This is a genomic window from Alkalimonas cellulosilytica, assembly GCF_036325985.1.
Classification (GTDB): Bacteria; Pseudomonadota; Gammaproteobacteria; order Enterobacterales; family Alteromonadaceae; genus Alkalimonas; species Alkalimonas cellulosilytica.
In genome coordinates, this window is the sequence record NZ_JAUHLI010000004.1 from 55150 (window position 1) to 111273 (window position 56124).

General features: G+C 54.2%; 56 protein-coding genes (1 of these 56 only partly in view). 34 read left to right on the forward strand and 22 right to left on the reverse strand.

Translation table 11 applies throughout. The annotated features are described in order from the left end of the window. Positions 1 to 11 precede the first annotated feature (11 nt). The 5 genes from QWY20_RS04825 (at position 12) to QWY20_RS04845 (ending at position 4071) form a co-directional block, all read left to right on the forward strand. Positions 12 to 194, forward strand: coding sequence for a hypothetical protein (locus tag QWY20_RS04825; RefSeq protein ID WP_330127906.1), 183 nt, complete (start codon positions 12 to 14; stop codon positions 192 to 194). A 108-nt stretch (positions 195 to 302) separates the two neighbouring features. Next, positions 303 to 1721, forward strand: a complete 1419-nt coding sequence (locus QWY20_RS04830; RefSeq protein ID WP_330127907.1) for a sensor histidine kinase — start codon at positions 303 to 305, stop codon at positions 1719 to 1721. Then, a complete protein-coding gene (locus tag QWY20_RS04835; RefSeq protein ID WP_330089181.1) occupies positions 1718 to 2311 on the forward strand; it encodes a hypothetical protein in 594 nt (197 codons plus the stop codon). The genes QWY20_RS04830 and QWY20_RS04835 overlap by 4 nt, the downstream gene beginning before the upstream one ends. Next, positions 2298 to 3647, forward strand: coding sequence for a sigma 54-interacting transcriptional regulator (locus tag QWY20_RS04840; RefSeq protein ID WP_330127908.1), 1350 nt, complete (start codon positions 2298 to 2300; stop codon positions 3645 to 3647). The genes QWY20_RS04835 and QWY20_RS04840 overlap by 14 nt, the downstream gene beginning before the upstream one ends. An 85-nt stretch (positions 3648 to 3732) precedes the next feature. Beyond that, a complete protein-coding gene (locus QWY20_RS04845; protein ID WP_091345242.1) occupies positions 3733 to 4071 on the forward strand; it encodes a DUF2288 domain-containing protein in 339 nt (112 codons plus the stop codon). A 28-nt stretch (positions 4072 to 4099) separates the two neighbouring features. On the opposite strand, the gene QWY20_RS04850 is transcribed toward QWY20_RS04845, so the two are convergent. Both QWY20_RS04850 and QWY20_RS04855 read right to left on the reverse strand, forming a co-directional pair. After that, positions 4100 to 4417 carry a CcdB family protein gene (locus QWY20_RS04850; RefSeq protein WP_330127909.1) on the reverse strand — a complete coding sequence of 106 codons (318 nt, stop codon included), beginning with the start codon at positions 4415 to 4417 and terminating at the stop codon, positions 4100 to 4102. Next, positions 4417 to 4662, reverse strand: a complete 246-nt coding sequence (locus QWY20_RS04855; RefSeq protein WP_330127910.1) for a type II toxin-antitoxin system CcdA family antitoxin — start codon at positions 4660 to 4662, stop codon at positions 4417 to 4419. Before QWY20_RS04855 ends, QWY20_RS04850 begins: the two co-directional genes overlap by 1 nt. Positions 4663 to 4828: 166 nt before the next feature. Between QWY20_RS04855 and QWY20_RS04860 the strand changes: the two genes are divergently transcribed. Together QWY20_RS04860 and QWY20_RS04865 are read left to right on the forward strand one after the other, a co-directional pair. Next, a complete protein-coding gene (locus QWY20_RS04860; protein ID WP_330089241.1) occupies positions 4829 to 5395 on the forward strand; it encodes an acyl-CoA thioesterase in 567 nt (188 codons plus the stop codon). A 191-nt stretch (positions 5396 to 5586) separates the two neighbouring features. Next, complete coding sequence (locus QWY20_RS04865; protein WP_330127911.1) at positions 5587 to 6060, forward strand: hypothetical protein; 474 nt, start codon at positions 5587 to 5589, stop codon at positions 6058 to 6060. 64 nt (positions 6061 to 6124) lie between these two features. Here QWY20_RS04865 and istB read toward each other — a convergent pair whose 3' ends face one another. Both istB and QWY20_RS04875 read right to left on the reverse strand, forming a co-directional pair. Then, a complete protein-coding gene (gene istB / locus QWY20_RS04870; protein WP_330127912.1) occupies positions 6125 to 6871 on the reverse strand; it encodes an IS21-like element helper ATPase IstB in 747 nt (248 codons plus the stop codon). Between the two features lie 11 nt (positions 6872 to 6882). Beyond that, a complete protein-coding gene (locus QWY20_RS04875; protein ID WP_330127913.1) occupies positions 6883 to 7716 on the reverse strand; it encodes a Mu transposase domain-containing protein in 834 nt (277 codons plus the stop codon). A 331-nt stretch (positions 7717 to 8047) separates the two neighbouring features. On the opposite strand from QWY20_RS04875, the gene QWY20_RS04880 reads away from it, so the two are divergent. The 6 genes from QWY20_RS04880 (at position 8048) to QWY20_RS04905 (ending at position 11063) form a co-directional block, all read left to right on the forward strand. Beyond that, positions 8048 to 9079, forward strand: coding sequence for a hypothetical protein (locus QWY20_RS04880; RefSeq protein WP_330127914.1), 1032 nt, complete (start codon positions 8048 to 8050; stop codon positions 9077 to 9079). A gap of 8 nt (positions 9080 to 9087) precedes the next feature. After that, positions 9088 to 9459 carry a hypothetical protein gene (locus QWY20_RS04885; protein WP_330127915.1) on the forward strand — a complete coding sequence of 124 codons (372 nt, stop codon included), beginning with the start codon at positions 9088 to 9090 and terminating at the stop codon, positions 9457 to 9459. A 36-nt stretch (positions 9460 to 9495) separates the two neighbouring features. Next, positions 9496 to 9894 carry a hypothetical protein gene (locus QWY20_RS04890; RefSeq protein WP_330127916.1) on the forward strand — a complete coding sequence of 133 codons (399 nt, stop codon included), beginning with the start codon at positions 9496 to 9498 and terminating at the stop codon, positions 9892 to 9894. A gap of 9 nt (positions 9895 to 9903) precedes the next feature. Continuing rightward, positions 9904 to 10272: a hypothetical protein gene (locus tag QWY20_RS04895; RefSeq protein ID WP_330127917.1), complete on the forward strand. Its 369-nt coding sequence runs from the start codon at positions 9904 to 9906 to the stop codon at positions 10270 to 10272. 243 nt (positions 10273 to 10515) lie between these two features. Continuing rightward, a complete protein-coding gene (locus tag QWY20_RS04900) occupies positions 10516 to 10773 on the forward strand; it encodes a type II toxin-antitoxin system Phd/YefM family antitoxin (protein ID WP_330127918.1) in 258 nt (85 codons plus the stop codon). Beyond that, complete coding sequence (locus QWY20_RS04905) at positions 10761 to 11063, forward strand: type II toxin-antitoxin system RelE/ParE family toxin (RefSeq protein WP_330127919.1); 303 nt, start codon at positions 10761 to 10763, stop codon at positions 11061 to 11063. Before QWY20_RS04900 ends, QWY20_RS04905 begins: the two co-directional genes overlap by 13 nt. A 115-nt stretch (positions 11064 to 11178) precedes the next feature. On the opposite strand, the gene QWY20_RS04910 is transcribed toward QWY20_RS04905, so the two are convergent. The 5 genes from QWY20_RS04910 to ggt all read right to left on the reverse strand — a co-directional run bounded on the left by QWY20_RS04910 (position 11179) and on the right by ggt (position 17236). Beyond that, positions 11179 to 11478, reverse strand: coding sequence for a type II toxin-antitoxin system RelE/ParE family toxin (locus tag QWY20_RS04910; RefSeq protein WP_330127920.1), 300 nt, complete (start codon positions 11476 to 11478; stop codon positions 11179 to 11181). Continuing rightward, positions 11478 to 11717, reverse strand: a complete 240-nt coding sequence (locus tag QWY20_RS04915; protein WP_330127921.1) for a type II toxin-antitoxin system ParD family antitoxin — start codon at positions 11715 to 11717, stop codon at positions 11478 to 11480. Before QWY20_RS04915 ends, QWY20_RS04910 begins: the two co-directional genes overlap by 1 nt. A 166-nt stretch (positions 11718 to 11883) precedes the next feature. After that, positions 11884 to 14142 carry an arginine/lysine/ornithine decarboxylase gene (locus QWY20_RS04920; RefSeq protein WP_330127922.1) on the reverse strand — a complete coding sequence of 753 codons (2259 nt, stop codon included), beginning with the start codon at positions 14140 to 14142 and terminating at the stop codon, positions 11884 to 11886. 236 nt (positions 14143 to 14378) lie between these two features. After that, positions 14379 to 15416, reverse strand: a complete 1038-nt coding sequence (locus QWY20_RS04925) for a histone deacetylase family protein (protein WP_330127923.1) — start codon at positions 15414 to 15416, stop codon at positions 14379 to 14381. Positions 15417 to 15502: 86 nt separating this feature from the next. After that, positions 15503 to 17236, reverse strand: coding sequence for a gamma-glutamyltransferase (ggt, locus tag QWY20_RS04930; RefSeq protein WP_330127924.1), 1734 nt, complete (start codon positions 17234 to 17236; stop codon positions 15503 to 15505). Positions 17237 to 17416: 180 nt separating this feature from the next. Here ggt and QWY20_RS04935 point away from each other — a divergent pair, with 180 nt between their 5' ends. From QWY20_RS04935 to QWY20_RS04945, 3 genes are all read left to right on the forward strand, one after another. Further along, the gene (locus QWY20_RS04935; protein WP_330127925.1) at positions 17417 to 18205 is read left to right on the forward strand and encodes a class I SAM-dependent methyltransferase; all 789 of its coding nucleotides are present in this window, start codon (positions 17417 to 17419) and stop codon (positions 18203 to 18205) included. A gap of 124 nt (positions 18206 to 18329) precedes the next feature. Beyond that, on the forward strand, positions 18330 to 20075 hold the full coding sequence (gene dauA, locus QWY20_RS04940) for a C4-dicarboxylic acid transporter DauA (protein WP_330127926.1): 1746 nt from the start codon (positions 18330 to 18332) through the stop codon (positions 20073 to 20075). A 94-nt stretch (positions 20076 to 20169) separates the two neighbouring features. Then, positions 20170 to 20553: a hypothetical protein gene (locus tag QWY20_RS04945; protein ID WP_330127927.1), complete on the forward strand. Its 384-nt coding sequence runs from the start codon at positions 20170 to 20172 to the stop codon at positions 20551 to 20553. A 3-nt stretch (positions 20554 to 20556) separates the two neighbouring features. Here the strand turns inward: QWY20_RS04945 and QWY20_RS04950 are convergent, their stop codons facing one another. Further along, a complete protein-coding gene (locus tag QWY20_RS04950; RefSeq protein WP_330127928.1) occupies positions 20557 to 20946 on the reverse strand; it encodes an acyl-CoA thioesterase in 390 nt (129 codons plus the stop codon). Positions 20947 to 20960: 14 nt separating this feature from the next. Between QWY20_RS04950 and QWY20_RS04955 the strand changes: the two genes are divergently transcribed. The 6 genes from QWY20_RS04955 to QWY20_RS04980 all read left to right on the forward strand — a co-directional run bounded on the left by QWY20_RS04955 (position 20961) and on the right by QWY20_RS04980 (position 28497). Continuing rightward, positions 20961 to 21662 (forward strand): 2OG-Fe(II) oxygenase, encoded by a 702-nt coding sequence (locus QWY20_RS04955; protein ID WP_330127929.1) that lies wholly within the window; start codon positions 20961 to 20963, stop codon positions 21660 to 21662. Between the two features lie 310 nt (positions 21663 to 21972). Then, complete coding sequence (locus QWY20_RS04960; protein WP_407935400.1) at positions 21973 to 23973, forward strand: TonB-dependent receptor family protein; 2001 nt, start codon at positions 21973 to 21975, stop codon at positions 23971 to 23973. A 221-nt stretch (positions 23974 to 24194) separates the two neighbouring features. Then, entirely contained in the window at positions 24195 to 26528 is a 2334-nt protein-coding gene (locus QWY20_RS04965; RefSeq protein ID WP_330127931.1) for a TonB-dependent receptor domain-containing protein, read from the forward strand. A gap of 9 nt (positions 26529 to 26537) precedes the next feature. After that, a complete protein-coding gene (locus QWY20_RS04970; RefSeq protein ID WP_330127932.1) occupies positions 26538 to 27161 on the forward strand; it encodes a PepSY-associated TM helix domain-containing protein in 624 nt (207 codons plus the stop codon). 27 nt (positions 27162 to 27188) lie between these two features. Next, the gene (locus QWY20_RS04975) at positions 27189 to 27686 is read left to right on the forward strand and encodes a DUF2271 domain-containing protein (protein WP_330127933.1); all 498 of its coding nucleotides are present in this window, start codon (positions 27189 to 27191) and stop codon (positions 27684 to 27686) included. A gap of 13 nt (positions 27687 to 27699) precedes the next feature. Next, entirely contained in the window at positions 27700 to 28497 is a 798-nt protein-coding gene (locus tag QWY20_RS04980; RefSeq protein WP_330127934.1) for a DUF4198 domain-containing protein, read from the forward strand. A gap of 5 nt (positions 28498 to 28502) precedes the next feature. Here QWY20_RS04980 and QWY20_RS04985 read toward each other — a convergent pair whose 3' ends face one another. From QWY20_RS04985 to QWY20_RS05005, 5 genes are all read right to left on the reverse strand, one after another. Next, positions 28503 to 28958: a GNAT family N-acetyltransferase gene (locus tag QWY20_RS04985; protein WP_330127935.1), complete on the reverse strand. Its 456-nt coding sequence runs from the start codon at positions 28956 to 28958 to the stop codon at positions 28503 to 28505. A gap of 97 nt (positions 28959 to 29055) precedes the next feature. Further along, complete coding sequence (locus QWY20_RS04990) at positions 29056 to 29805, reverse strand: 3'-5' exonuclease (RefSeq protein ID WP_330127936.1); 750 nt, start codon at positions 29803 to 29805, stop codon at positions 29056 to 29058. Between the two features lies 1 nt (position 29806). After that, positions 29807 to 31660, reverse strand: coding sequence for a DUF294 nucleotidyltransferase-like domain-containing protein (locus QWY20_RS04995; protein WP_330127937.1), 1854 nt, complete (start codon positions 31658 to 31660; stop codon positions 29807 to 29809). A gap of 80 nt (positions 31661 to 31740) precedes the next feature. Then, positions 31741 to 33378, reverse strand: coding sequence for a BCCT family transporter (locus tag QWY20_RS05000; protein WP_330127938.1), 1638 nt, complete (start codon positions 33376 to 33378; stop codon positions 31741 to 31743). Between the two features lie 74 nt (positions 33379 to 33452). After that, complete coding sequence (locus tag QWY20_RS05005; RefSeq protein ID WP_330127940.1) at positions 33453 to 34766, reverse strand: porin; 1314 nt, start codon at positions 34764 to 34766, stop codon at positions 33453 to 33455. A gap of 124 nt (positions 34767 to 34890) precedes the next feature. On the opposite strand from QWY20_RS05005, the gene QWY20_RS05010 reads away from it, so the two are divergent. Continuing rightward, on the forward strand, positions 34891 to 37014 hold the full coding sequence (locus QWY20_RS05010; protein ID WP_330127941.1) for a methyl-accepting chemotaxis protein: 2124 nt from the start codon (positions 34891 to 34893) through the stop codon (positions 37012 to 37014). A 38-nt stretch (positions 37015 to 37052) separates the two neighbouring features. Here the strand turns inward: QWY20_RS05010 and cysM are convergent, their stop codons facing one another. Beyond that, positions 37053 to 37934 carry a cysteine synthase CysM gene (gene cysM, locus QWY20_RS05015; RefSeq protein ID WP_407935398.1) on the reverse strand — a complete coding sequence of 294 codons (882 nt, stop codon included), beginning with the start codon at positions 37932 to 37934 and terminating at the stop codon, positions 37053 to 37055. A gap of 192 nt (positions 37935 to 38126) precedes the next feature. Between cysM and QWY20_RS05020 the strand changes: the two genes are divergently transcribed. Continuing rightward, positions 38127 to 39902 (forward strand): PAS domain S-box protein, encoded by a 1776-nt coding sequence (locus QWY20_RS05020; RefSeq protein WP_330127942.1) that lies wholly within the window; start codon positions 38127 to 38129, stop codon positions 39900 to 39902. Between the two features lie 4 nt (positions 39903 to 39906). On the opposite strand, the gene QWY20_RS05025 is transcribed toward QWY20_RS05020, so the two are convergent. Then, positions 39907 to 40659 (reverse strand): TrmH family RNA methyltransferase, encoded by a 753-nt coding sequence (locus tag QWY20_RS05025; RefSeq protein WP_330127943.1) that lies wholly within the window; start codon positions 40657 to 40659, stop codon positions 39907 to 39909. Positions 40660 to 40865: 206 nt separating this feature from the next. On the opposite strand from QWY20_RS05025, the gene QWY20_RS05030 reads away from it, so the two are divergent. Beyond that, positions 40866 to 41243, forward strand: a complete 378-nt coding sequence (locus tag QWY20_RS05030) for an HPF/RaiA family ribosome-associated protein (RefSeq protein WP_330127944.1) — start codon at positions 40866 to 40868, stop codon at positions 41241 to 41243. A 52-nt stretch (positions 41244 to 41295) separates the two neighbouring features. Here the strand turns inward: QWY20_RS05030 and QWY20_RS05035 are convergent, their stop codons facing one another. The 4 genes from QWY20_RS05035 to QWY20_RS05050 form a co-directional block, all read right to left on the reverse strand. Next, the gene (locus QWY20_RS05035; RefSeq protein ID WP_330127945.1) at positions 41296 to 42948 is read right to left on the reverse strand and encodes an amidohydrolase; all 1653 of its coding nucleotides are present in this window, start codon (positions 42946 to 42948) and stop codon (positions 41296 to 41298) included. A gap of 81 nt (positions 42949 to 43029) precedes the next feature. Further along, entirely contained in the window at positions 43030 to 44214 is a 1185-nt protein-coding gene (locus QWY20_RS05040; protein WP_330127946.1) for a hypothetical protein, read from the reverse strand. Between the two features lie 95 nt (positions 44215 to 44309). Next, the gene (locus QWY20_RS05045; protein ID WP_330127947.1) at positions 44310 to 45686 is read right to left on the reverse strand and encodes a class II fumarate hydratase; all 1377 of its coding nucleotides are present in this window, start codon (positions 45684 to 45686) and stop codon (positions 44310 to 44312) included. Beyond that, positions 45683 to 46000 carry a hypothetical protein gene (locus tag QWY20_RS05050; RefSeq protein WP_330127948.1) on the reverse strand — a complete coding sequence of 106 codons (318 nt, stop codon included), beginning with the start codon at positions 45998 to 46000 and terminating at the stop codon, positions 45683 to 45685. Before QWY20_RS05050 ends, QWY20_RS05045 begins: the two co-directional genes overlap by 4 nt. 222 nt (positions 46001 to 46222) lie before the next feature. Between QWY20_RS05050 and QWY20_RS05055 the strand changes: the two genes are divergently transcribed. From QWY20_RS05055 to QWY20_RS05070, 4 genes are all read left to right on the forward strand, one after another. Next, entirely contained in the window at positions 46223 to 47155 is a 933-nt protein-coding gene (locus tag QWY20_RS05055; protein WP_330127949.1) for an EF-hand domain-containing protein, read from the forward strand. 42 nt (positions 47156 to 47197) lie between these two features. Next, complete coding sequence (locus tag QWY20_RS05060) at positions 47198 to 49519, forward strand: TonB-dependent hemoglobin/transferrin/lactoferrin family receptor (RefSeq protein WP_330127950.1); 2322 nt, start codon at positions 47198 to 47200, stop codon at positions 49517 to 49519. A gap of 194 nt (positions 49520 to 49713) precedes the next feature. Beyond that, positions 49714 to 51048: a peptidoglycan DD-metalloendopeptidase family protein gene (locus QWY20_RS05065; protein ID WP_330127951.1), complete on the forward strand. Its 1335-nt coding sequence runs from the start codon at positions 49714 to 49716 to the stop codon at positions 51046 to 51048. A gap of 20 nt (positions 51049 to 51068) precedes the next feature. Next, positions 51069 to 51494, forward strand: coding sequence for a YqaA family protein (locus QWY20_RS05070; RefSeq protein ID WP_330128092.1), 426 nt, complete (start codon positions 51069 to 51071; stop codon positions 51492 to 51494). A 49-nt stretch (positions 51495 to 51543) separates the two neighbouring features. Here QWY20_RS05070 and QWY20_RS05075 read toward each other — a convergent pair whose 3' ends face one another. Then, complete coding sequence (locus QWY20_RS05075) at positions 51544 to 53043, reverse strand: S10 family peptidase (RefSeq protein ID WP_330127952.1); 1500 nt, start codon at positions 53041 to 53043, stop codon at positions 51544 to 51546. A 170-nt stretch (positions 53044 to 53213) separates the two neighbouring features. On the opposite strand from QWY20_RS05075, the gene QWY20_RS05080 reads away from it, so the two are divergent. The 5 genes from QWY20_RS05080 to bfr (QWY20_RS05100) form a co-directional block, all read left to right on the forward strand. After that, positions 53214 to 53966, forward strand: a complete 753-nt coding sequence (locus tag QWY20_RS05080; RefSeq protein WP_330127953.1) for an energy transducer TonB — start codon at positions 53214 to 53216, stop codon at positions 53964 to 53966. Positions 53967 to 53977: 11 nt separating this feature from the next. Next, complete coding sequence (locus QWY20_RS05085; protein ID WP_330127954.1) at positions 53978 to 54694, forward strand: MotA/TolQ/ExbB proton channel family protein; 717 nt, start codon at positions 53978 to 53980, stop codon at positions 54692 to 54694. Position 54695: 1 nt separating this feature from the next. Then, positions 54696 to 55103 (forward strand): ExbD/TolR family protein, encoded by a 408-nt coding sequence (locus QWY20_RS05090; protein ID WP_330086455.1) that lies wholly within the window; start codon positions 54696 to 54698, stop codon positions 55101 to 55103. A 117-nt stretch (positions 55104 to 55220) separates the two neighbouring features. Then, positions 55221 to 55694: a bacterioferritin gene (bfr, locus tag QWY20_RS05095; protein ID WP_330127955.1), complete on the forward strand. Its 474-nt coding sequence runs from the start codon at positions 55221 to 55223 to the stop codon at positions 55692 to 55694. Then, a protein-coding gene (gene bfr / locus QWY20_RS05100) for a bacterioferritin (RefSeq protein ID WP_330127956.1) crosses the window boundary here: on the forward strand, positions 55694 to 56124 show its 5' portion. 37 nt of this gene lie beyond the right edge of the window; the window shows 431 of its 468 coding nt (coding positions 1–431); the start codon lies at positions 55694 to 55696; its stop codon lies beyond the right edge, outside the window. The genes bfr (QWY20_RS05095) and bfr (QWY20_RS05100) overlap by 1 nt, the downstream gene beginning before the upstream one ends.

Sequence of the window (56124 nt, forward strand, 5' to 3'; positions counted from 1 at the left end):
AGGAGACTACGATGGACCCTGTAATTGCTACGTTGGTCACTTTTTTGATTCTGAATCTGATGCTGGTTACGGCCATGCTGCGTCGTATCGACCTGAATAATGAAAGCGTTATTGCCTGGGAACGTGAGCAGGTATTGGCAGACGCTGCTGCAACAGCCCTGTCACCAGAGGTTGAGCCTGTCACGGGCAACTAAGTCCCCTTGGCAGCGACAGTCTGGGGATGTTGTCACTCCGCTCTCAGACTGTTGCTTGCCCTTAAAACACGGTATGCTTGAGCTAAATCGGACAACCGTATCCAATCGATGAAACTTCAACTGCTGCAAACCGCTTCCCTGCGACAACTGGTGTTGTCCAGCTTTGTGCTGGCGCTGATCCCGGTGGCGGTGTTGATGTGGCAAAGTCACCGTGCGTTAACCGGCATCAGCCAGCAGGCGGTGGAGCAGGCCAGCAATTCGGCTGCCAGCGTGCGGCGGATGGAGCAAATGCAAAACCAGGTGGTGGATATCGAGCGCGCCATCCGCCAGTTTGCCGTGCTGAAAACCGAAGCACTGGCCCGGCTGGCGCAAAACCATCTGGCCAGCTACCAGCAACTGTTGCCTCAGGTTTGTGAGTCTTTAACCGAAAGCACCTTATGCCAGCAACAAGAACTTACCCTGCAGCAGCTCAACCAATCTTTTACCCAGCAAAGTGCCGACCAGCTCGAACCCTTATTGCAGCAGCTGCGACAGCAGCAGGGCCGTTTGTCGCAGCAGATCTGGCAACAACTGGAGCTGCAACTGGCAGCGCAGCAGCGCGATGTCGCTTCAGCTCAGCAGCAACTGACCTGGCAAACCATACTGTTGGTGTTTTTAACCCTGCTGTTGGTGATCTGGGGTTCGCGCCGTATTACCAGCCCGGTCACTATGCTGGAGCGGATGATCCGGGCCATTGGCCGGCAGCAGCCGTTTCCGGAAGCCAGAGTGCAGGGCCCGAAAGAGCTGACCGAGCTGGGCGAGCAGCTGCGGGTACTGGCCGGTCGTTTGCAGCAACTGGAGTCCTTGCGGCTGATTTTACTACGTCATGCCTCGCATGAACTGAAAACGCCGTTATCCAGTATCCGGGAAGGCTGCTCCTTACTGACCGAAGAGTTGGTTGGGCCCTTAACGCCTCAGCAGCAGGAAGTAGTGGCCTTGCTGAACGGCAGTGCCGACCGGCTCAGTCAGCTGACCGAGCAGTTGCTGGATTACAACCGCTTACTGCAACAAGCCAAACCTGAGTTAAAATGGCATCCGGCCCGTGCCATGATAGAAGCCTGTGTGCAGGATCATACCCTGGCGCTGCAGCAACGCGGCCAGGCCATTCGGCTTAATTGGCAGGTTGAACAGCTCTACACCGATGGCATGTTGTTCCGGCGTATTTTGGATAATCTGATCAACAATGCCCAAGCCTATGGTGCTGAGAACAGCGAAGTACGGATTGAATTGCAGCAGCATGAGCAGCAGTGGTGGCTGGATGTCGCCAACAAAGGCCACAGCATAGCGCCCGAGCAGCGCGAACGTTTGTTTGAGCCTTTCCAGCGCGGCCAAAGCCCGCGCCACGATCAGGTGCAGGGCTCCGGTCTTGGCCTGTCCATTGTCGCAGATTGCGCCCGTTTACTGGGTGGAAAAGCCGACATTGTCGATTCACCTCAGGCGGATTTTTGTGTCCGTATCCGCCTGCCTTTGCCCGAGGAATTGGTATGAAAGTGATCTTGGTTGGTCTGGTGCTACTCAGCCTGGTGGGGTGCCAGTTGCTTGGTTCGCAGCAGGCTGCACCCGAACCTGAGGTTGTGGCCGAGCAGGTAGAGCTAGAACCCGAGCCGGAGCCGACTGCGGAGCCACAGCGACAACTGAGCCTTGCCGACGATAGCGACAGCCTGCTGGCCTGGTTGCAGTTTCGCCAGCAGGTGCTCAGCAGCAGCTCGCTGCAACGGGAGCAGTGGGAGTTGGAGGAGCAGCCTGAACTGGCCGCCATCCAGACCAGCCTGATGCAGCTGCACCCGGAGAACAACTACTTAACCCGTTTTCGGGCCCAGATGCAGCTGGCCGAGCACCTGATGCTGGCGGCGCCGGATCTGGCTGCTTTGTTTGGCTGGGACCTGGCCTTTAACCAGAAGCTGCTGGAAGCCGAGTCGGCCATCAGTGCGCTGTCGCGCACCCTGGCCGATGTGCAGCATGAACACGAACAGCTGCGGGCCCGCAATCTGGAGCTGGAGCAACAAATCGAAGCCCTGACCCAGATTGAAGCCCGATTGAATCAGCCGGATAACGGAGTGAACAATGAGCAACCCTGAGGGCCGCGTCTTATTGGTGGATGATGATCCCAGTTTGCTGCGTTTGCTGACGCTGCGACTGGAAGGCGAAGGCTTTGTGGTGCTGACCGCCGATTGCGCCGAAGCGGCGCTGGATGTGCTGGCCAGGCAGGATGTGGAGGTGGTGCTGAGCGATCTGCGGATGCCGGGGCTGGATGGCATGGCCTTGTTCGATGAAATCGCCCGCCGCAATCCCGGCTTGCCGGTGATTTTAATGACGGCGCATGGCTCCATCCCCGAAGCGGTCGCGGCCACTCAGCGCGGCGTCTTTGGCTTTTTAACCAAGCCGCTCGATCACAGTGAGCTGCGCGATAGTCTGCAGCAGGCGCTGCACCAAAGCGTGCCGGAGCAGTCGGATTGGCGCGCGGCCATTATCAGCCGCTCCGAGCAGATGGAAACCGTGTTGCAGCAAGCGCAGCGGGTGGCGCAGCGCGATGTCAGTGTGCTGATCACCGGCGCCAGCGGCACCGGCAAGGAGCTGCTGGCTCGGGCCATTCACTGTGCCAGCCCGCGGGCAGAAAAGCCTTTTGTGGCGATTAACTGCGGCGCTTTGCCCGAGCACCTGCTGGAGTCTGAGCTGTTTGGTCACACCAAAGGCGCTTTTACCGGCGCGGTGAATGAGCACAATGGCCTATTCCGTGAAGCCGATGGCGGCACCTTGTTTCTGGATGAAATCGGCGATATGCCGTTGCCGCTGCAGGTCAAATTATTGCGCGCCTTGCAGGAGCGGCAAATTCGGCCGGTTGGCAGCAGCAAAACCATCCCGATCAATGTGCGGGTGCTGTCGGCGACCCATCAGGATTTGCAGCAGGCGATGGGCGAGGGCAGCTTTCGCGAAGATTTGTACTACCGGTTGAATGTGGTCAATTTGCAGTTGCCACCACTGGAACAGCGGCCGGAAGATATTCCATTGCTGGCGCGCCATGCGCTGCAGCAAAGCGCCGAGCGTCATCAGGTCAACGCCACCCGTTTTACCGACGATGCGATGCAGCTGCTCACCACCGCCAAATGGCCGGGCAATGTCCGCCAACTGGTTAATGTGGTGGAGCAGTGTGTGGCCTTAACCCATGGGCCGGTGATCAGTGCCAGTTTGGTCGAGCAGGCCTTGGCGCAGGACAGCAGTTACTGGCCCACCTTAACCGAAGCGCGCGATCAGTTTGAGCGCCAGTACCTGGTGCGGGTGCTGCAAATGACCGACGGCCATGTCACCCGGGCGGCCGAGCTGGCCGGGCGTAACCGTACTGATTTTTATAAGCTGCTGAAAAAGCACGAGCTGAGCGCCCAGCAGGTGACGGAAGACAAAGAAGCCAGCGAGTAAAGCGCCCCGGCCAGTCTAGGCTGGGTTAAAACCCAGTGCTGGGCCATGGTATACTGCGGGCAGTAACTGCTTTTAAGGAAACCCCATGACTGCCATCACCCCACCGGAGATTGAAACCCCGGAACTGATCAAAGCCAAAATCACCAGCGAAACCGCCCGCATCAACTGGCTGGAACTGCAAAAATTCTACGCCGCCGGTTCGGTGGTAGCGGTGGATCTCAGCCTGGATTTGGTGGACGTGGCCTATGCCTTTAGTCAGGATCACAGCCAGCAAGTGCAAAGCTGGTTGACGCAGGGGCAGGTGAAGCGGGTCGAGGAAGCACAAGCCAAACAGTGGTTTGATGCCAAGCAAGAGCTGTGGGCCGTGGTGATCGCGCCCTGGGTGCTGGTGCAGGACAAGCCTACCGCCAGCCAGCTGAACTAAGCCGTTCGCCACAGGTTGGCGGCGGACGTTATATCCCAGACAGAATAAAATCGACCGCGGCCATCACCTCAGAGCGGTACGCGGTTAGATCATAAGCCTGCCCCCTAAGCTGACTGCGGTCAATCCCGGCAATGTCCTGGGTTCTTACAATGAACACCTTACCATCAAGCGTGCAAGACGGATTTAGTCTGGTCAGGCTCATCGGCGCTGCGATTTCAGCCGGTGAGAGCGGTATCACGACCGTTGTTTTCAACTCGCTCAGCAAGTCGCTTTGAATATCCAGCAAGTAGGGGTATTGCTGTCGTGTCTTCGGGTTGGCGTTTTTGTACGCAAAAAACTGCGCCATCAGAACTTCCTTACACTGTCACTGAAGGTGCCGTTGGCTTCAACAAATTGATTGTAGGCCTGAATGGCATCGGCGTTCTCGCGCAACCATTGTGCCCGTTGCTCGTTTCGTACTTGCTCGGCTAAGGCCTGCTCCAGTGTCGCGGACAGGTTGATGTTCAACCCCCGGGCTTTTTCGAGTAAATCGCTATTGATGCTGACATTAGTCGGCTTTTTAGCGGCTCGGGTGTCGTAGGCATGGTTCATAGCTGTTACTCCATACAAGGTATGTGCATAGCATATGCGCATAGGGTATGGAAAGCAAGGCTGCATGGCAATGGCACCAGTCAGTCTTACGGCAGGGCGAAGAGCTGTGCGCTTTACCATCCTGCAGGCTTCGGCTAGAGTGTTTAAAACACCAGCCGGAGCTTTTATGGGCGCAGACTACAAAACCGTTGCCAGTTCCAAGGTCACCTTATCGCAGCTGATGCTGCCATCGCATTCCAATTTCAGCGGTAAAATCCACGGCGGTTACCTGTTATCCTTAATGGATCAGGTGGCGTTTGCCTGCGGCTCCAAGTTCAGCGGCCGCTATTGCGTCACCGCTTCGGTCGACCGGGTCGATTTTCTCAACCCGATTGAAGTCGGTGAGCTGGTTACCTTAAAAGCCTCGGTTAACTTTGTCGGCAGCAGCTCCATGGTCATCGGCATCCGGGTCGATGCGCAGAACATTCAGACCGATGCGGTGAAGCACTGCAATTCCTCTTACTTCACCATGATTGCCAAAGACGAGCAGGGCCAGAGCGTACCGGTACCTCGCCTTATTTTAACCAGCGAACTGGAAGTGATGCGCTACCTGCAAAGCGCCGAACGCATCCGCCAACGCAAAGCCCGCCAGGCCATGACACTACCCTGCGGCGGCGCCCTGCAGGCAGCACTCACTGAAATCCGCCAGCATTTTGATGCGAAAATTGAGTTGGCTGATTCTGAGCTTAGTTAGGGCAGCAAGCACTTAGACGGACGCATCTGTGTTTTTTGCTGGTGACGCTGCATGTCTGTCTCTGTAAGTGATTGTCACAAAGCAAAAAAGCGGTTAGGGTTGGGTACATAAAGTTTACAAAGGCAGGTTGATCCGTGTTTAACTATGGGTCGACCTGCCGAATAAGTGTTAAAAACCTAGGGAAGCCTTAAATGGGCCGAAAGTTCATTTCTCAGAAAAAGCAGACAAAAGATGAGCTTTTTGACTCTCTAGTCAAGAATGCTATCGATTTTTTAGATTCATCCCTCGATGATCTTGAAAAAAGGCCCAAGAACTCGATTGTAGATTTTTATACCTCGATCGAATTATTCCTTAAAGCTCGCTTAATGGCTGAGCATTGGACGCTAATCATTAGTAAACCTGAAACAGCCAATATCGATAGCTTTAGAGTTGGTGACTTTCATTCTGTTTTCTTAGAGGATGCAATAAAGAGACTTAAGGGTGTCTTAAATGAGTGCCTCGAACAATCGACGATAGATAACTTTAAAGCACTGGGGGAGCATCGTAATCAGATCGTGCACTTTGCCCATTCTGATTACGCTGATTTTTCTGCTACAAAGGCTGGTGTAGTGGTAGAGCAATGGGCTTCTTGGCACCACTTGCATGCTTTGTGCGTATTTCGGTGATTCCGAACAGCGATTCCGGAGTTATCCGATCACCATTTAGCCGCTCTTTTTCATACCCCTCTTTTTACGCTAAGTGATCGGATTGATCCAGTTTTCTCATCGATTCTCCTGTTAGTTCTATTCGGTGACTGTTGTGCAGTAGCCTGTCGAGTAATGCATCCGCGATAGTCGGGTTGGGGATCAGCTTGTACCATTCACTGGTGGGGAGTTGACTAGCGATGATGGTGCTGGACTGTTGGTAGCGTATTTCCATAACATCCAGCAGATCGTTGGCCTGTCGTGCGCTCAGTTTCTCCATACCCCAGTCATCAAGGATAAGCAGTTTTCGTTTAGCCAGCGTGCTCAATTGTTGACGGTAAGAGCCATCGGCTCGCCCCACGTGCAACTCATCAAGCAACTCACCGAGCCGATAATAGCGAGCACTGTGATGCTGCTCACAGGCCTGTGTTGCGAGCGCGCAGGCTAGATGAGTTTTACCGCAGCCGGTGGCTCCGGTAATGATGATGTTCTGGTTGTAGTGCAGGTATTGTCCGCTCAGCAGCGTGGCTATTTTGTCTTTCTTGAGTCCGCGGCCACTGCGGTAATCAATACCGCTGGGCCGGGCATCGAAGCGTAGCTTTGCCAACCGGGTCAATCGCTTTATCTTGGTATGGTCACGACAGAGTATTTCGTGGGTTGCCAGCAGACCAAGCCGCTCCTCGAAGCTCATATCAGCATACGTATCAGGTTGCTCCTGTTGCTGCTGTAAAGCCTGACAGAAGTGGCCAAGGCGCAGGACTCGCAGTTGTTCATGCAGTGCAGATAAGCTCATTGTTGGGCTCCTTATTGGTAGTAATGTTGTCCGCGGATATTGTGGTGATTCATCATCGGGTGCTCGTCAATATCAGTACCACTAAGATCCTGCTCTTTATTGTTGAGCAGCAGATTCAGAATCACTTTGCGGTGCGGCTGCTCTAGCAGCAGTGCTTTTAGGCAAGCAGCTTCAAGACGATCCTGCCCATATTTAGTGGCAAGGTTGAGGATGGCGAGGCAGCTTTTTATGGCCTGCTCCGGGTGCTGACGTCGTTCAAGCTGTGATGCGATAATGGCTCGACAGCCACTGCCAATACTCTCAGCCCAGCCAAGCAGTCGTTCAGCACTCCAGCGCTGTTTGACGTGTGCATCCGGCATATGCTCTTTCATCGTGCTAAAGCCGCCGGGTTGATGCTTTCGGGGATGCTGAGCAACCACATTGCCATGGTAGTAAAGGCAGATAATTTGCGCGGTTGCTTCCAGTGTGACGGTTTGCCCCACCAGGTTATGCGGCACAGAGTAAGCGTGCTTGGCATACAGAACATGGTAGTCCGGCCCAACACGGGCCTGCTTGCTGTCGATATACGTGTAAGCGTATGCCGGTAGTGGCATCAGGGCGGGTTTATCAAGTCGCATGTAAAGCTCATAACGGGAGCCAGGGTGAACACGCTGCTGTCGTTGATTCAGCTCCATCAGCAGCTCCCGGATACGCTGGTTCAAGCTGGACAGTGTGTAGAAGTGCTCATAGCGCAGACGCATTAAGATCCAGCGTTCAACGATAAGAACCGCATTCTCCGCCTTCGATTTATCTTTAGGTTTGTATGGCCTGGCCGGGATGATGGCTGTGCCGTAGTGCCGCGCCATACGCGCGTAATTTTCATTAAGCACCGGGGCGTATCGGTTGGCTTTGCTGAATTTCGGGGTCAGATCAAAATTTGCGATCTAGCGGTTTAAGAATTTCGGGGTCAGAACAAAATTTACGATCTAGCGGTTTCGGGGTATTGCATCGAACAGGATGTGCCGCAGCGCGTTGATGACTTCGTAGCTGCTATCCCAATGCATGATGAGAAGCCACAAACAGACCTTTGCTACCATGAATTAGCGATTGGTAATTTTATTGTTAATTTTTGTGTTGATCTGCCAGTCCGTCTTGCCATAAAATAGCCTTTTCTTTGGCAGCAATAAGGACATCGCTATGGCCGAACTTTATTTTCCCCGCTCTGCCGAACGTGCAGAGCAGCTATTCGCCTCCCAACCTGAATTACTCAACCAATACCGTCAGCTGAATCGTCAGCGCAGCGATCTGTTGTTACCCAACAAGCCTTATCTGATGAGCTGCCAGCCGGGCGATGAGCGGGTACTTGCGGTGATGAATCAGTTCTCTTCCACTGAAATGCAGCGCCTGCAGCATGCTTCGGCGCTTTACGACGAGCATTTACTGGCCATCGCCGCCATAACCGAAGAATTGATTGCACCGGTCATGGCCTTGGTGGAAGAGCATGGAGCCAATGTTGCCAGCGCCCTGATTGGAGCCAGCAAACATCAATACAATGCATTTCAGCAGTCCATTGTCCGTTATCAACAAGCGCTGATGGATTTGCATGAGGTCAGCCAGGCCAAGACACAGGCGCGTGGTGCTCGCGACCGGGGTGCTTACAACCCACAGATAGCGGCAAAAGAAGCTCAGGTCCGCCGCCTGCATGCCGACATGCAACAGCGTTTTCAGTCGCAACTGGCGCGCTACAAAGCCAATCTGGGCACGCAAGCCAACCGCTCGGCTCTAGCCAATGTGGATCGCGGTGTTAATGTCGCCCGCAGCGGCCGCTCATTGCACAGCAATACCGCTGGTGGCCGCCGCACCGGGCGAACGTTGAATATTTCCAATGGCGCGCAAGCTCAGCAGGTCATGCGTTTTATTCGAGGATTGCAGATTGCCAGCCCTTTGGTGATGGCCTGGGATATCCGCGGGCGCAATCAAAAAGTTCGCCGGGTACAGCAAAGTAGTGGGGATTATAAACGCGAGCGTGCCAGGCAGATTGGTGGTTTTGTTTCTGGTAGTGTAGTAACAAGTATTGTAGTACGTGGCGTTATAGCTATTGGTTTGGGCTTAACACCTGCTGGTTGGGTACTGCTGATTGGAGCCTCTGCTGTAGCTTTTGCTGCTTCGTCTGCTCTTGAACCGTTAGGGCAAGATGCTGGAGAGTTTGTCTATGATCGCTTACTTTGAGAAATAGCATGGACACTTTGTATCTCATCCTAATTTTGTCATGCGCGATTTCTATTTTATCTTTTCTGATAGCTTGGCCGGTGGTTGGCTGGTTTGTGGTGCGGCCTATTCAAAAGCAACTGCGGGCTAACAAAGAAGATGTCACTAGTGATTGGGTAATTTTTCTTTATAAGCCCTTGGTCTATGCCTGGGCTATTTTTTACCCAATTGGTCGTTTTAACAATGGCACATCCCACTTTTACAGCAACCCAGAGCGGATGAAAGTCTATGCCAGTAAAACCCAGTGGTGGCTTTGTGCCTGGATGGAAATTAGCATAATTTTGATTTTAATAATTATGCTTTTTGTACTTCTCCCTTTTTACTATTTGTTTCGTCACTAAGCTAGCTGCGTCAATGTCGCCCGCAGCGGCCGCTCAATGCACAGCAATACCGCTGGTGGCCGCCGCACCGGGCGAACGTTGAATATTGCCAATGGCGCGCAAGCTCAGCAGGTCATGCGTTTTATTCGAGGATTGCAGATTGCCAGCCCTTTGGTGATGGCTTGGGATATCCGCGGGCGCAATCAAAAAGTTCGCCGGGTACGGCAAAGTAGTGGGGATTATAAACGCGAGCGTGCCAGGCAGATTGGTGGCTTTGCACTTAGCAGTGTTGTAGGGTCAGGTATTGTAGGTGCTGCGGTAGTGATTGGTTTAGGTTTTACACCTGCGGGCTGGGTGCTGTTAATCGGGGCATCTGCTGCTGCTTTTGCGGCTTCGACCATTGTTGATCCTTGGGGCCAAGATTTCGGTGAGTTTGTTTATGACCAATTCTTTTGAGTATCTATAATGGACACATTGTATCTAATTGTGGGTTTGTCTTGTGCGTTTTCAATTTTATCTTTTCTGATAGCCTGGCCCGTGGTTGGCTGGTTTGTGGTGCGGCCTATTCAAAAGCAACTGCGGGCCAATAAAGAAGATGTCACTAGTGATTGGGTGATTTTTCTCTATAAACCTTGGGTCTATGCCTGGGCGATTTTTTACCCAATTGGGCGCTTTAACAATGGTACATCCCACTTTTACAGCAATCCGGATCGGATGAAAGCCTATGCCAGTAAAACCCAGTGGTGGCTCTGTGCCTGGATGATTGTTAGCATCATTTCAACTTTGTTGATTACATTTCTGGGGCTTGGTCCCATTAGCATGCTTCGAAATTAAGCTAACGACGAATAATTTCAGGGTAAGTTAAAAATTTATAAGCTTATGAATAAGGCAAAATGAGTCATAAGTAGGATGCCTTATGGTTCAGTTGGTTTAGTGCGTTTTGAGCTGGGTATCAGAGCGACCATTTTCGCGCCTAACTCCACCCCCGGCTTTTCTGGCATACACGGCATGGATTGAATTGCTTTACCCGCAAAGTGACACTATAGTGTCACTTTGCATTGAGAGCAGGGTGAACCGATGAAAGTTGAGCTAGTGACAAACCTCAAGCGCCAGGCGACCAAGATTCTGGCAGATCTTCACTCGACGAAAGAACCGGTATTGATTACAGAGCATGGCCAGCCATCCGCCTACCTTGTTGATGTGCAGGATTATGAGTTTATGCAGCGCCGGCTGCAGCTGCTTGAAGAGCTCTCGCGCGGAGAGCGTGCTGTTATTGAAGAAAGAACCTTTAGCCACAATGAGGCCAAAGAGAAACTGAGCCGATGGCTGAAGTAATCTGGACAGAGCCCGCTTTACAGGCAGTGGATGCCATCGCTGAATACATTGCTTTGGATAACCCTGTCGCTGCCAGCAATCTGGTTAGGGAAGTGTTGGATCACACCGGGCGTTTGGAAAACTTCCCTAAATCCGGGCGAATTCCGCCAGAGCTGCCTGACTCGGTTTACCGGGAGCTGGTGGTTCCACCCTGTCGAATCTTTTATCGTGAAGATGGACCGCTGGTTTATATCCTTTATGTAATGCGCGAGGAGCGGCAGCTTCGTGCGTACATGCTGGCAAACAGCTAACCGGCTGCACAGTGCCTCTGGTTAAAAATCAGGGGTCAAAACAAAATTTATGAGCTTAATGGTCTGTTTTTGCATCAGTAGGTTAGTCTATGCCCAGGTGTTGTTGTTCTCAGCGCTAAGCGCCAAATATCGGGTGAACATCCATGCTCTTATGAAGAATACGGATGATCCTTATTTGCTGGCTGCCTGTTTGCTTATAAAAGATCAGGTGGCTACCTTGAGGAAATTTTCGGTAGCCTGGTAGGATTTCATCGCATGACTTACCGATGTCGGGGTTTTCAGCTAAGAGCCAAAATGAATCATCGAATTGTTTTAAATAAATATTTCGCTGATCTTTGCCCCAACGGCGCTGAGTAAATAAAGCAACATCCCGTAAATCGGTTTTCGCTGCAGCAGTGAGCACAAATGGCTTCATCAAGCGTGTTCACTATCGAGTTCACTGATCAAGCTATTGAGATCATAATCGGCATCACCACTTTGTTCCCCTTCGAGCAGAAGTTGTCGCAGTGACTGCAGTTTGGCTTCCTGGTTTTCGAGTAAGCGCAGCGCCGAGCGAATCACTTCACTGGCGGAGCCGTAACGCCCACTGTCAATCTGGCTGGCAATAAAGCTTTCGAAGTGATCGCCAAGCGTGATGCTGGTGTTTTTAGCCATGAGCAGACTCCTAAATACCAAAAAGTACCTAATTATGGTATCGAATAACTTTAAGTGCAAGGCGCATAACCGCTGTTTTACCGATAAACCTCATCAAGCACAGCAAATGCGGTGCCGCCTGCTTGAAACCCGGCAGCGCTGCAGTGGTTGCAGCGCTGTCTTGTCACTAGGACTCTTTCACCACATCAATAAAGTACCTCACCTCACCTTCTACCGTCTCCCGGACCAGACCATGCACATCGGTCTCAAAGCCCGGGAACTGGCCGTTAAAGGCGCGGGTAAACTGAAGGTACTTGAGAATGGTTTTATTAAAGCGCTCGCCTGGTACCATCAGCGGGATACCCGGTGGGTAAGGGGTGACCAGCATCGCGGTGACACGGCCTTCGATAGCATCAATAGACACCCGCTCAATTTCCCGGTGCGCCATCTTGGCCCAGGCATCCGCCGGGGTCATCGCCGTTTCAATATTCGACAGATACATCTCGGTCGTGACTTTGGCCACATCAAACTGCCGGTAAATATTATGAATTTGCTGACACAGATCGCGCAGGCCAACGCGCTCATACTGCGGGTTTTTCGCCACAAACTCCGGCATCACCCGCCACATCGGCAGGTTTTGATCGTAATCGTCTTTAAACTGCTGCAACTCGGTCACCATCGAGTTCCAGCGGCCCTTGGTAATGCCAATGGTAAACATAATAAAGAACGAATAGAGGCCGGTTTTCTCAATAATAATACCGTGCTCAGCCAGGTACTTACTCACAATAGTGGCGGGTATGCCTTGCTGGTCAAACTGGCCCTGCAGCGTGAGGCCCGGGGTAATAATGGTGGCTTTGATTGGATCCAGCATATTAAAGCCAGAAACAATATCCCCAAAGCCATGCCAGCTATCCGTGGCATGCAGCATCCAGTTATCACGCTCGCCAATGCCTTCTTCCGGTAAATGCTCCGGGCCCCAGACGGTAAACCACCAGTCATCATCACCAAATTCCGCATCCACCTTGCGCATGGCCCGACGAAAATCAATGGCTTCGAGCAAGCTTTCTTCCACCAGTGCGGTACCGCCCGGTGCTTCCATCATCGCCGCCGCCACATCGCAGCTGGCAATAATGGCGTATTGCGGGCTGGTTGAGCTGTGCATTAAATAGGACTCGTTAAAACGGTGGGTATCGAGGCTGCGGTGCTGGGCATTTTGCACCAGAATTTGCGACGCCTGCGATAAGCCGGCCAGCAATTTATGGGTCGACTGGGTGGCGAAGACCAGGGTTTCTTCAGAGCGCGGCCGGTCTTTCCCAATGGCATGCATATTGTGGTAAAAGCCATGGAAGCTGGCATGCGGCAACCAGGCTTCATCAAAATGCAGCGTATCGATGGTGGAGCCCAGCTGCTGCTTAATTTCTTCCACATTGTACAAAATACCGTCGTAGGTACTTTGGGTAATGGTTAAAATGCGCGGCTTTTTGTTTTTGGCGTTGCGGGCAAAGGGGTTGGCTTCAATCTTTTTCGCGATGGACTCGGGCGAAAACTCGCTTTTCGGAATAGGGCCAATAATGCCGTAGTGGTTGCGGGTTGGCATTAAAAATACCGGGATGGCGCCGGTCATAATGATCGAGTGCAAAATCGACTTATGGCAGTTGCGGTCCACCACCACGATGTCGCCGGGCGCCACCACCGAGTGCCAGACCATTTTATTCGAGGTCGAGGTGCCGTTGGTGACAAAAAACAAATGATCGGCGTTAAAAATACGGGCGGCATTTTGCTCACTTTGCGCCACCGGCCCGGTGTGATCCAGCAGCTGGCCTAACTCATCGACCGAGTTACAGACATCGGCCCGTAGCATGTTCTCGCCAAAGAACTGATGAAACATCTGGCCGACCGGGCTTTTCAAAAAGGCGACGCCGCCCGAGTGCCCCGGGCAATGCCAGGAGTAGGACGAGTCCTCGGCATAATCCATCAGCGCATTAAAAAACGGCGGTGCTAACGCATCCAGGTACTTTTTTGCTTCGCGGATAATATGGCGGGCGACAAACTCCGGCGTGTCTTCAAACATATGAATAAAGCCGTGCAGCTCGCGCAGAATATCGTTCGAAATATGCCGGCTGGTGCGGGTTTCGCCGTATAAAAAGATTGGGATATCGGCATTGCGTTTGCGCACTTCTTGCACAAAGGCCCTAAGCTCGGCCAGAGCGGCACTGACTTCGGCATCGGTGCCGCTGCCAAACTCTTCATCGTCAATCGACAAAATAAAACAGGAGGCACGGCTGGCTTGCTGGGCAAAGGCGGTTAAATCCACATAGCTGGTATACCCCACTACTTCAAAACCGTGGCTGCCGATGGCCTCGGCTAAATCACGGATGCCTGAGCCAGAGATATTCTCGGAGCGAAAATCTTCATCGATAACAATAACTGGAAAACGGAATTTCATCGGTTCATCCTTCGTTGTAAGCGGTTGTTTGCCGGGCCTTTATCAAACGCTCAGGCTTGACGTGTTGCAAGACCGTTTCCGTGTGCTTTTGCGCGGGCTATAAGAGGTTTCCCTGCCCGGCATTTTACCTGTATTGGCGTACCTGACTGCAATGCTTTGCAAAAATAATTCATCCGGTACGCCCGGCGGCAACCAGAGCCGGCTCTGTGTTGCTGGTCACAATCCAGTACGCACCGCTACAACGGTGCCGTTTGCTCAAAACCCTGTAGCACCGCTGCCACATTTTGCCCCACTTCCGCCACTGCATAACCGCCTTCCTGAATAAAGACCGTGGGCAAGCCCAGGCTGGCAATATGGGCCCCCAGCAGCGGGTAATGCCCGGCTTTTAGTTTAAAGGCACTGATGGGATCGTCTTCAAAGGTATCTACCCCTAAGGAGACCACCATCGCATCGGGGTTGAAGTCCTTGATCAGCTGCAGCGCTTTGAGCAGCACTTGCTGATAGGTCGGCCAATCGGTGCCGGCGGGGAGCGGGAAGTTATGGCAATACCCAAGGCCGGCGCCTTCGCCGTGTTCATCGGCATAGCCTAAGAAAAACGGGTACTCGGTGGCTGGATCGCCGTGAATCGAGATGGTCAGCACATCATCGCGCTGCCAGAAAATATCCTGGGTGCCATTGCCATGATGGTAGTCCACATCCAGCACCACCACTTTGCGCTTGCCCTGATCGCGCAGGTATTGCGCCGCCAACGCTGCATTGTTCAAAAAACAATAGCCGCCAAAGGTGGCGTAACCGGCATGATGGCCCGGCGGCCGGCATAAGGCATAGGCGCTCTGCTCACCTTCGGCCACCAAAGCGGCAGCGGTTAAAGCGCAATGGGCACCGGCTTCCACCGCCTGCCAGGTGCCTGCCACCATCGGGGTGCTGGCATCGTAGCTGTAATAGCCCAGTTTGGCATGAATGCCGGTTGGGATCTTATCCTGGCGCTGGCCTCGCGCCGGGAAGGCGCTTGGCAGCATAAAGCCGCTTTTTCCGGCAGCTTGCCACTGGCTGTAGGCGGTGCGCAGAAACTGCAGATAATCGGCGCTGTGCACCCGCTCCAGCTGCTCTGGCGCAAAATCACGCGGTGGCAGGATGGGAAAGCCCGCCTGACGCAGCGCATCCAGCATAAACTGAGCCCGGGATGGCATTTCATAGCAGGGCACCAGCTCACCGCGGTGCAGCTCCATGCCGCCCTGATGCGCCTGATGTTTGTCGGAGTAAATCACCTTCATAAAACTGTATTGACCTGTCGTTAAGTAGCGAACAGCCCCTGCACACAGGGGTCAGGGGCAAATGTGTTTTGCTGCGCTTGCCGTCGTTAATAGCCGGCGGCCTGACCGTCTTTGCGGGACTCAGAAGCCCCAAGGTACACGCCGTTGGTATGATCGCGCATAATGGCCTGGTAACCACCAAAGCCGCCCAGGCCGTAACGCACCTGATGGCCACGCTGCATCAGCTCACGTACTGTGCTGTAAGGCACACCACGCTCCACTTCGATGTAGCCACCATTTTTCAGATACATGGCCTGACCATCGGTTGGCTCGGTGCTGCCTAAATGCTGCCAGCGGGCGGCATCGCCGGCCTCTTGCAGGTTCATGCCGTAATCGACGATGTTCACCAGAATCTGCACATGGCCCTGCGGCTGCATGGCACCGCCCATTACGCCGTAGCTGATGAGCGGCTTACCGCCTTTGGTAATAAAGGCCGGGATAATGGTATTAAAGGGGCGTTTACCAGGCTCATAGACATTGGCGTGGTTTTTATCCATCGAGAACATTTGGCCACGGTCCTGAAACACAAAGCCAAGCCCTGGTACCACCACCCCGGAGCCCATACCGCGGTAGTTGCTTTGAATCAGCGATACCATATTGCCGTCTTTATCTGCCGTGGTCAGGTAGATGGTGTCGCCTTCGTACAGATGCGGGTTGCCGGCATCGACCCGTTGGGCGGCCCGCTCACCAATCAGCTTGGCACGCTCACGGCCGTAAGCTTCGGAAATCAGCCCGGCAATGGGTTGCTGGCTGAAATCGCTGTCGGCATAGAACTTGGCCCTGTCTTCAAAAGCCAGTTTTTTCGCTTCCACCATGGTATGAATGCTGTCGGCGCTGTTAAAGCCCATCGCAGCCAGATCGAAGTTTTTCAGAATTTGCAGCATTTGCAGGGCGGCAATGCCCTGGCCATTGGGCGGCAGCTCCCACAGCTCATAGCCTTTGTAATCGACCGATACCGGCTCAACCCAGGTCGAAGTGTGTTGATCAAAGTCTTCATAGCGCAGATAACCGCCGTTTTCACGCATAAAGCGATCCATCACACGGGTCAGTTCGCCGCGGTAAAAGGCATCGCGGCCATCGGTGGCTAACGCGCGGTAAGTGGCCCCCAGCGCCGGGTTTTTAAAAATCTGACCCTTGCGGGGGGCCTGGCCATCGATGGTAAAGGTACCCACAAAATCGCCTGGCTGCGGGCTTAACAGCGGTACACTGCGGTTCCAGTAGTAAGCAATCAGCTCGGTGACCGGAAAGCCTTGCTCGGCATAGTCGATGCTGGGCTGCAGAATGGTGGCCATCGGCAACTGGCCAAATTTCTGATGCAATTCAAACCAGCCATCAATGGCACCGGGCACGCTGATGGGCAGCATGCCATGCGGCGGTAAATCAGTGCGCCCCATCCGTTCCAGCTCGGCCGCCACCTGATCGTAGCTTAAGCCTAGCGGGGAGCGACCCGAGCCATTCAGGCCATACAAACGTTCGGTTTTGGCATCCCAGACGATGGCATAAAGATCGCCGCCAATGCCGTTGCCGGTGGGCTCCATCAGGCCAATGGCGGCGTTGGCTGCAATGGCCGCATCAATGGCATTGCCGCCTTGTTTCATAATATCCAGCGCCACCTGAGTGGCCAGCGGGTGGCTGGTGGCAGCCATCGCATGCTGGGCGATGACTTCCGAGCGGCTGGTAAAGTCGTGGCCGGTGATACGATCATAAGCCAGGGCGGTGCAGCACAGCAAGCCTAGGGCTGAAACGGCAAAGGCGGAAACAACAGAGGTTGAAGCTTTCATGGGTAAAACTCGTCTGGGTCGGTGTGGTTAAAAACTAACCCAGAAGCGCAACCATTGCCAGCCGGCAGGCGACCAGTGAACCGCTGGCAGAGTTAAAAGCAGCGACTGCAGCGTGTTTCGCTGGCTTGACAGTGTGATACTATAACAACAACGATGTGATGAACAAAAGGAAGCCTGTCCGTGAGCAGCACCAGTCAGCCGGTAAAAATCTCCGCTTTATTTCGCTATATTCAGCAACTGCAGGGCGATGCACCCTGGGGGCATCTGCTGGATGCTGGTACCGGCGTCAACTCGCTGCAATGGATTAGCACGTTAAAAACTGAGCGCTGGACCGCCATTACCGCCTCCGAAGCCATGGCCCGGCAAAGTGTGCAAAACTACCCGACCGCCATGCGGCCAGACGATCGGCTGGTGGTGGGCAACTGGATGGACGAGCAGCTGCTGGCCGGTGAGCAGTTCGATACCATCTTGCTGGATTACTTTATCGGCGCCATCGATGGCTTTGCGCCTTATTGGCAGGATCAGGTGCTGCCGCGCATTCGCCAGCACTTAAAACCAGGCGGGCGTTTGTACATCACCGCGCTGGAGCCTTATGTGCCACTTTACCGCAACAACGACGTCGATCAATTTGTCACCGAACTTGGACGGCTGCGCGATGCCTGCCTGCTGCTGGCGCAGGAGCGGCCTTACCGCGAATACCCGGCCGACTGGACCTTACGCCAGTTGGAGCGCAGCGGCTATCAGGTGCACAGCTGCAAGCATTTTGGCATCCGCTACGGCGAGCGTTTTCTGCATAGCCAGCTGGGCATGTGCCGCCAGCGCGCCCAGCGCTTTGGCAATCAGGCCCTGACCGATGCCATGCTGCAGCATACCGATGTGCTGCAACAGCGCGGTGAAGCCCTACTGGCAGAGCATGGCGTTCTGGCCAGTGGCCATGATTATGTGATTGCTGCAACTGTGCCGGCTTAGCAGGGGGGAGCCAGGCTCATCCCGTTGTAAAAACCGCTCATTTTTCCGACTAATGGCCAATATGCACTGGTCTGAGCTGGCGTTATACTGAGTAAAATCCTCTGGTTAGCATAGGGATGGTGAGATGTCGCACCGGGCCCATTTATTTTCCTTGCGCATTTGCCATGCTCTGCGTGAAAGCCTGGCCGAGGGCTACAACCGGCGCAAGCTGATGAAAGATCTGCTGGCCGGTGTGACGGTGGGCATTATTGCCATTCCACTGGCGATGGCGCTGGCCATTGCCTCGGGGGTGCCGCCGCAGTATGGCCTGTACACCGCCATTATTGCTGGTTTTGTGATTGCGCTGACCGGTGGTTCGCGCTTTAGCATCTCGGGCCCAACCGCGGCCTTTGTGGTGATCCTCTATCCGATAGCTCTGAAGTATGGCCTTAGTGGCTTATTGCTGGCCTCGGTGCTGGCCGGAGTGATGCTGGTGGCTATGGCATTGTTTCGGCTTGGCCGATTGATTGAGTACATTCCTGAATCCGTCACCCTGGGTTTTACCTCTGGCATTGCCATCGTGATTGTGATTTTACAGCTCAAAGACTTCTTTGGTTTGCCGCTCGACGCCCTGCCAGAACATTTCGCCGATAAGATCTGGCTGTTGGTGCAGACCATGCCGCAAGCAGGCTGGGCCAGTGTGCTGGTGGCCAGCACCACCTTGCTGGTGATGATTGGCTGGCGGCGTTTGAAAACGCCGGTTCCGCCGCATTTACCGGCGCTGTTGGTAGGCACCTTGCTGGGCATGCTGTTGCTGCATTTAGGCGCTGATCTGGCGACAGTCTCTTCCCGTTTTAGTTATCTGACCAGCGATGGCAGCCTGGCCGCCGGTGTGCCACCCTACTTGCCGTACTTTGACTGGCCCTGGAACCGGCCAGGCCCGGATGGGGTGGCGCTTAGTTTTAGCTGGCAACTGGCGAAGGATTTGCTGGCGGCCGCTTTTGCCATTGCCATGCTGGGAGCGATTGAGTCGTTGCTGTGCGCCGTGGTGCTGGACAATGCCAGTGGCCGGCGGCACAGTGCCAACAGCGAATTGCTGGGGCAGGGGCTTGGCAACATCATTACGCCATTCTTTGGCGGTATTACCGCAACGGCAGCGCTGGCACGCTCTTCAGCCAATTTCAATGCCGGGGCGCAGTCGCCCGTTGCCGGCATGGTGCATGCCCTGGTGGTGTTGCTGGCACTTTTGCTGCTCACCCCTTTATTAGCCTATATTCCGATGGCGGCGCTGGCAGCTTTGCTGGTGATGGTGGCCTGGGGCATGAGCGAAGCGCCAAAAGCGGTGCATTTATTAAAAACCGCGCCACGCAGCGATGTGCTGGTGTTTCTGGTGTGCCTGCTGCTGACGGTGATCCTGGATATGGTCATCGCCATTACCGCTGGCATCTTGCTGGCAACCTTGCTGTTTATGAAAGATATCGCTGCCATGACCAAAGTGACCGATATCTCCAAAAACCGCAAGCAGGTGGAAAAACCATTACCAGCAGGCTGGAAGGTACTAAAAATCAGTGGCCCGCTGTTTTTTGCCGCCGCCGATCGTATTTTTGCTGAAATTGGTTTACTAAGCGCGCAGCAGCGCGGCCTGCTACTGTATATGGATGGAGTGCCGCTGCTGGATGCCGGCGGTCTGGCGGCACTGGAAAAACTCAGGGCGCAGTGCCGCAAACAGCAGGTAGAGCTGCTAATCGCCGATCTGCAGTTTCAGCCACTCAAAACTCTGGCCAAAGCAGGCGTACAGCCCGAGCCCGGTATCCTTACCTTTTACCCGACCTTGCGCGAAGCGCTGGAGCAGCTGTATGCGCGGGAGACTGCTCCCGCTGCTTTGAGTTGAACAAAGCGAATTGAACACAGTTTGGCAGCCCTTGTGCTATGGTTATGGCTGCAAACGTATCAGGAAGTAGCCAAACTCACCACAAGGAGGTTTTATGTTTTTTCCCGCGATGGCCTTACTACTAAGCACTTCTGCCATGTCAGCCGGTACCGGCACACTGTGGCTGGACGGTGAAGCCTACCCGGTGGAAGTGACCAGCTGTGCTGGGGATCCGGAAACAGCTGGTGCACGGGGCACGCTGGCAGATGGGCAAAGCGTCACGCTGATGCTGCAACGCTGGCCGGGTATGCACGCATTGTCGGTCACTTACGACAACGCCCAGTGGGTGCATCGCGGCCCTGAAGACAGTGCTGATGCCCCTGAACTAAAACGCTGGGTGGAAGATGGCATGCTAAAAGCCTCCGGCACTGTCTCGGTGTTTCCGCCGATCCGCCAGGCCAGCATGGTGGTGCGTTTTGAGGGGCGTTGCCCTGGCTAAGTGCTAGAGCGTATGCTGCTCCAGGGCAGCTTTCAGCGCTGGGCTGAGCGCTTTGGCTTTTTGCAGTTCGTAGTCAAAATGCACCAGAGCGGCTTTGCCTTCGGCGCAGCAGTGGCCGTGCTGCCAGGCTTGCTGGGTGACCTCAAAAGAGCTGTTACCAATCCGACTGATCCAGCTACGCACTTCCACCTCATTGCCATAATGCAGCTGGGCTTTAAAATCCACCGCGATGCTGGCGACGATCAACGGCCAGCGCTTTAGATCCAGCTCTGGGGTAAAAATCTGAAAAATAGGCGTACGGCAGGCTTCAAACCAGACCGCGACCACGGTATTGTTAATATGACCTAAGGCATCCGTTTCTGAAAAACGCGGTTGTATAACTTCTGTAAACATACCAAGAGAGACCCATGACTGATTTTATCGAGGTGTACGATGATGCGCTAAGCCCGGCTTTTTGCCAACAGCTGATTGCCGACTTTGAGCAAAGCAGCCACCGCCAACCCGGCCGTACCGGCGGCGGGGTGGATCCCAGCAAAAAAATAAGCACCGATCTGTATTTAAATGAGCATGCTGCCTACCAGCAGCAACTCAATACCATCATCGAAGCCACCGCCCGGTGCGCCGAGCAGTATTTTCGCAAACATCATTTTGCGCTGATTGGCCCGATTGCGCTGACCATTCGCCACCCACAAAGCGGCCAGCCGGTGGCCTTAACCCACGATAACTTTACCGAGCTTGCCAGCGACAAGGTGGCCGATTACATGCGGGCGCTGTTTCGCATTGGGGCGGTGCAAATGCAGAAATACGATGCCGGCAAAGGCAACTACAACTACTGGCATTCGGAAGTCTACCCGCAACAACCTCACAACGAAGCACTGCACCGGGCGCTGCTGTTTATGTTCTATCTGAACGATGTTGATGAAGGCGGCCAGACTGAATTTTTTTATCAAAACAAAAGTATTCAACCCAAAACCGGCCGCATGGTGATCGCGCCGGCCTATTTCACCCATACCCACCGGGGCTGCATTCCGGTATCCCATGATAAGTACATTCTGACCAGCTGGATATTGTTTCAGCGGGCAGAGCAACTGTATGGCGCTCCGGGTTAAGCCTGGGGCGTACTTATTTTCCTGAGCAGTTCGTGTTGCTGTGGTTATACAGTGACTACCGCGGGTAGTAGATTAAACTCTAAAGTAAAACAATATCACAATTCAATTGACAATCATTATCATTAGCAATTAAGATCCTGCCCCAATCAGAACAACAACAGCGCTGACGGCTGGCTGCCTCACGCTGACGACAAATCATATCTGCTTAAGGGGTTTTACCATGTCGGGAGTCAACGATTTTACGCTCAATAAATTAGCCATGGCTATGGCCATCACCGTTCTGCCACTTACTGCACTGGCGGGCGAAGCGATGGGTGCGGCCGACGATGATGGCGCTCTGGGCTCTGCTGGTCCGCGTATTGAAGTGATCCGGGTGAAAGGCAATCAGCTCAGCCATGCGCATCTTGAAACAGGCACCGTGGTGGTTATTAGCCGCGAACAGATTGATGCGATTCAGCCACTGTCGACGGAAGATGTGCTGCGCCGGGTCCCAGGCATCAACATTAAGGGCGAAGAAGAAACCTCCATTGTCGGAAACTTCGGTTTGCGCGGTTTATCTGCCAGCGAGTCCAAGTCGCTGGTGTTGGAAGACGGTGTGCCGGTAGCTCCTGGCCTGTTCATCGGCAATGACCGCTACTTCAACCCACGCATTCAGCGCATGGACGGTGCGGAGATCTTAAAAGGCTCCGCTTCGTTGCGTTATGGCCCATCCACCATTGGTGGCGTGGTCAACTACATCACCAAAACGCCGGATGATGGGGTGCAGCTTTCTGGCCGTATTGGCTCGTTCAATATGCGAGAAGCCAGCATCGAAGCCGGTGGCAAGAATGCTTCAGGTGATGGCTATGCCGGTGTGGTGGCCACTCATGCCAAAAGCGATGGCTTTATGGACAAAGGCTACGAGATGAGCGATGTGATGGTGAAAGCCGGCACCGCCATTGGTGATAACCAGCGCATTGGTGTGAAGTTTTCCTACCATGAAAATGACGCCAATATCTCTTACCGTGGTTTGCTGCTGAACGATTACCTGGCCGGTGAGCGCTACAACCCGGCACCGGATGACTGGTACCTGACCGATCGCAAAGCCTTTGATCTAAATCATGAGTGGGCCATCAACGACAGTGCCACCTTGAAAACGCTGGTGTACTGGAGTGACATTACCCGTGATTACTGGCGTTACAACGTCGATACTGCAGCGTCTAATGCAGCGGGTCGTTGGGTGTACACCGATGATTTAACCGGTAACAACCGCAGCTGGGAGCGCTTTGGCATTGAGACGCGTTTAAGTCTGGCGCATACCCTGGGTGACATCAGTGCAGATACTGAGTTTGGCCTTCGGCTGATGCGAGAGGAGTCGGATGATACCCGCATTCGCACCACCCGGGCGGCCGATCGTACCGGCCTGAATGATCGCCATATTGTTGACTCAGCCGATAGCATTGCTGGTTATGTGCAAAGCCGGATTGAGTTGAGTGATCGGCTGGCAGTGACACCAGGTCTGCGGGTAGAGAGCTACGAGCAAAAACGGGTGGTGCTGACTCAGGACAATGCCTCTGCCAAAACCAGCAATACCGAGTTCTTACCAGGGGTAGGTGCGACCTTTGAACTAACACCTTCGGCTCAGCTGTACGGTGGTGTGTACCGGGCGTTTTCACCGGCCTCCAATGGCGTGGCACTGGATGGTCTGACCGACCAAAAGCTGGATGGGGAGCGGGCTACCAACTATGAAATCGGTATCCGAGGCAGTGAAGGGGCTCTGAGCTATGAAGTGGCCGCGTTTGCCATGGACTTTAGCAATCAGGTGGTGACAGGCAACAGCGATCCAAACCTGTCGCAGTCGAATGCCGGTAAAACCGAGCACCGCGGTATGGAGTTGGCGCTGGCCTATGACTTTGGTGCCGGCTTTAGCCTGGATACCAATGCTACCTGGATCCCCACCTCGAAGTTCAAGACCGGTGATCATCAGGGCAATCGTCTGCCGTATGCGCCGAAATTTATGGCCAATATTGGTTTGAATTACAGTGCTGACAAGCTAAAAGCAGCCCTGACCGCCCACCACCGGGGCGAGCAATACGGCGACCCGAGCAATCAGGTCGCGCTACCAACAGGCGCTGGTGGCGGGATCTGGGGCGGCTTGCTGCCAGCTTATACCGTGTTGGATCTGACAGCGCAATACAGTGTCTCCAGCGAGTTTACCCTGTTTGGTGCGGTGAAGAACCTGACCGACAAGCAGTACATCGCAGGTTTGCGTCAGGGCATCTATGTTGGCCCGGAGCGCTCCTTCGAAGTAGGTTTCCGTTACCGCTTCTAATCGCGTCCCGCCGGGTTCTTTCGGACCCGGCAGATGCTCTGCCCAGAACCCGGCCTTTGCGTCGGGTTTTTTAGTTCCCGGATTATCGCTATTGCTGCTTCCCACCTCTCATTTGATAATAATTATCATTTGCTATTGATCTTCATAGTAAGAATCATTATCATTTCGTCGCGCTTTCGGTGTCCCTTTTGTGGCACCGCTTATAACAACAGGAGAGACGAATGAAAACCTTCCGCCGCAGCGCTGTTGCTGCCCTTGTCGTATCTGCACTACACCTGCCGGTCTACGCTGGCGTGACCATGGACATGCCGGAGTACGATGGTGAAGTCATTGTGGTTACGGCATCCGGTTTTGAGCAGAAACTGATTGATGCACCAGCCAGTGTGACTGTGGTGACGCGGGAGGAGTTAACGGCCAAGCCTTTCAGCAGCCTGGCAGATGCACTGCGCGATATTGAAGGCATTGATGTGGGCAGTGGCCAGGATAAAAACGGCAATATCAGCATCACCATGCGTGGTTTGCCGTCCGATTATACACTGGTGCTGATCAATGGCCGGCGTCAGAGCGATATCGGCAACATTGGGCCGAATGACTTCGGCAACAGTCAATTTATGTACATGCCACCTTTGGCAGCGATTGAGCGGATTGAAGTGGTGCGCGGCCCTATGTCGACGCTGTATGGTGCTGATGCCATTGGTGGGGTCATTAACATCATCACCCGTCGTCAGCTGGATAGTACTCATGGCAGCATCACCGCCAGCTACAACTGGCAGCAAGACAGCCAGTATGGCGATGATAAGAAACTGGATTTCTTTTTAAGTGGCCCAGCTGGTATCGAGGGGCTGCTGTATCAGTTGCGGGCGGGTGTGTTTGCCCGTGATGACAGCGACCCAAGCTATCAAACGGAGTTGCCGTTGCCAGATGGCAGTACCTGGTCGGAGCAAGGCAGTTTTGGCGATCGTAAAATTGTCGCCGCCAAAAACTGGAATGCCGGTTTGACACTGAACTATGCGTTGACTGAACAGCAGGATCTGGCGCTGGAGTACGATATTTCAAAACAACGCTACGACAACCGGCTAGGCCAAACCGGTACTTTGGATGCACCAGAAAGCCTGTGGCGGGCCAGTGGTGGCATTGTAATGCCGAGGGTCGGTTACACACCCTATCAGCGGGTAGAGCGCGAGCAGTTTGTGCTCAGTCATTTAGGGCGCTTTGACTTTGGCAACTGGCAAACCGTGCTGACCAAAAGCCGTAGTGAGAACTTTGGTCGCTCTTTGCCATTGACGGTACAAGAGCGCTTGCAGGTGCAGGCCATTTGGGATCAGGCCAGGGACGAGCAGGGGGTAAATGTTCCGGTGTTAACCGACGCCATCCGTATGCAGCTGGAGCAGGACTTTCTGCCACGGCCAATGCGTACACTGAAAATCGACAATCTGATTGTCGATACCAAGCTGGAGTCGCAGTGGCAGAACCACTTCTTTGTGCTTGGTGCACAGTATTTTAATGCCGATATGGAAGATGGTGTGTTTGGCATGTATGGCGACGGCTTGCGGGAAGGCACTGTCGCTACCCACCGCCAGTGGGCATTTTTTGCCGAAGACAGCATCGATTTGAGTGCCGATCTCACGGCAACCCTGGGCGCCCGTTATGATCATCACAATATTTTTGGTAGCCAGTTAAGCCCACGGGCCTATCTGAACTGGCGTGGTTTAAGCAACTGGACGCTGAAAGGTGGCATCAGCACCGGTTACAAAACACCGCGGCCGGAGCAATTATTCTCTGGCATCACCGGCTTTGGCGGGCAGGGCACCAGTCCCTTTGTGGGCACACCGGATTTGCAACCGGAAACCAGTGTCAATTACGAAGTGGCAGCCTATTACACCGGCAGTGATCGCTTTAGCGGCAACATCACGCTGTTTTACAACGACTTTAAAGACAAAATTATCACTCAGGACAGCCTGCCGAATTGCGAAGTGGCGGCAGTAGGTGAGGCATGTGTGGATATCGGTGCGGGCTGGGCGGATTTAGGTTATCTCCGTTTTAGTCAGGCGGCCAATGTCGATAAATCTGAAACCCGGGGTGTTGAGCTGGCAGGCCGGGCGACCCTTGCCGAGGACTGGTCGCTGACGGCTAACTATACCTTTACCGACAGTGAGGTAAAAAGTGGCAATAATCAGGGCTTGCCGTTGGTGAGTACACCGCGCCATATGCTGAATGCTAATCTGAGCTGGCAGCTCAGCGAACCGCTCTCGCTCTCGCTGATCGCAGAGGTGCGTAGCAAACGCTTCCGTGGTACCCAGATTGAGCCAGGGCCGGATGGTCCGGAAACCAGCAAAATCTACTTTAAGTCTTACCAATTGTTCCATCTGGCGGCCAGATACCGTGTATCGGATGCCTGGTCCATCCATGCCCGGATCAACAATCTGCTGGATGATGATCTGTCCAGCCGCACCTGCCGTCTGACGGAAACCCAGGATGCCTACAGCTGTACGCCGGATTACAACACCTCGATGAAAGCGCGTAGCTTTTGGCTGTCGGCGACCTACAACTTTTAAGGCTGCCGGATGAAAGCAAGCCCGTTCAACCTGCAGCGTCTGATGCGGACGCTGCATACCTACAGCGCCATGTGGGTACTGTTGTTGTTAGTGTTTTTCTCGATCACCGGCATCACGCTCAATCATCCCAATTGGCAAAGCCAGTGGGGTAGCAGCCAGCAACTGCAGGTACTGAGCCTGCCAGCAGCCCTGCAACTGGCTGAACTCCCTGAGGAGCCTGAGCAGCAGCACTGGTATGCCCAGGAGCTGCGGCACTGGTTGTTGCAGCACCATGGCGTGCAGGCAACCGAGTGGCGCTATCAGTTTGATGCAGACGATGCGGTGCTGGAGCTGGAGTTTAAACGCCCGGCCGGCTACGCCATGGTGGTGCTGGATTTTGACAGCGGCGAGTTGGAATTGGAGCAGGTATTTGCCGGTTATCTGGCGCTGGCCAACGATCTGCACAAAGGGCGGGATGCTGGTGGTCTTTGGTCCTGGTTAATTGATATCACCGCCATCAGCTGCCTGGTGTTTGCGCTGACCGGTTTTTATTTGCTGCTGAAATCGCAGTCGATGCGGGCCATCGGCAATACCCTGGCGCTGCTCGGCGGCATGGCCGGCATTCTGATTTACCTGATGTCTTTGCACATCTGATTTTGCAATCTAATGAAGGGAGTTTGTATGCGATCACTGTTGTTTACTGCTGTGTTGTTGCTTGGTCTGGGCTTAATTGCTCCAGCCGGCAAAGCACAGGAACTTAGCATTTCACTGGAATTACCGGTGATAGAAACCGCTCAGTATTACCGGCCTTATGTGGCGGTCTGGGTGGAGGATGAAGCCCAGCAATCGGTGCGATTAATCGCACTCTGGCGTAAAGAGCCGGACTGGCTGAAAGACATTCGCCGTTTCTGGCGCAAAATTGGCCGCAGCGAAACCGAGCTGGTCGATGCCCGCACCGGGGCGACGCGCACGCCTGGCCGTTACCAGCTGAGCTGGGATGGGCTGGATGATGCCGGCAAACCGGTCCCTGCCGGTGAATACACCCTCTTTGTGGAAGCATCGCGCGAACAGGGTGGCCGCAGTTTGCAGCGCCAGAGCTTTCAATGGGGCGGCCAGGCTCAGCAGTACAAACAGCCAGCCATGCCTGAGCTTGGCGAATTAAACATTACGCTTAACTAAAGGATCATCACGCATGAAAAACATGATTACCGCCATCGTACTGGCACTGTGCAGCAGCGCCGCCACTGCCCATACCTTATGGGTGTTACCCAGCCACTTTGTGCTGTCATCGGAAGACAGCTGGATTTCGGTGGATGTCTCGGCTGCCAATATGACCTTTGTGGCTGATCGGGGTGTGAGCCCGAACAACCTGGCCATTGTATTTCCGGATGGCGAGCGCCATGCCTTTAGCCAGAGTTACCAGGGGCGACGCAAGTCCCAGGCCGATCATCAGCTGACGATGGATGGCACCTACCGCATCGAACTGGCCGGGCCGGCCCGCTACTTTACCTTTTTCCAGGAAGATGGGCAGCGCCGACGTATCATGGCCAATAAACAACAGCGGGCAGAGCAGTTACCAGCCAATGCGACTGATGTTGTCACCACCCGCAGTCGCAGCCGGGCGCTGAGCTATGTCAGTGTCAATGCACCTAACCAGACGGCGTTGGCGCTAAGCAATGAAGGATTAGAGTTAAAACTGCTGACCCATCCGGCCGATGTGGTAGCGACCGAACCGGTGCGCTGGCAGTTTGTGCTGGATGGCAAGCCGGTGGCGAGTGTGCAGGTGGAGTTATCGCGTGAAGGTGAATTGTACCGCGATGATGCCGGCCGCGAATTGCTCAGCTCAGATGCTCAAGGTTACCTGACGTTCACCCCGCAGGTGTCAGGCCGTTATGTACTGGAAGCCAGTGTGCAACAGGACAGCAGCGATGCGCTGGCGGATCAGGTACGGGAAAGCCTGACCCTGACCTTTGAAGCGGCTTTGCCTTAAGCCGTTCACCGGTAGGGTAAGATCATCTTCAGATGCGGAATATCGTCTTCCAGGTAGGGTTCGCTGGCTGCCTGGAAGCCGTGTTGCTCATAAAACTGTTGCAAATAGCACTGAGCAGAAATATGGATATCCATCCGGGGCCAGTGCTCTTTAGCCACGGCGATGGTTTTTTCCACCAGCACCTGACCCAGGCCTAACCGCCGGGCGGTTTGCGAGACACAGACCCGGCCCACGCCAGGGTAATGATCAAACACCACTCCGGGCGCCAGTACCCGTGAATAGGCAATGACTTTGTCACCTTTTTTCAGCAGCACATGCCGGGTTTGTGGATGCAGGTCGCGGTCATCCAGTTCCGGGTAAGGACAGTTTTGTTCCACCACAAAGACATCGACACGCAGTTGCAACAGGGCATACAGCGTATAGGTATCCAGTTGCTCAAAAGTTAACACCTGCCATTGCATGCAGTTTGGCTCCTTGCAAATGATTCATACCGCTTCACTATACCTGCACTATACCAGAACTGCTTTGGCGGGCGCGAGCAAAACGCTCGCGCTCTTGTTAACGCCATAGCTCTGACAGCAGGGTGTCCGGGCGAAAGCGATCCGCGATTTGGGCTTGCAGCAGCTCGGCACAGGCCAGCGCATCGGTCACAGCATCATGCGGCCGGTAATCCGGCAAGCCATAGCGGCGACGGCTATCGGCCAGCCGAATCGATACCGGCTCACGGCCCAGCAGTTTATCCAGCAGGCTGGGTGGCCTGGCCCTGTGCAGCCGTGCCTCCAGCTCCATGGTATCAATCACTGGAAATTCGATGCCTTCGTTCAGCCGATCCAGCAAGGTGGCATGTAAAAAAGGCCGCTCAATGCCTCGAAAATGCACCACCACCACCTTACCAGCCATCTGTTGCAACAGCTCGGGCAAAATATCGGTGATATCCGGGGCAGCTTCGATGGCGCTGTGGGTAATGCCATGCACCACCACCGATTGTCCGGTCAGCGCAAACTTGGGTTTGACCAGCCAGTGCCGGGCCTGGCTGCTGTGAATGCGCTGCAGGCTCATCGGCACGGTGCCAATGCTTACGATGCCATCGCGGCCAGGCTCAAAGCCGGTGGTTTCAAAATCCATCGCCAGTAAAGGGGCTTCGGCGATAGAGCTGTCACCCGCCGGGATCCCTGCCTGGTAATACTGCTGCAAGGCCGGGTTGTGGGCCTGCGTGGCTAAACGGGCAAAGTGCTGAGGCCAGTCAGTCACATCCGGATCGCCGGGCAGGCGGCGCTGCTTCTGTTTGGCCGGCCCCAGGTACAGCATGTTAGCTCCGGTTACCCTGATAGCGAAACTTCAGGTATTTCTGGGCGTTGCTCAGCACCTGAAAGGCCTCTTTTAAATTGCGCCGCTCAAAGTCCGACAGCCGCTCTGGTGATAGCTGATTATCCGGCGCTTCACCGGCTTCCAGCGCCAGGGCCTGATGGCGGATGCGGGCCATGGCAATGACTTCCAGCGCATCGCGTAAATCTTCACCACGTCCTGGCGGTAACAGTTTGGCCTTGATAATGGCTCGGAGCCTGGCAAACGAATTGCTTTCGTTGCAGCCGATGGCCAGGGCATGCAGCCGGATCAGATCGGCCACCGGTGCCGTGCCGCGCCGTTTGATATTCAACGAATTATTTTGCCGGCCATCCTTTTCCATCACAAAATCTTTGAAAAAACCAAGGGGTGGCGTGCGCTGCAGAGCATTGCGCGCCATCGATGCCAGAAACAACGGATGTTTGGGGGCCAGTTGGGCAATGGTACGGTTTAACTGTTCGGCCCATTCTGTCTTGCCCCAGACGCCAGCCAGATCAAAGAAAATGGAGCTGTGCAGCAAGCGTTCGGCACTCGGTGCCGTGATCCAGTCGCGAAAATACTGCTGCCAAACCCGCAGTGGCTGTCGCCACTTTTGATTGGTGGCCATGATGTCGCCAGTGCAATAGGCATAGCCACAGGCATCCAGACCATCGCAGACAAACTGAGCCAATTGCCGGAAATAAGCATCGTGCTGCTCTGGCACAAAATCATCGTGTAAAATCAGCGCATTGTCCTGATCAGTCACTATCAGTTGTTCTTCACGCGCCATCGAGCCGAGCGCCAAAAAGCAATAGGGTACCGGCGGCGGGCCAAGCTCTGCTTCTGCCAGCTCCAGCAAGCGTTGTTTGAAGCTGCGGCCTATCAGCGCCATGGCGCTGCCTATCATATGGGAGTTGGCATCCTCGTTCACCATACGGACAAAGCAAGCGCGGACATCCGGCACCAGAGCGGCCAGCTCGTTGACCGACTGCTGGCGGAAGATACTGCTGACTACAAAGAGGCTGTTTTTCGACTCGTAACGGATAATATCGGATATGGCAATCACCCCAAGCGGCTGCCCTTGTTGTAATACCGGCAAATGATGCACATTGTGGCGCAGCATCAGCAGCATGGCCTCGAACACAAACTGATGATGTGAAATGCTAATCAGCTCCGTGGTCATGATGTCGCGTACCGGGGTTTCAAACGGCAACCCCGGTGCTACCAGGCGGTTACGCAGGTCACGGTCGGTCAGGATACCGGCCATCTGCTGCTCTGCCATCACCAGCAAGGACGAGACGCCGGCCTCTTGCATGGCCATGGCGGCGTCACGGGCATTGCTGTTGATGTCCAGTAGCACAGGAGCTCTGCTGATCAGGGTACTGACTTTCGATGTCATCAGCTCGTTGGCATCGGCACGGCGATGAGGAGTATTCTTGCGCCGCTCTTCATCGCTGATTTCGACATAATCGGCAAAAAAGTCGCTTTGCTCGCACAGCTGGTCGAAGTGATCAGCCGGGATCAGGTACAGCAGAGTATCTTCCAGCGCTGTGGCCGGGAAGCGGACTTTGCGGTTGCGCAGCAGGCCCTGCTCAGCAAAGAGACCGCCCTCACTGAGCCGGTTGTACAGCTCGCCGGTACGGCGAAAGGTTTCTACCGCGCCACTGCGGATCACATAAAGCGCATCCAAGGACTGGCCAAACTGCAGGATGGGGCTGCCGGCTTTGAAATAGCAGACATCGGTGGCGCTGGCTACCTGCAGCAGCAGATCCTCCGGCAGCTCTTTAAAGGGCGAATGCCGTTTTAGGAATTCCAGAATTTCAATGTGTTCAATCTGCATGGTCGGCAGCGCCCGGCTCAGAGGTCAGGTTAGGAGCACCATGATACGTCGGTGCCCCTGCCCATGACCAGTGGAGTTGGTTAAACTTTGCCGGGCCTGGGCTCGGACATCAGCCCCTTCACCACAGCGATGCAAGCCACCAGCAAGACAATGGTAAAGGGAAAACCGGTCGATACTGCCATGGCCTGCAAGGCGACCAGGCCACCACCCAGGATCAGTGCTATGGCGACCAGCCCCTCAAAGGTACACCAGAACACCCGCTGCGGGGTCGGCGCATTGACTTTGCCGCCAGCGGCGATGGTATCAATCACCAAAGAACCGGAGTCGGACGAGGTGATAAAAAATACCACCACCAGAATAATGGCAATAAAGGAGGTGACCTGAGCCCAGGGCATAAAGTCCAGCATGCTGAACAGCTGCAGTGGTAAATCGGCCGAGGCAGCAGCCTCATAGCCATGATCGACCACCTGACGGATGGCGGTGCCACCAAACACCGACATCCAGAGCACGCAGGCCAATGAAGGGATCAGCAGCACAGACACTAAGAACTCACGCACCGAGCGACCGCGGGATACCCGCGCGATAAACATGCCAACAAAAGGCGACCAGGAAATCCACCAGGCCCAGTAAAAGGCAGTCCAGCCTTGGGCGAAGTTAGCATCTTCCCGGCCAATCGGGTTGGCCAGGGCCGGCAGATGTTGCAGGTAGGCGGCCAGGTTGCTGACAAAGCCGGTTAAGATAGCTACGGTTGGCCCGACAATAATCACAAACAGCATCAACAGCGCCGCCAGGGTCATATTGATTTCCGAAAGGCGTTTCACACCGGCTTCCAGGCCCGCCAACACCGAAATCAACGCAATCAGCGTAATGCCAATCACCAGCAGCACCTGCATGGCGGTATCCTGCGGCAGGCCAAACAGGTAATTCAGGCCGGCACTGGCCTGGGAGGCACCCAGGCCAAGCGAGGTGGCCAGGCCAAATAAGGTGGCAAAGACTGCGAGAATATCAATGACATGGCCAGGCCAACCCCAGACCCGCTCACCGAGCAGTGGGTAGAAGACGGAGCGCATGGTCAGCGGCAGGCCTTTGTTAAAGGAGAATAAGGCCAGACCAAGCGCCAGCACTGCATAAATGGCCCAGGGGTGCAGTGCCCAGTGGTAGATGGTGGCCGCCATGCCAAGGCGCTCGGCGGCTGCGGCATCGCCACCAGCCCCGGCCAGTGGCGCCCAGTCGGTACGCACACCGTCCTCGAAACTGGTACCGCCATAGGCGCTGCTAAAATGCGACAACGGCTCCGAGACACCATAAAACATCAGACCGATGCCCATACCGGCGGCAAACAGCATGGAAAACCAGCCGAGGTAACCAAAATCAGGCGTGGCTTCGGTTCCACCCAGCCGCACTTTGCCAAGCGGTGATACAATCAGCACCAGACAGAGCAGTACAAAGATATTGGCTGCGCTGATAAAGAACCAGTCCAGATTGGACGTGAGCCAGCCGCGCATGCTGGCAAACAAGGGCTCGGCCTGGCTGTGAAATACAATGGTCAACAGTACAAACACAATTACGGAAAGGCCTGAGATTAAAAATACCCGGTTGTGGATATCCAGGCCAAAAGGACCTACCTTGACCACAATGTTGTCCTGGCCTATCTGGTAGTCGGTATCAATGGGGTTGACCTCGCCATCCGGCTTCATCGGGTCACTTGGATCTGCCATCACTGCTTCTCCTGGTTTTCATTGTTGTTGTGGTATAAAAAGCAAAGGCCTGAGTCAGGCCTTTGCTGGGCAGGCTAGAAATAATAGCCAATATTGATGTTAAAGCGCCGCTCGGTGTCGTTGCTGTCACCGGAGGCAGAGCCGCCAACAAAGGGCTGGTTGCGGGCATGTACTAAATCGAAGTAAGTAAAGAAGCCGCCTGCTGCTACCGAGAAACCGGTGACATTCATCCAGGTGTCGGCGGTATTATCCGACTTGTCATACACCAGGCCGTAATTGTTGTAAAACTGCATCCAGGTGACCGGCCCCCATTCGATGGGCAGGCTGTAAGCCAGGTTGACGGTACTGGTTTTGGCTTTGGCGGCAATGCTGTCAAAAAAAGCGTAACTACCTACCGCCATGCGATCCATACCATCGACATTGTAGCGATACTCACCATGTTGCAACTGCAGATTCCAGCGATCAAAGTGGCTGTTCAGGTGGACTGCCCAAGCGTTGTAGTCGCCGGCCCGGTGTAAGCCATCATGCAAACCGCCATGCAGGGCGGACACACCCACTTCGGTGGTGATCCCTTCTCGGTGTTCAAAATGATAGGCAAAACGGCCGGATAGGGTGTTGTACTCTCCCAGCGGCTGAGCCGGATCATCATAAATGCCATCGCCAGGTAATCGGAAACCGACTACATCGTAGGAATAGCGATCGGCCCGGCTGCTGACATAGCCATCGACCCCGCCCAGTTCATCATTTTTGAAAAAGGCCAGATCCAGCTGCCAGTTGTCTTTGATGCGGCGCTTAAACAAGATGCCTAAATCGTGATCATCTTCCAGCCCGATGTAGTAGTTGGTACTGAAAAAGTAATTGTGGGAGTTGTAGGGCCAGTTGCCAAAAGGTACCTGGGTAATGCCGGCCTGTACCTGCCAGTCTTCGTTCAGCTGATAGCCAACGTAGGCGTATTTCACCGCCGTCATGTAATCGAAAAAGCGGATTTCGGCATTCAGCAGCACATCGCCGATGCTGCCGTTTAAATTCAAACGGAAAATATCAAAGGCAAAATCACCACCGCGGTTTTTATTGCCATCGCTGTACGAGGTATGGCTGTAGTTGGTGCGAATGGCCCCGCCCAATAAAATGCCATCGCTGCTGGCTTCAGCTGGTTCGAGGCTGGCCAGAGTAGAGGCTACCTCCGTACTGCTTTGTTCTACCTCTTCAATGCTCTGTTGTTGGGCTGCCAGTTGTTGTTCCTGCTGCTCAATTTTTTGCTCGAGCAGTTGCAGTTGTTGCTTTAACAGTTCCAGCTGCTGGCGCAGCTCATCCACATCGGAGGCGTGCAGGGTGAGGGGGCTAAAAACGAGGGCAAGACAAAGCGCCAGGCGACTTTTACAGTGCATGGGGGTACCTGTTTGATCTAAATAAAGATTTGTATCAAAGATCATAGCTTAAATCTGGCAGGAACCCAAATTTGCCGCATAATTAGCAAAGTCATCCGTGTTTACATTCAGTGGGAAGTTCTCCATGTCGACATTTGCATTTAAAACCATGCGCAGCCAAATATCCGTGATAGCAGGTAGTTGTTTGATCCTGGCGGTTGCCGCCAGCATTGGCTTGGGAGTGTTGTTGTCGCACCAGCTGTTTCAGTTTAACAGAACCAGTAGCACAGCCTTGTTTCAGCAAGAGGTGGAGCGCTCTTTAAGCAATCAATTGCAGGTACGGGCCGATGAAATTGAGCAGGTGATTATGACCTCGCTTGGCGTGGCGCAGGGGCTGGCTGATAGCATGCAGTCGTTGATCCGATCCGGTGCTATGGCGCAACTAAGCAGAGATCATATCAGTGAGTTGGTGCATACGGCGATGTTAAACAATTTGCAAGCTGTGGGGGCATACATCGTGTGGGAGCCGAATGCCGTGGATCGGCGTGATGCTGAGTTTCGAGGTGAGGGACGCCACTCGACTGATGATGGTCAGTTTGGCCCTTACTGGACCCGCGATCAGCGCAACCAGTTGGATCTGCGGCCTGTTACTACGACGGATCTATACAGTGAAACCCGTGATGCACAGGGCATGCGGCTGAATGAATGGTATCTGTGCTCACGCGACCGTAAAGGTTCTTGCGTGATAGATCCTGCCGTTTGGGATGTGCAGGGGGTTCCTACGCTGATGACCTCCATCGTTCATCCGGTTTTAGTCAACGACCGTTTTGTTGGCATGGCTGGGGTGGATATTTCGATGGCCTTTTTGCGGCAATTGCTGGCTGATCTGGATCGCGAGCTGTATCGGGGGGAGGGCGATTTACGCATCATTTCCTACCGGGGGTTTTTGGTCGGTAGTACCCAAAGCCAGCAAGGGGTGGGAGAGCCTTTGGTCAGCCATGAATGGCAGCAGCTGCAACCTCTGGTCCGCGCCAGCTCTGCCAGTTTCCGCCAGCAGGGCGATGATTTTGTGGTCACAGTGCCTATTGCGCTCCGTACTTTTGAAACGCCCTGGTTATTGGAATACAGAGTGCCTATGGCCACTGCCTTGGCAGATATGGTGCAACTGAACGATACATTAAGCAGCCGTTTTAACCAGAGTTTACTCTGGCAGGTGTTGCTGGGGGTTGCGGTTGCGTTGGCCGGCGCCGGGGTGCTTTATGTGGTGGCCGGGCGCCTGGCGAAACCGCTGCAGCAATTGACGGCTATGGTGGAAAATCTGGCTCAGTCGGATGGTGATTTAACCCAGCGTATTGGTTTAAAACGGCATGATGAAATTGGTCACCTGGCCAAGGCGTTGGATCTGTTTCTGGAGAAAACGCACCAGATTGTGCGGGATACGGCTCAGCTGGTGCAAAAGCTGCAAGGTTCATCCACGGCCAGTGCCGATATTTCGCAGCGCACGCATCAGGAGGTCGCCCAGCAACAGCGCTCGATTGAACAAGTGGCTACGGCTGTTACCGAGATGTCGAGTACCGCCTCGGAAGTGGCTTCACAGGCATCGTTAACGGCGGAATCCGCCCAACAAGCGGCTGGTTCGGTACAGCAAGGCGATCAGGCAGTGGTGAGTACGGCGCAGGTGATTGGTGAGCTGGCACATAGCATGCAGCAGGCAGGGGCCATGATGAGTGAGCTGGAGCAGGCCAGCAGCAGCATCAACAGCATTGTGGAAGTGATCCGTAATATTTCAGAGCAAACCAACTTGCTGGCACTCAATGCTGCCATTGAAGCGGCCCGTGCTGGTGAGCAGGGGCGGGGCTTTGCTGTAGTGGCTGATGAGGTACGCAGCCTGGCATCCCGCACTCAGGACTCCACCGGTGAGATCCAACAACTAATTACAGAGCTGACCGGTAAAACTCAGGCGGTGGTGCAGGCGATGCAGCAAAATCAGCAGATGACGGAGCAGACCCAGCAGCAAGCCAGTGCAGCTCAGCAAAAGCTGGAACTGGCGATAGAGGCTACTCACCGCATCAGCGATGCGGCTACTCAGATTGCCAGCGCTGCGGAAGAACAAAGCGTGGTGAGTGAGGACATCAGCAAGAATGTGGTTGAGATCAGCACAGCGGTTGCCAGCTTAAGCCAGGCCGCAACCGATGCGGCCGAACAAAGCCAACTGATTGCGGCCATTGCGCAGGATATTGATGCTCAGGTCAGCCGCTTTAAGTATTGAGTGAACTCCCCCTGAAGCTGAATTTCAGGGGGCTTATATTAATATATCCCGGACGACAGGTAGCGATCGCCGCGATCGCAGATGATGGCAACGATCACCGCATTGTCCAGCTGTTCAGCCAGTTGCAGCGCGGCATGGACGGCGCCACCGGAGCTGACACCGGCAAAAATACCTTCTTCGCGGGCCAGCCGGCGCATGGCGGTCAGCGCATCCTGCTGATCGATATCAATCACCCGATCGACCCGCTTCTTGTCAAAAATACCCGGCAAATAGGCTTCCGGCCAGCGACGAATGCCGGGGATCTGGCTGCCTTCAGACGGCTGCAGGCCGACAATCTCAATGGCCGGATTTTGTTCTTTTAAGTAGCGTGATACTCCCATAATGGTACCGGTAGTGCCCATGCTGGAGACGAAATGGGTGATTTGCCCCTGGCTTTGCTGCCAGATCTCCGGGCCGGTACCGGCGTAATGGGCAGCCGGATTGTCCAGGTTGTTGAACTGATCCAGCACAATGCCCTGGCCCTCGCTTTGCATCTTCAGCGCCAAATCGCGGGCCCCTTCCATGCCTTGCTCTTTGCTGACTTCAATCAGCTCGGCACCATAGGCGCGCATGCCTGATTTGCGCTCTTCAGTGGCATTGGCCGGCATGATCAGTGTCATGCGGTAGCCTTTAATGGCGGCGGCCATGGCCAGTGCAATGCCGGTATTGCCGCTGGTGGCTTCAATGATGCGATCGCCGGGTTGAATACGGCCACTGGCTTCAGCCTGCAGAATCATATTCAGCGCTGGTCGGTCTTTGACCGAACCTGCCGGATTGTTGCCCTCCAATTTCAGCAGTACCGTGCTGTTGGTATGGTTGGCAAGTCGCTGTAAACGTACCAGTGGTGTTTGGCCGACGTAAGATTCGATGGTTGGAAACATGAGCAGACTCTCTTGGATTGCAGGCGAACAGTGTAGCTTAAAAGCAGGCTTTGGAGCCAGTGACTATATTGACAATGGCTGTGAGCATAATGTTAGTCACTTAGTTTCATTTTTTACAGCTATGTTCTATACCTTGTAAGCAGTAAGGATGTTTCAGTTCAGTTAAACATAGACTCAAAAGGAATGATCTTAATGACTGCATTTGACAAACTCACGGCGTTATTGGCTGGCAACGATACCCGGCAAGTTCTGGAGCAGTGCATAGATGCTGTGGTTAGTATTGATGCCAATAACCACGTCACCTTTTTTAATGCGGCCGCCGAAAAGCTGTGGGGCTATCAGGCCAGTGAGGTGCTGGGCAAAAATGTACGGATGCTGGTGCCGCAAGAGCACCAGGCAGAGCATGATAATTATGTAGGTCGGCACCGCAGCTCCGGGCAGAACCGCATTGTGGGTACCAGTCGCGAGGTATTGTTAACCCGTAAAGATGGCATGAAGATTTGGGTGAATCTGGCGCTGTCGCAGGTGAAGCAGGGCAGTAAGCTTGGTTATACCGCTTTTGTGCGTGATATCAGCAAAGAGCGTGAAGCGCGTGAACTGATGGATCAAACCCTGGCGCAGGCGCTGGATGCGGTGGTGGTGATTGATGAGCACAACAAGGTAACTTTCTTCAATGGTGCAGCTGAGAAATTGTGGGGTTATACGGCTGCTCAGGTGATTGGCCAGAATGTCAAAATGCTGGTGCCAAAAGTGATTCAAGCGGCTCATGATGGTTATGTTGATGCCAATCGCACCACGGGAAAAGACAAAATTGTCGGCACCAGCCGGGAAGTCTCGATTGAGCGGGCGGATGGTAAAAAGCGCTGGGGCAACTTGTCGCTGTCTAAAGTGAACTTGCAAGGCAAAATTGTTTACACCGCTTTTGTCAAAGATGTGACCCAGGAGGTTGAGCAGCGCGAACGGATGCGTTTGTTGTCGCTGGTTGCTGATGAAACCGACAACTCGATTATTATCACCGATGCCTCTGGCCTGATTATTTATGTCAATCAGGGGTTTGAAAAAATGACCGGCTATCCGCTGGATAGCGTCAAAGGCAAAAAACCGGGGAGCTTTTTGCAAGGCAAGCATACCAGTGCCAGTACCGTGCAACTGATTCGTGAACGATTAAAAGCCCGCCAGCCATTTTTTGATGAAATCCTGAACTACGATGCCAGGGGAAACCCTTACTGGATTTCGCTGGCGATCAATCCGGTGTTTGATGATAAGGGGCAGCTGATTAATTATATCTCCATTCAGGCGAATATCACGCAAGTCAAAGAGCAGTCACTCGAAGCAGAAAAACGTTTTGAAGCCATTGGGCGCAACAATGGGGTCGGTGAATGGGGGCTGGATGGCAAGCTGCTATCGGCCAATGAATACATTGTGCAGCATTTGGGGCACAGCTCTGAAGCGGAGCTCTTGGCCAAAGCGCGAGATTTGCATCAGGTGGTGGGTGAAGACAAGTTTCAAAAACTTGAGCAAGGCGAGCAAATCATTGGTGAGTACGAGATTTTTAACAAGCAGGAACAGTCGGTGTACTTTCACGGTACCGTCTGTCCGATCTTAGACTCCGAGGGCAACATCCGTATGTATGTCAGCTACGGCAGTGATGTCAGCGCCAAGTACGAAGCGGCACGGGTTACGGACCGGGAAATGGCTAAAGTGATGGAGTCCAGTCAGCAGGTTGCCAGCATTATTACCACCATCAATTCGATTGCCGCACAAACCAACTTATTGGCTTTAAATGCCGCCATTGAAGCAGCCAGAGCTGGCGAAGCGGGCCGTGGCTTTGCGGTGGTGGCCGATGAGGTGCGTACCTTAGCGGGCCAGTCGGCTAAGTCCTCGCAAGAAATTGACCGGCTGGTTATGGAGACCAGTGAGCGGGTTCAGCAGCTAGCGGATTCACTGAAGCGGCTTAGTGAAAGTTAAGGCGTTACGACAGGGTTGAAAGCCGCTTTAAGTTATCGCTGATAACGGCGGCTGCTATGCCGACATTTAACGACTCTGCATCACCAAAAGCCGGAATGGTAATCTTACGGCTGATGCATTGGCCAACCTGCTGGCTGATGCCGTTGGCTTCATTGCCAAGCACAATAAAACCGCCGGGCTCGCTCAGGGCCAGCTGATGGACGTTCTCGCCACCCAGATAAGCGCCATACACGGGTAAATGGGTGCGGGTTAATACCTCGGGCAGGTTAAGGTAATGCAGTTTTACCCGCAAAAACGACCCTTTGGCTGCGGCTATGACTTTGGGATTGTAGCAATCGGCGGTATCGGCTGAGCAAAGAATCTGCTGAATGCCATACCAGTCGGCAACGCGGATAATGGTGCCCAGGTTACCTGGGTCATTAATGGAGTCCAGTACCAGAGTCCACTGTCCGGGAGTGGTTTGAAAAGCAGGCCAGGATGGTATCGCCACCACGGCCAGCGCTGCATCATTGCTGTTAAAGGTCCCTACTTTGACCAGATCGTCAGGGCTGCAAGGCTGTACCAGCTGTGCTGCCTGAATGGCTGTTGGATGCTGCTGCAAAAAACGCTCGGTAGCAAACAAAGCCGGCACCTGCCAGCCGGAAGCCAGCACTTCGAGAACCGCTTTCTCGCCTTCGACGATAAATTGCTGCTCTGCCTTACGGTATTTTTTCAGCTGCAGGGATTTTATCTGTTTGGCCCATTTGGTACTGATCATGCGTTTGATTATCGTCGATGAAGAATACCGCTATTTTAACCAGACTTTGCGGTACTGTCTGATTTTATCGCTGATAAATTCGTGGCTACCCCCTTGCTTGTTGCTGACTTCGTCACCAAATAAGTAGTGAAGGGGAAACATTTCAACGCCAGGATGGTCCATGGAAAGAGTTTGTCACCTTCAACTGATTATCAAAGGAGTTGTCTATGCAGATCCAAATCAACAGTGATCGTAATATCCAGGCCGATGAGCGTTTGGCCGAATTTGTTCGTGATACTTTAAAAAACAAGCTCGAGCGTTTTTCTGATCACATTACCCGGATTGAAGTGCACTTAAGCGATGAAAATAGCCATATCAAACAAGATGGCAATGACAAGCGTTGTTTGCTGGAGGCGCGGCTGCAAGGCATGGAGCCGATGGCGGTGACTGAGCACGCTGCTGTGGTTGGCCAGGCAGTAACCGGTGCTGCTGACAAGCTGCAGCGCAAGTTAAGTTCGGTGATTGGTAAGCTGCGCGATAAGCAAAGTCGCTCGGTCAGCCCTGACTTTTCTGAGCCAGAGGCAGCAGAGCCTGAGCAGGGTTAAACCCCAGTAAGACCTTCAGACACTGAAACGGCGCCATTGGCGCCGTTGTTGGTTATTCGCGGTGAAACACTTTGTTGCCAGCCAACCAGGTTTGCAGTACTTCCAGTTGCCACAGTCGCTCTGGCTCCATGGCAAAAGGGTCTTGTTCCAGCACAATAAAGTCTGCCCACATACCAGGTGCGAGCGAGCCTAAACGCTCTTCCTGAAAGGCACCGTAAGCGGCATCGCGGGTAAAGCTGCGCAGGGCTTCGGTTAAGGTAAGTCGCTGCTCGGGCAGCCAGCCACCGACCGGCTGGTTTTGCTGGTCCTGCCGGGTGACTGACGCATGCAAACCATGAAAGGGGTTGGCTAGCTCGACCGGGAAATCCGAACCGCCCACAATGGGACTGCCCTGATCGACAAAAGTACGCCAGGCATAAGCACCGCGCAGCCGTGCGACGCCCAGTCGATCACCGGCCATATTCATATCTGAGGTGGCATGCACCGCCTGCATGGATGGCAACACATGCAGAGCTTTAAAGCGCGGAATATCCTGCGGCGACACAATTTGGGCATGCTCCATCCGGTGACGGCCTTGCGCTAATTGCTCCTTGGTCGCTAACTGCTCAAATCTGTCCAGCACCATGCGGTTGGCTCGATCGCCAATAGCATGCACATTGGCCTGAAAGCCTGCCTCGATGGTGGCTTGCATCTGGGCAGTCAGTCGATCCGGCTCGGTCACCAGCAGACCCCTGTGCTCGGCTTGATCGCTGTAATCGGCTAGCAGGGCTGCACCACGACTGCCCAAAGCGCCGTCACCGTATAGTTTTACCGCCCGGATCAGCAACAGATCCAGTTCATCGTCAATCATGCCCTGATCCAGCCAGTCCTGCAGATCGGAATTACGCGCCGAGAGCATGGCATAAATACGCAGCGGCAAAGCGTTTTCTGTGCGCAGCCGCTGGTACAGCCGAGCCAGACCGCTATCAATGCCGGCATCATGCACACTGGTAATACCCAGCGATAACAGCTCGGAAAAAGCCGCCTCCAGTGCCTGAATCACCTCGGTTTCATTCGGCTCTGGCAAAACAGCGCTGATGTACTGGCGGGCATTGTTCAGTAGCACTCCGGTTGGATTGCCTTGCTCATCACGCAGTATGCGGCCACCAGGTGGATCCAGCGTATCTTTGGTAATGCCGGCCAGTTCCAGCGCCTTGCTGTTGGCCCAACCGGCATGGCCATCAATCCGGCTCAGCCAGACCGGCCGGTCCGAGACGGCTTCATCCAGCAAAGCAGTGCTTGGGAACTCGTTGTTGTCCCACAGCACCTGATTCCAGCCGCGGCCCTGGATCCATTGCTGCTCCGGGTGACGGGCGGCAAATTCAGCTACCCGCTCCACCGCCTCTAGCTCACTCTGGGTACCGCGCAGTTCTACCTGCATCAGGTTCTGGCCCAGCCCCAGAATATGGCCGTGGCCGTCGATGAGGCCCGGCAGAATGGCTTTGCCCTCGCCATCCTGCCAGTTGGCATCTGGGAAATCATATTTAATAGCATCACCGCGGGCCAGTACTTTGCCGCTGTCGGTATCGATAATCAGTTGCTGAAACTGCACCAACTGGCCATCGGCCGCAAAGCCATAACCCCTGATATTGGTCCAGCCCAGTTGCTGGGCAAAGGCGCTGCTGCTAAGCAACAGGGCTGTAGTAAGTGCTAGTATGGATCGCATGGTCTGTTCCTGAGGTTGTTGTTTTTTATTATTGTTTTGTGATTGAGGCGGATTAGTCTGCCTGCTTCACTATAGCAGCCGTTATTTGTGGTTGTCAGCCTCTGCGGTCTGTAGCTGGCTGGCTGCGGCCAGCCGAATCATCTGCTTGATTTGCTGCACAATGGCGGCGGTGGTTTCGGGTTCAAAAGCAGCGATTCGTGGCGTATGAATATGGCCCACTGGCAACTCCGGGTGATAGCGGTCACGCAGCAACAGGCTGCGATAAGAAATCTCATTCGACAGATAGCCACCACCGCCGCCTTGCACTGCGGTTTGGTCTGCCAGCTCGGCCAGGGACTGGGCGGCAAACTCGCCGCGTTCTAGCGTGGTGACGCTGCGATTGTCATTGATTTGAAAACGACCTTCTGCCTGCAGCATGGCGCTGTAGGGCAGGCTGTAGGCCATAAACTCCGGCCCTGGTAGCGGCTCTCCATCCAGCAGTGGCAACACCGGGTTGCTGGCACTGCCGCCGGTGCGGACATTCAGGTTATCCGGTGCTTCGGCGCTGCGTCGACGGCCCGGGAAGTGCTCCAGATCAAAGTGCTCGCGGCCCATGCTGACTGTCAGCAGTAGATCGATGCTTTGCTCCTGCAGCAGTGGGCTCAGTAACTGTTCAATCATGCCTTGATCAAAATCGGCAAAACGCACTGGTATCATGGCGCTTTGTACTTCGACTTGCTTGCCATCTTGCTGAAACACCCAGCCATCCAGCATCAGGGCCGTGACGCCGGACGGGTTGGACTGGTTTAGGTTGCGGTCCAGCAAAAAAGGGTCGAAGCCGGTCAGCAAGATGCGTACATCGCTGTCTTTCGCAAAGCGCATGGTCAGTTGGCCACGGCTACTTAATTCCAAGGCTTCAAGCAGTAGCGGCAAGTGGGTACAGGCTTGTTGTTGCTGGCACCATTGGCGAAGGGTTTGCGTCATCATTAGCCGGGCCCAGTACAGCGCCCGGTCATCGTAGTTGGGATTGGTTCTGGCCTGATAAGTTGCTTGCTGCCACAGTTGCTCGCCATGCTGGCGCAAGCGGGGCGCCAGATCCCGGCTGGTCTCGGTGTACTGCAGTTCCAGTCGCAGGTTTTTGACCAAAGGCTCGAAGCGACTGAGCACCTGCGGCATGGCCTGCCAGGCGGCTTCCAGGCGCTGTTCTTCGACTGTGACAGAGAGTGCGGCATGGGCCTTGGCGGCTAGCAGAAAACAACAGCAAGTAAGGGCGAGCATAGTTCGCATGATGTGCTCCCGGTTAAAACAGATCACTCACTGTAGCATGGAATCATGCTGCCGGCAGCAGGGCTGCTGATCAGCCCGCCCTGACGGAGCCAGTGTCAGGCCAGGCCACCGCGACAAAGCTTGGCTGGATCCAGCAAAGCTTTGAGTTCTTTTTCCGTTAAATTGGTTTCTTCCAGCGCAACGTCCAGCACAGGCCGCTTTTGCTGATAGGCTTTTTTGGCGATTTCGGCGGCTTTCATGTAGCCAATCACCGGGTTTAAGGCGGTCACCAGCATAGGGTTACGATGCAGTGCCTGCTGAATATGCACTTCATTGACGGTGAAGCCGGCAATGGCCTGATCGGCCAGGGCCTGGCAGCCATTGGCCAGCAGTTCAATGCTTTGCAGCAGGTTGTAAGCAATCACCGGCAGCATTACATTCAGTTCAAAATTACCAGATTGGCCTGCTACGGTGATGGTGCTGTCGTTGCCAATTACCTGAGCACAGAGCATGGCCACGGCTTCCGGTACCACCGGGTTGACCTTGCCGGGCATAATGGACGAGCCTGGTTGCAGGGCCGGTAGCTCGATTTCGGCCAAACCAGCCAAAGGACCTGAGTTCATCCAGCGCAAGTCATTGCTGATTTTCAGCAGGGAGATCGCCAGTGTTTTTAGCTGGCCTGACAGACTGACGCTGAGATCCTGGCTGCTGATGCCAAAGAAGAAATCATTGGCTGGGCTGAACGGGTAGTTAAGCTCACTGCTCAGCTGCTGACAAAAGCTGCTGGCAAAGGCGGGGTGGGCATTGATGCCGGTACCGACCGCTGTGCCGCCTTGCGGCAATTGACGCAGGCTGTGCAGCAAGTGTTGTAGCTGTTCGCGGTTATGCAGCAGTTGGCTTTGCCAGCCAGCAAGTACCTGCCCAAAAGTAACCGGCATTGCATCCATCAAGTGGGTACGACCGGTTTTAACCAGCTGGCCGATGCGCTGCTCTTTCTGTTGCACGATGTTCAGCAAGTGCGCCAACTTGGGTAGCAATTGTTGCTCCAGCGCGAGTAGGGCACTCAGTTGAATAGCCGTTGGAATCACATCGTTGCTGCTTTGCCCCAGATTGACATCATCGTTTGGACTGACGGGCTCACCGAGCTGTTGGCTGGCCAGACTGGCCAGCACCTCATTCACATTCATATTGCTGCTGGTGCCAGAGCCGGTTTGAAACACATCAACCGGGTAGTGCGCTAAGTCGGTTTGCTGCAGCTGGGATTTGGCTGCTGTGATAATGGCATCCGCTTTGGTCGTTGCCAGTAGCCCCAATTGCTGATTGGCCCCGGCAGCTGCCGCTTTGATATGCAGTATGGCCTGAATAAAACGCACTGGCAGGGTTAAACCGCTTAGCTGAAAATTCTGCACAGCACGCTGAGTTTGTGCCTGATAGAGCGCGTCGGCCGGCACTTCCAGTTCGCCCATGCTATCGCGTTCGGTACGTGTGGTCATTTCAGAGCTCCTTTATTCTCAGTGTTGACAGTTGCATACAAGTATTGGTTCAGACTGCTTCGCAACTGACAAATTTTGCGGTAGCTATCCCGCTCGGTTTGATACAGCCGCTGCAACGCCAGCAGAGGCACATATAGCTGGTCGGCAGCCTGTTGTTTGCCGCAGCTTGCTGGCAGACCGGCTGTCAGTTGTGCTAACAGGAACAGGGTGCGCCGTAGCACCCATTCCTGCAACAGTCGCTGCGAACCAGCGGCCAGTTGACAGGCCAGCCGGCAGGCTGCACAGGTGAAATCACCAACCTGACAGGGGTTCACTGTTCGCTCTGTTAGTCCATGCTGCAGTTGTTGTTCAAGTCTACACCAGGCTGCCCACCTTGTCGGAAAATCAGTCACTACTTTTTTCAAACCGCTTACACAAAAGTTACATATTAAGGTATTGCAAATGAGAATGATTTGCAATAGGATCTGGTTGCAAATGATAATTAATACCATTCATTGGGTTTAGTTACATCACCCGGTTCAAAAAAGGAAACCATCATGAATACCAAAACTCGCACTTTGCTGGCCTTTTTGGCCACCAGCGCTTTCTATCTGCAATCTGCGGCGGCCTCTGTGCTGCCGTTTAGCAGCGTGGAGGAGCCGCTGGCTGATCAACGCTATCGCTTTATTGACCGTTTTGCCGCCGACGAGCAAAACCAGGTCAGTCGCCAGGATTTCTTAAGCGCCTGGCAGCAGCGCTTTGATGCGCTGGCAAGCTTTGCCGATGGCAAAATCAGCGAAGAGGTGTTTGTTGCCTTTGAAATGACGGAGCTGGAACAACAGCTGCTGAATGCCCGTGAGGCGCATATCCGGCAAACACTGAACCGCTTTAATGCGCTTGATCGGGATAAAGATGGCACCATCAGTTGGGAAGAATATCAGGCCTCCGGCCAGCGTATTTTTAATCGCTTCGACACCATGGAAGCGGGTGTTGTGTCTGTGGGCGATCCTGAACCAGCACCACGTCAGCGCGCTAGCAACAACAACCAGACCGATACCGAGCGTCGCCGGGTCCGTTCTTTATTAGCCATGCCAACTACCCACAATAATCAGGGGTTTCTCACCATGTTTGCTGGTAATGAGCAACAACAGGTGACTCTGGCGCAGTTTGAACAGCAGCGTCGCAGTATTTTTGACCGAACTGACGTGAATGGCGATGGACTGGTCAGTCGTGGCGAATATCTGGATGAGTTTATGGCTCGGGTTGGGCAGCGGGAGCAGGATGTGCGCCAGGCGCATCGGCAGCTGGCACAGCAAGTGTTTCGTCAGATGGATAAGGAGCAGCGGGGCTGGCTTAGCAAAAAAGACTTTGTTGCCTATGGCCTTGCGGTATTTCAGCTTTGGGACACCACCAATGAACAACAGATCAGCGAAGCTCAGCCATTGCCAGAGCAGGAACCCCAGCTGCAGTTGGTAGCTCACCAGCGCTGATCATGGCTTACACCCACTATTTTACAAGTTAAGGAGTACAGTTTGCGTACTGCAGTAAACAAACCGTCTGTGCGGTTACTTTGGCTGGCCTGTGTTGTCGCCATGTCTGGTTCACTCTGGGCTCAGGAGCAGAAACTGCCTGAGGTGCAAGTGACTGCTGAGGCGCCAGAGCCAGATGCCTCCGCACAAATCAACCAGCAGCAGGTCACCGCTGCTGAGCTCAATGAGCAGCAGGCCAGTCAGCTGGCTGACGTTGTGCGTTACTCACCTGGGGTGACGCTGACCAACATCGGGCGTTTTGGCTCGACAGGGTTTAACATTCGGGGTATGGATGGCGACAGGGTTGCCATTACCGTGGATGGTCTGGCCCTTGCTGAGCGACTGGACCCTTCGAACCTGGCGCCCTATGCGTTTTTCCGCTCTGGTCGTGGCGGTATTGAGCTGGATAGTCTGAAGCAAGTCGAGATTTTAAAAGGCGCAGATGCTTTATTGGCTGGAAGTGGCTCACTCGGTGGTGCTGTCTTGTTCCAAACCAAAGACCCCACCGATTTTCTGCAAACCCAGGGCGATGAAAGCCATGCTGGCATTAAGTTGGGATTTGACGGGGCTTATCATGAACGGCAGTTTAGTGTCTCGGCGGCAAATCGCAGTGGTCCGGTGGAATCCATGGTGTTGGTCAGCCGTCGGGATGGTGAGCAGCAACGCGTACCCCATAAAGGCGATGATGTGACAGGTGGTGCGCGCAGCATCCCTGAGCCTCTGGATAATCAAAGCCTGAATGTTCTGGCAAAATTGCAATGGCAGCTGCAGCCGGAACATCGGCTGGGCTGGACTGTAGAGCAATTCAAAGCCAATGCTGAGGCCGACGAGCGGGCTAAGATTGGCGGGACTTATTTGAGCCGGGATACGGATGATGAGAGTCGCCGCCGTCGCATCGGGATGGATTATCAATGGCTGGCCGGCTCGCTCTGGTTTGATGCGCTTAGTCTGAAATTCGATTGGCAGGATACACGTAATTTCGGCATTACTAAAATGCTGATGAACTATGCAACTTGCCCGGAGGGTATTCAGCCCTGCATGCGTCACGAAGATCGCGGTTTCCGTCAGGTGCAGCAGCGGCTGGCGTTGGCATTTGATAAAGAGTTGTCGCAGGGTATCTTGCATCAGCAGTGGTTGTATGGCGTGGGGGTGGAGCGCAAACGCATTTCCAGCTGGCGCACCAATACCCACTTTTTAGGGGAGAGTGATCAGGTAGGGCGCAGTGAAGCGTTTGCCTTTGTGATCCCTCATATTGACATTGACCAATGGTATGTACTGGCCCGTGATCAGGTCACTTTGGCAGGTGGTAGCCAGTGGACTTTGGGGCTGCGTTACGACGGTTTCAATTACAAACCAGAGTTGTCCGAATTGCTGCAAGATCAGTCCGGCACCATTACCTCAGGTCGGTTTGGTAACCTTAGCGGTCAGATCAGTTACCAGTACCCACTGACCGATTCTCAGCAGCTCAAAGCACAGTGGGGGCGGGGATTCCGCATGCCCAGTGCCGACGATATGTATGGTGGCGTCAGCAGTTCCACGGTAACGGACATTAACGGTGACACTGTGGTGATCTGGAGTTCAGCCGCTAATCCGGATTTAAAAGCTGAAACCAGTCAGAATCTGGAGTTGGCCTGGAGCTGGCAGCCGGCAAGACGCCAACAGCTACAACTGTCTGTCTTCCGACAGGATTACCGCAATCTGATCGAGTCTCAGGTGCAAACACGTTTGCCTGATCTGCAGTATCAGCAGTGTGTACGTGGAGAATGTACCTTGATTGAAGGCAACAGGTACAGTCAACCGCAAAATATTGGCCGGGCCAGGGTACAGGGTATTGAACTGGAGTCTTTGCTGCAGTTAAACCAGGCTTTTAGTCTTCGCCTGGCCGGCAGCCGCCAATATGGCAAAGACAGCCAGGGTGAGCCTCTGCTAAGTGTCAGTCCGGCCAATGCGTTGGCGTCGTTGCGCTATCAGGCACCGGGACAGAACTGGCAATTGCTGACCACAGTGCAGCACCTGGCGGGTAAAAATGAAGCGGATACCCTGCAAACTCAGGCGGACGGCAGCAGGACCTCGACAGTATTGCAAGTACCTGGTTCTGCTACTGTGGTGGATGTGAACGCAAGCTGGGATCTGACTGCTGCACTGCAGCTGCAGCTTGGGATCTTTAACCTGTTTGATCGCGAGTACTACCGGTGGGATCGGATGCGCTTTATTTATCCGGGTGGTGGTGGCCCCCGTGGTGATGTCCAGCCCGGTACCGATGGCTACCGGCGCTTTGCTGAGCCTGGGCGTTACATCAAAGCAAGCGTTAGCTATATCTTTTAAAAAAACATGTTTCTCTGGAGTTTCGCGATATTCGCAGCCACCTGCCGGGAAGACAGGTGGTTTTTTTATTTGGTGGGAACCATTTTTCCTCTTGGCTATCGAAGCGGAGTTGGTTATTTTTGTGATACTATCCTAAAATCGCTGTGACAACGTTCATCGTTGTCTGACTGAATAAAACGATAAAAGCGCTACCGATGCCACAACCTTTGCTTACATTAACAAACCGTCTTCCCAGTGCCCATCGGCGTATTTTGCTGTCGTTGTTGCTGGTGAGCCTGATGATTCTGTTTTGGCCGACCAGTTCCAAGCCGGAAAAACCGCTGCTCACCCTGATGCCAGTGTTGCTGAACGCGAGTTGGGCACAGCTTGAACCAGAACATGGCTGGCAGCTGCAGGTACAACAGTGGCAGTTGGCACTGTTTCCAGAGCCGGAGCCTGAGGTCGATGAGTCCTTCACGCACTATGCGATCCAATCCGGTGATAGCTTAAGCCGCATTTTCTCCCGTCACGGCTTTAGTCAGCAACAGCTGCATCAGATTATGGCGGCTGATCAGTCGCTGTTGGCGCTGGATGTATTACGTCCCGGTCACACCTTGACCTTTCAGCGGGATGAGCACAATGAATTGTTGTCGATGGAGCTCTTCGTGCATGCTGGTAACCGGGTGCTGTACCAGCGCGAGGCCGATGGTGAATTCAGCTATCAGGAATTGCTGGATGAAGGCGAATGGTACAGTCAGACCCTGGTCGGTGAAATTCACGGCAGTTTCTATTTATCGGCGCAGCGTGCCGGCTTGAACGACGCCGAGATTGCTACCGTCAGTCAGTTGTTTCGCGATCGCATTAACTTTTCCCGCGATATTCAGGCCGGAGCCCGTTTTCAGGTGATCCGCAGCGATAATTACGTCGGCGAAGAAGCCACCGGCCAAAGCCGCATTGAAGGCATTCGTCTCTTTAACCGCCGCCAGCAGCTAACGGCTTTTTTGCATGAAAACGGCCAATACTACGATGCTGAAGGCAACAGCCTGCAACGCGCCTTTATGCGTATTCCTTTGCAGCGCGAATTTCGCATCAGTTCCCCTTTTAATCCGCGCCGCTTGCATCCGGTTACGCGCAGGGTATCACCGCACAATGGTACTGATTTTGCGACCCCAACCGGTACACCGGTATTGGCGGCTGCTGATGGCGTGGTCATCCGGGTAGAAAATCACCCCTTTGCCGGCCGTTACATAGAAATCCAGCATCATGGCCAGTACAAAACCCGCTATCTGCATTTAGATCGGGCCCTGGTGCGCAATGGTCAGCGGGTCGAGCGCGGTCAGCGCATTGCCCTGTCCGGTGCTACCGGCCGGGTCACCGGGCCACATTTGCACTACGAGCTGCATGTCAACAACAGACCTGTCAATCCGATGACTGCCAATATCCCGCTGGCACAACCGATCCCGGATGAAGGCCGCGATGCCTTTTTTGAGAAGGTCGCCTTTATGATCCGGCAAATGGATGAAGAAACCCTGCTGGCACAACAGCGTTAGTTAGCCGAATCTCATTGATGCTGGCTTATCTGACGCTGTTTGTCAGCGCCTTCACGGCAGCGACCTTGCTGCCTGGCTCCTCGGAAGTTTTACTGCTGGCCCTGCAGCAGCAGGGCTATCTGCCTATCTGGCTCTGGTTCTTTGCCTCCACGGGCAATACGCTGGGCTCCTGCGTCAATTGGTACCTTGGCAAAGAACTCAACCGATTTCAGCACAAGCGCTGGTTTCCTTTTACACCAGAACAAATGACTGCAGCTAGTCAGCGCTTTCAGCGCTACGGCAGCTGGAGCTTGTTGCTAAGCTGGTTGCCGGTGGTCGGCGATCCCCTGACGCTGATTGCCGGTGTACTGCGGGTGCGCTTTACCCTATTCCTGCTGTTGGTGGCTTTAGGGAAGGGACTGCGCTATGCGGTGTTGCTGGGGCTTGGGATGGCTATCTTCCAATAAAAAAGCAGGCCTGGGCCTGCTTGGTCGTGTTTGGTGAGATACACTGAAACTAGTACTTGGCAGCCTGGCCTTCCGCCGGCAGGGCCGCGCGGATAAAGTTGCGCAAATCGTCATTGGATTTTTTCAAATCCTCGTAGCGCAGATACATCATATGGCCACTGCGGTAGCCGGCAAAGTGCAGCCGGTCACGCATTTTGCTGCTGGGATCCAGTTGCCACATGCTGTACTTGGCATCAAAGTAGTTGGTGGCGCCATCGTAGTAACCCGCCTGAAACAACACTTGCAGATAGGGGTTTTGGGCCATGGCCTGGCGCAGGTTGTCACCGGTGTTGTCGTTAGTTCTATCCCAGGGGTGCACCGGGCCGAACATGTTGTACTTGATGTCGGTGACGTAGTTCAGATCATTACGAATGTAGTGGTTGATGGCCGGGGTGAACGAGTGCAACCAGGAGGTCAGCTCTGCCCAGTAATCCGGCCGTTCGCCGACTTCTTTCTTATCAATGCCTAAATAGCGGGAGTCCAGCCGGCCGACGGTTTTTCCCTGTTCGCGGAGTAAGTCTTTCCAGAAAAAGGCGGTATCGATATCCAGGTTGCTGCCAAGCACCGATTGCAAGGACAAGCCAGAGTAACGGGCCACTTGCTCGGCAATGCGTTGTTTTTCGGCATCCTCAATAAAGGCACCTTTGGCCAGCGCCGGCAGGTACTGATTCAGGGTAAAGTCTTCGACTTCTGGCAACAGCTCATACAAGTCGCGTTGTTGCAGATCAGCCGGCAGCACGCCATGGTACCAGGCGGTGGCGGCAAAATAAGGCAGGCGATTGGCTGCTTTGACTGGCCCTTGACGGTCGATGCCCATGTCGGTTGGCGACACCAGAATCACCCCATTTAAGTACATCCACTGACGGTTTTGCAGCTCCAGCGCCAGGCCCGCCACCCGGGTGGTGCCGTAGCTTTCGCCAATCAGAAACTTCGGCGACGTCCAGCGGTTGTGGCGGGTAACAAAGGTGTTGATCCACTCGGCCAGATAGCTGACATCAGCATTTACGCCGAAGAATAGTTCACGCTGTTTCTCCCTTGATAACAACTCGCCCTGGCTATTGGGGACCACCCGCGAATAGCCGGTATTGACCGGGTTCACAAACACGATATCGGCCACATCCAGCACCGAGTAGGGGTTGGCTTTCACGCCATAAGGCTGTACCGGATAGCCCTCGGCATCAATATTCAATACCTTGGGCCCGGTGTAGGCCACATGCATCCAGACCGAGGCGGAGCCCGGACCGCCATTAAATGAAATCATCAAGGGCCGTTTGCCGATATCGGATACATCGGTGCGGCGGTAATAGGTATAAAACAAGGTGGCCACCGGCTCGCCCTGCTCATCCCAGACTGGCTGAGTACCGGTTAAAGCACTGTATTGCACGCGCTGGCCGTTAATGCGGGTTTGGTGTTTGGTTTCCACTGCCTGATCAATCTCAATCTGGCGGCTGTTGGCGTAACTAAAGCTGCTGCTGACCAGCAGACAAAGCAGGATAAGCGACCGAAACATAATTTTTCTTCGAGTAGGGATAGGTATTTGCATTTAAGCGGAAAAAACCAGTCAGTGCCAGAGTCCTGCGGCTAACAACAGTTGGTTACGATGAAGTGAGCGCTTGTTGTTGCTAATGATAATTGATATCATTTGCATCTGTTTTGATCTCACTTTTTCTGGAGTCACCCATGACAGCTGTTGCCTGTCTGCCTGAGTTTACTGCCTGGGCAGAGGATAGCAAACCTATGGTTATGCAGGCACAAGGTCCAACCCGCAGGAGCGATGTTGGCCTGGTGCTGCTGGTGCTGCTGGTGCTGCTGGGGCACCTGCTGGTGTTGCTGGCTGTTGGTCAGGTACGTACAGCGCAGCCGATAGTGCAACCTCCCGTGCTGCAGGGGGCTTTGGTTCAGACCGCTGCAGCCATCCAGCCGGAACCTGTGGCAGAGCAGGTCCCTCTGCCTGAGCCGAAGCCCACAGAGCCTGCGCCCAAGCCAGACCATGTACCAGAGCCGTTGCCAGTAAAAGACGGGCGATTGGCGTCTGCTCCGAAGCCGCTACCAGAGTACACAGAACCAGAGCCTGTTGTTAAGGAGCTAGTCGAACAGCCGCCTGAACCGGTCGCTCAGCCGCAAGAGCCTGCACCGCCCACCAGCGCGCCGGTTACGGCACCCAGAGCCGATGCCAGCCATTTGAACAATCCGGCTCCGGCTTATCCCATGGTATCACGTCGGTTACGGGAACAAGGCACCGTATTGCTGGAGCTGTTGATCGAAGCCGATGGCCAGATCAGTGAGCTGGCCGTGCTGCAAAGCAGCGGCTTTCCAAGGCTGGATCAGGCTGCACTGGAGGCAGTAAAGCAATGGCGCTTTGAACCTGCACGGCAAGGGGGGAGCGCCATCGCCTATCGTTACCAGCAACCCATAACCTTTCAATTGCACTAGCAGGAGTACAGATGGACAGCACCTCCATGAGTTTTTCCAGTCTTTGGTTGTATGGCGATCCCCTTAGCCGGGCTGTGATGCTGTTGCTGCTGCTGATGTCGTTGCTCAGTTGGTGTGTGCTGCTCATACGTGGTCTGCATTTATGGCGCTTGCAGCGGCCCGGGCGGGCGGCTATGCAGCAATTCTGGCATTGCCAGAGTTTCAGCGATGCGGTGCTGGCTCTAAAGCAGCACCGGCCGGACAATCCGTTTCAGCGGCTGGCAGTGGAAGGCGCGGATGCGGTGGAGCATCATCGGTTGCATACCTCCGATCTGCACGGCCACCTGCCGCTGACCGATTGGTTAAGCGCTTGCTTACGTGGCAGCATCGAGGACTCGATGGAAGGGTTAAACCGGGGGCTAGCCATTCTTGCCTCGGTGGCCGCCACGGCACCCTTTCTGGGGCTTTTTGGTACTGTTTGGGGCATTTATCAGGCGTTGATCAGCATCAGTGCATCCGGTCAGGTGGCACTGGATAAGATTGCCGGCCCGGTCGGGGAAGCACTGTTGACCACGGCTGCCGGCCTGGTGGTGGCTATTCCGGCCTTGTTGGGGTACAACGCTTTAAGCCGCGCAAATCGTGGCGTGCACAGCAAGCTGAACCGCTTTGCTCATCAGTTGCATGCCTATTTTCTGACCGGTGCAGCCCCGCTGCAGCGCAAGCAAGCGCATTTGCGTGAGGTGCACTAACATGGCTTTTGGAGGCGGCCTGGAGCCGCAACAGGACATGATGACCGAGCTGAATATGACCCCTTTGGTGGATGTGATGCTGGTGCTGCTGATCCTCTTTATGATCACCATGCCGTTACTGACACAGGCGGTCGCGGTGAATCTGCCAACGGCCAGCGAACAACCTGTGCAGACAGATCCTGAGGTAGTGGTGTTGTCGGTGGATAAAGACGGTTTATGGTACTGGCAACAGGACTTGGTTACCGAGCAGCAAATGCAGCAGCGTTTGCTGCAAGCAGCGGCTCAGCAGCCGGTCCTGCATCTGCAGGGCGATAAAGATGTGCCCTATCAACATATGGTGCGTCTGATGGCCCTGGTGCAACAAGCGGGGATAGAGCAACTTGGCTTTGTGACGGTACCTGCAGATTGAAAATACATCCTAAAGGCGAATCATTATCAATACTATGTCTTTGATGGTAAAGCGTTTTTTGTGTTCTTGCCTATTTTGGGCTAAGCTTAGTACCCGTTTCCATTTTCGGAGTTCGCTATGCAAGGCCATCCACAGGTGCTGGCGCAACTGAATCAGTTGCTTACCACCGAATTGACCTCGATTAATCAGTACTTTTTGCATGCCCGCATGTACAAAAACTGGGGCTTAAAAGGCCTGAACGATGCGTGCTACAAAAAATCCATTCTGGATATGAAGCAATCCGACAGCCTGATTGAACGTATTTTGTTTTTGGAAGGGCTGCCGAACCTGCAGGCACTGGGCAAACTGAATATTGGTGAAGCTACTGAGGAAATGCTGCAATGCGATATGGACTTTCAGTTGCAACAAGTGCCGCAACTCAAGCAAGCCATTGCGTTGTGTGAGCAGCATCAGGATTATGTCAGCCGTGACCTGCTGACTGAGATGCTGGAAGATGAAGAAGAGTACATCGACTGGCTGGAAACCCAGCAGCACCAAATCAGCAGTATGGGGCTGTCCAACTACCTGCAACTGCAGACAGGAGGTGATTAATGCAGGGCAAGCAAGTCATTATTGATGCACTCAATACCTTACTGGCCAATGAGCTCAGTGCGATGGATCAGTACTTTATCCATTCGCGCATGTATCAGGATTGGGGCCTTCAGAAGCTGTATCAGCGCATCGACCATGAGTTCGACGATGAAAAAGGCCATGCCGCCGCTTTGATTGAGCGTATTTTGTTTTTGGAAGGGGTACCGGATCTGAGCAAACGCGATGGCATCAAGGTGGGCAAAGATGTCCCCGAAATGCTGCAAAATGATCTGGATGTAGAATACCGGGTGGATGCCTTACTCAAAGACACCATGGCGCTGTGCGAAAAAGAGCAGGATTACGTCACCCGCAGCATCTTGCAGCAGTTGCTGGATGACACCGAAAATGACCACGCCTATTGGCTGGAGCAACAGCTACGCCTGATCAAGCT

What these genes read in the sequence shown, in the direction of transcription:
- QWY20_RS04860 (WP_330089241.1), top strand. Translation starts at nt 4,829, where the DNA reads ATGGGCGCAGACTACAAAACCGTTGCCAGTTCCAAGGTCACCTTATCG.
- QWY20_RS04825 (WP_330127906.1), top strand. Translation starts at nt 12, where the DNA reads ATGGACCCTGTAATTGCTACGTTGGTCACTTTTTTGATTCTGAATCTG.
- ggt (WP_330127924.1), bottom strand. Translation starts at nt 17,236, where the DNA reads ATGAAAGCTTCAACCTCTGTTGTTTCCGCCTTTGCCGTTTCAGCCCTA.
- QWY20_RS05000 (WP_330127938.1), bottom strand. Translation starts at nt 33,378, where the DNA reads ATGGCAGATCCAAGTGACCCGATGAAGCCGGATGGCGAGGTCAACCCC.
- bfr (WP_330127955.1), top strand. Translation starts at nt 55,221, where the DNA reads ATGCAAGGCCATCCACAGGTGCTGGCGCAACTGAATCAGTTGCTTACC.
- QWY20_RS04885 (WP_330127915.1), top strand. Translation starts at nt 9,088, where the DNA reads ATGGACACTTTGTATCTCATCCTAATTTTGTCATGCGCGATTTCTATT.
- QWY20_RS05090 (WP_330086455.1), top strand. Translation starts at nt 54,696, where the DNA reads ATGGCTTTTGGAGGCGGCCTGGAGCCGCAACAGGACATGATGACCGAG.
- dauA (WP_330127926.1), top strand. Translation starts at nt 18,330, where the DNA reads ATGTCGCACCGGGCCCATTTATTTTCCTTGCGCATTTGCCATGCTCTG.
- QWY20_RS04900 (WP_330127918.1), top strand. Translation starts at nt 10,516, where the DNA reads ATGAAAGTTGAGCTAGTGACAAACCTCAAGCGCCAGGCGACCAAGATT.
- QWY20_RS04980 (WP_330127934.1), top strand. Translation starts at nt 27,700, where the DNA reads ATGAAAAACATGATTACCGCCATCGTACTGGCACTGTGCAGCAGCGCC.
- QWY20_RS05010 (WP_330127941.1), top strand. Translation starts at nt 34,891, where the DNA reads ATGTCGACATTTGCATTTAAAACCATGCGCAGCCAAATATCCGTGATA.
- QWY20_RS04965 (WP_330127931.1), top strand. Translation starts at nt 24,195, where the DNA reads ATGAAAACCTTCCGCCGCAGCGCTGTTGCTGCCCTTGTCGTATCTGCA.
- QWY20_RS04880 (WP_330127914.1), top strand. Translation starts at nt 8,048, where the DNA reads ATGGCCGAACTTTATTTTCCCCGCTCTGCCGAACGTGCAGAGCAGCTA.
- QWY20_RS05080 (WP_330127953.1), top strand. Translation starts at nt 53,214, where the DNA reads ATGACAGCTGTTGCCTGTCTGCCTGAGTTTACTGCCTGGGCAGAGGAT.
- QWY20_RS04995 (WP_330127937.1), bottom strand. Translation starts at nt 31,660, where the DNA reads ATGCAGATTGAACACATTGAAATTCTGGAATTCCTAAAACGGCATTCG.
- cysM (WP_407935398.1), bottom strand. Translation starts at nt 37,934, where the DNA reads ATGTTTCCAACCATCGAATCTTACGTCGGCCAAACACCACTGGTACGT.
- QWY20_RS05045 (WP_330127947.1), bottom strand. Translation starts at nt 45,686, where the DNA reads ATGACCACACGTACCGAACGCGATAGCATGGGCGAACTGGAAGTGCCG.
- QWY20_RS05005 (WP_330127940.1), bottom strand. Translation starts at nt 34,766, where the DNA reads ATGCACTGTAAAAGTCGCCTGGCGCTTTGTCTTGCCCTCGTTTTTAGC.
- QWY20_RS05055 (WP_330127949.1), top strand. Translation starts at nt 46,223, where the DNA reads ATGAATACCAAAACTCGCACTTTGCTGGCCTTTTTGGCCACCAGCGCT.
- QWY20_RS04890 (WP_330127916.1), top strand. Translation starts at nt 9,496, where the DNA reads ATGCACAGCAATACCGCTGGTGGCCGCCGCACCGGGCGAACGTTGAAT.
- QWY20_RS04905 (WP_330127919.1), top strand. Translation starts at nt 10,761, where the DNA reads ATGGCTGAAGTAATCTGGACAGAGCCCGCTTTACAGGCAGTGGATGCC.
- QWY20_RS04945 (WP_330127927.1), top strand. Translation starts at nt 20,170, where the DNA reads ATGTTTTTTCCCGCGATGGCCTTACTACTAAGCACTTCTGCCATGTCA.
- QWY20_RS04915 (WP_330127921.1), bottom strand. Translation starts at nt 11,717, where the DNA reads ATGGCTAAAAACACCAGCATCACGCTTGGCGATCACTTCGAAAGCTTT.
- QWY20_RS05035 (WP_330127945.1), bottom strand. Translation starts at nt 42,948, where the DNA reads ATGCGATCCATACTAGCACTTACTACAGCCCTGTTGCTTAGCAGCAGC.
- QWY20_RS04985 (WP_330127935.1), bottom strand. Translation starts at nt 28,958, where the DNA reads ATGCAATGGCAGGTGTTAACTTTTGAGCAACTGGATACCTATACGCTG.
- QWY20_RS04960 (WP_407935400.1), top strand. Translation starts at nt 21,973, where the DNA reads ATGGGTGCGGCCGACGATGATGGCGCTCTGGGCTCTGCTGGTCCGCGT.
- QWY20_RS04855 (WP_330127910.1), bottom strand. Translation starts at nt 4,662, where the DNA reads ATGAACCATGCCTACGACACCCGAGCCGCTAAAAAGCCGACTAATGTC.
- QWY20_RS04845 (WP_091345242.1), top strand. Translation starts at nt 3,733, where the DNA reads ATGACTGCCATCACCCCACCGGAGATTGAAACCCCGGAACTGATCAAA.
- QWY20_RS04865 (WP_330127911.1), top strand. Translation starts at nt 5,587, where the DNA reads ATGGGCCGAAAGTTCATTTCTCAGAAAAAGCAGACAAAAGATGAGCTT.
- QWY20_RS04850 (WP_330127909.1), bottom strand. Translation starts at nt 4,417, where the DNA reads ATGGCGCAGTTTTTTGCGTACAAAAACGCCAACCCGAAGACACGACAG.
- QWY20_RS05065 (WP_330127951.1), top strand. Translation starts at nt 49,714, where the DNA reads ATGCCACAACCTTTGCTTACATTAACAAACCGTCTTCCCAGTGCCCAT.
- QWY20_RS04835 (WP_330089181.1), top strand. Translation starts at nt 1,718, where the DNA reads ATGAAAGTGATCTTGGTTGGTCTGGTGCTACTCAGCCTGGTGGGGTGC.
- QWY20_RS04950 (WP_330127928.1), bottom strand. Translation starts at nt 20,946, where the DNA reads ATGTTTACAGAAGTTATACAACCGCGTTTTTCAGAAACGGATGCCTTA.
- QWY20_RS04840 (WP_330127908.1), top strand. Translation starts at nt 2,298, where the DNA reads ATGAGCAACCCTGAGGGCCGCGTCTTATTGGTGGATGATGATCCCAGT.
- QWY20_RS04975 (WP_330127933.1), top strand. Translation starts at nt 27,189, where the DNA reads ATGCGATCACTGTTGTTTACTGCTGTGTTGTTGCTTGGTCTGGGCTTA.
- QWY20_RS05020 (WP_330127942.1), top strand. Translation starts at nt 38,127, where the DNA reads ATGACTGCATTTGACAAACTCACGGCGTTATTGGCTGGCAACGATACC.
- QWY20_RS05085 (WP_330127954.1), top strand. Translation starts at nt 53,978, where the DNA reads ATGGACAGCACCTCCATGAGTTTTTCCAGTCTTTGGTTGTATGGCGAT.
- QWY20_RS04875 (WP_330127913.1), bottom strand. Translation starts at nt 7,716, where the DNA reads ATGGCGCGGCACTACGGCACAGCCATCATCCCGGCCAGGCCATACAAA.
- QWY20_RS05030 (WP_330127944.1), top strand. Translation starts at nt 40,866, where the DNA reads ATGCAGATCCAAATCAACAGTGATCGTAATATCCAGGCCGATGAGCGT.
- QWY20_RS04970 (WP_330127932.1), top strand. Translation starts at nt 26,538, where the DNA reads ATGAAAGCAAGCCCGTTCAACCTGCAGCGTCTGATGCGGACGCTGCAT.
- QWY20_RS05025 (WP_330127943.1), bottom strand. Translation starts at nt 40,659, where the DNA reads ATGATCAGTACCAAATGGGCCAAACAGATAAAATCCCTGCAGCTGAAA.
- QWY20_RS04955 (WP_330127929.1), top strand. Translation starts at nt 20,961, where the DNA reads ATGACTGATTTTATCGAGGTGTACGATGATGCGCTAAGCCCGGCTTTT.
- QWY20_RS05075 (WP_330127952.1), bottom strand. Translation starts at nt 53,043, where the DNA reads ATGTTTCGGTCGCTTATCCTGCTTTGTCTGCTGGTCAGCAGCAGCTTT.
- QWY20_RS04920 (WP_330127922.1), bottom strand. Translation starts at nt 14,142, where the DNA reads ATGAAATTCCGTTTTCCAGTTATTGTTATCGATGAAGATTTTCGCTCC.
- QWY20_RS04990 (WP_330127936.1), bottom strand. Translation starts at nt 29,805, where the DNA reads ATGCTGTACCTGGGGCCGGCCAAACAGAAGCAGCGCCGCCTGCCCGGC.
- istB (WP_330127912.1), bottom strand. Translation starts at nt 6,871, where the DNA reads ATGAGCTTATCTGCACTGCATGAACAACTGCGAGTCCTGCGCCTTGGC.
- QWY20_RS04895 (WP_330127917.1), top strand. Translation starts at nt 9,904, where the DNA reads ATGGACACATTGTATCTAATTGTGGGTTTGTCTTGTGCGTTTTCAATT.
- QWY20_RS04830 (WP_330127907.1), top strand. Translation starts at nt 303, where the DNA reads ATGAAACTTCAACTGCTGCAAACCGCTTCCCTGCGACAACTGGTGTTG.
- QWY20_RS04925 (WP_330127923.1), bottom strand. Translation starts at nt 15,416, where the DNA reads ATGAAGGTGATTTACTCCGACAAACATCAGGCGCATCAGGGCGGCATG.
- QWY20_RS05040 (WP_330127946.1), bottom strand. Translation starts at nt 44,214, where the DNA reads ATGCGAACTATGCTCGCCCTTACTTGCTGTTGTTTTCTGCTAGCCGCC.
- QWY20_RS04910 (WP_330127920.1), bottom strand. Translation starts at nt 11,478, where the DNA reads ATGAAGCCATTTGTGCTCACTGCTGCAGCGAAAACCGATTTACGGGAT.